53 protein-coding genes (2 of these 53 running past the window's edge) are annotated in these 55,234 nt (G+C 74.7%); 33 read left to right on the top strand and 20 right to left on the bottom strand.

The window, feature by feature from the left end; all coding sequences use genetic code 11:
- A protein-coding gene (locus HWY08_RS00485; RefSeq protein ID WP_176062163.1) for an HNH endonuclease crosses the window boundary here: on the top strand, positions 1-394 show its 3' portion. The gene continues 668 nt to the left of window position 1, outside the view; the window shows 394 of its 1,062 coding nt (coding positions 669-1,062); the start codon falls outside the window, past its left edge; the stop codon is at positions 392-394.
- A gap of 124 nt (positions 395-518) precedes the next feature.
- Here the strand turns inward: HWY08_RS00485 and HWY08_RS00480 are convergent, their stop codons facing one another.
- Positions 519-992, bottom strand: coding sequence for an aminoacyl-tRNA deacylase (locus HWY08_RS00480; protein ID WP_176062162.1), 474 nt, complete (start codon positions 990-992; stop codon positions 519-521).
- A gap of 165 nt (positions 993-1,157) precedes the next feature.
- On the opposite strand from HWY08_RS00480, the gene HWY08_RS00475 reads away from it, so the two are divergent.
- Entirely contained in the window at positions 1,158-2,357 is a 1,200-nt protein-coding gene (locus tag HWY08_RS00475) for a GNAT family N-acetyltransferase (RefSeq protein ID WP_235969380.1), read from the top strand.
- Here the strand turns inward: HWY08_RS00475 and HWY08_RS22070 are convergent.
- Positions 2,317-3,093, bottom strand: a complete 777-nt coding sequence (locus HWY08_RS22070) for a class I SAM-dependent methyltransferase (RefSeq protein WP_176062161.1) — start codon at positions 3,091-3,093, stop codon at positions 2,317-2,319. The genes HWY08_RS00475 and HWY08_RS22070 overlap by 41 nt on opposite strands.
- A 30-nt stretch (positions 3,094-3,123) precedes the next feature.
- Here HWY08_RS22070 and HWY08_RS00465 point away from each other — a divergent pair, with 30 nt between their 5' ends.
- The 4 genes from HWY08_RS00465 to HWY08_RS00450 all read left to right on the top strand — a co-directional run bounded on the left by HWY08_RS00465 (position 3,124) and on the right by HWY08_RS00450 (position 7,830).
- Positions 3,124-4,080 (top strand): ABC transporter ATP-binding protein, encoded by a 957-nt coding sequence (locus HWY08_RS00465; RefSeq protein ID WP_176062160.1) that lies wholly within the window; start codon positions 3,124-3,126, stop codon positions 4,078-4,080.
- Positions 4,077-4,838 (top strand): ABC transporter permease, encoded by a 762-nt coding sequence (locus tag HWY08_RS00460; protein WP_176062159.1) that lies wholly within the window; start codon positions 4,077-4,079, stop codon positions 4,836-4,838. Before HWY08_RS00465 ends, HWY08_RS00460 begins: the two co-directional genes overlap by 4 nt.
- Positions 4,839-4,976: 138 nt before the next feature.
- Positions 4,977-5,807, top strand: a complete 831-nt coding sequence (locus HWY08_RS00455; protein ID WP_176062158.1) for a nucleotide-binding protein — start codon at positions 4,977-4,979, stop codon at positions 5,805-5,807.
- Positions 5,808-5,994: 187 nt separating this feature from the next.
- Positions 5,995-7,830: a RecQ family ATP-dependent DNA helicase gene (locus HWY08_RS00450; protein WP_176062157.1), complete on the top strand. Its 1,836-nt coding sequence runs from the start codon at positions 5,995-5,997 to the stop codon at positions 7,828-7,830.
- Positions 7,831-7,837: 7 nt separating this feature from the next.
- Here the strand turns inward: HWY08_RS00450 and HWY08_RS00445 are convergent, their stop codons facing one another.
- Entirely contained in the window at positions 7,838-8,368 is a 531-nt protein-coding gene (locus tag HWY08_RS00445) for a hypothetical protein (protein WP_176062156.1), read from the bottom strand.
- Between the two features lie 8 nt (positions 8,369-8,376).
- Positions 8,377-8,943 carry a hypothetical protein gene (locus HWY08_RS00440; protein ID WP_176062155.1) on the bottom strand — a complete coding sequence of 189 codons (567 nt, stop codon included), beginning with the start codon at positions 8,941-8,943 and terminating at the stop codon, positions 8,377-8,379.
- Between the two features lie 22 nt (positions 8,944-8,965).
- On the opposite strand from HWY08_RS00440, the gene HWY08_RS00435 reads away from it, so the two are divergent.
- The 9 genes from HWY08_RS00435 to HWY08_RS00395 all read left to right on the top strand — a co-directional run bounded on the left by HWY08_RS00435 (position 8,966) and on the right by HWY08_RS00395 (position 16,935).
- Positions 8,966-9,481 carry a YaeQ family protein gene (locus tag HWY08_RS00435; RefSeq protein WP_235969379.1) on the top strand — a complete coding sequence of 172 codons (516 nt, stop codon included), beginning with the start codon at positions 8,966-8,968 and terminating at the stop codon, positions 9,479-9,481.
- Positions 9,482-9,601: 120 nt separating this feature from the next.
- Entirely contained in the window at positions 9,602-10,114 is a 513-nt protein-coding gene (locus tag HWY08_RS00430; protein WP_235969378.1) for an SUF system Fe-S cluster assembly regulator, read from the top strand.
- The gene (gene sufB / locus HWY08_RS00425) at positions 10,111-11,550 is read left to right on the top strand and encodes a Fe-S cluster assembly protein SufB (protein ID WP_176062152.1); all 1,440 of its coding nucleotides are present in this window, start codon (positions 10,111-10,113) and stop codon (positions 11,548-11,550) included. The genes HWY08_RS00430 and sufB overlap by 4 nt, the downstream gene beginning before the upstream one ends.
- A 61-nt stretch (positions 11,551-11,611) precedes the next feature.
- Complete coding sequence (gene sufC / locus HWY08_RS00420) at positions 11,612-12,391, top strand: Fe-S cluster assembly ATPase SufC (protein WP_176062151.1); 780 nt, start codon at positions 11,612-11,614, stop codon at positions 12,389-12,391.
- A complete protein-coding gene (sufD, locus tag HWY08_RS00415; RefSeq protein WP_176062150.1) occupies positions 12,388-13,677 on the top strand; it encodes a Fe-S cluster assembly protein SufD in 1,290 nt (429 codons plus the stop codon). The genes sufC and sufD overlap by 4 nt, the downstream gene beginning before the upstream one ends.
- Positions 13,674-14,957: a cysteine desulfurase gene (locus tag HWY08_RS00410; protein WP_176062149.1), complete on the top strand. Its 1,284-nt coding sequence runs from the start codon at positions 13,674-13,676 to the stop codon at positions 14,955-14,957. Before sufD ends, HWY08_RS00410 begins: the two co-directional genes overlap by 4 nt.
- On the top strand, positions 14,954-15,406 hold the full coding sequence (gene sufU / locus HWY08_RS00405; RefSeq protein WP_176062148.1) for a Fe-S cluster assembly sulfur transfer protein SufU: 453 nt from the start codon (positions 14,954-14,956) through the stop codon (positions 15,404-15,406). Before HWY08_RS00410 ends, sufU begins: the two co-directional genes overlap by 4 nt.
- Positions 15,407-15,409: 3 nt before the next feature.
- The gene (locus tag HWY08_RS00400; RefSeq protein WP_176062147.1) at positions 15,410-15,970 is read left to right on the top strand and encodes an iron-sulfur cluster assembly protein; all 561 of its coding nucleotides are present in this window, start codon (positions 15,410-15,412) and stop codon (positions 15,968-15,970) included.
- Between the two features lie 173 nt (positions 15,971-16,143).
- A complete protein-coding gene (locus tag HWY08_RS00395) occupies positions 16,144-16,935 on the top strand; it encodes a DUF4142 domain-containing protein (protein WP_176062146.1) in 792 nt (263 codons plus the stop codon).
- A gap of 59 nt (positions 16,936-16,994) precedes the next feature.
- Here the strand turns inward: HWY08_RS00395 and HWY08_RS00390 are convergent, their stop codons facing one another.
- Both HWY08_RS00390 and HWY08_RS00385 read right to left on the bottom strand, forming a co-directional pair.
- Positions 16,995-17,900, bottom strand: a complete 906-nt coding sequence (locus HWY08_RS00390; RefSeq protein ID WP_176062145.1) for a S1C family serine protease — start codon at positions 17,898-17,900, stop codon at positions 16,995-16,997.
- A complete protein-coding gene (locus HWY08_RS00385) occupies positions 17,897-18,814 on the bottom strand; it encodes a S1C family serine protease (protein WP_176062144.1) in 918 nt (305 codons plus the stop codon). The genes HWY08_RS00390 and HWY08_RS00385 overlap by 4 nt, the downstream gene beginning before the upstream one ends.
- Positions 18,815-19,534: 720 nt before the next feature.
- Here HWY08_RS00385 and HWY08_RS00380 point away from each other — a divergent pair.
- Positions 19,535-20,683 carry an HNH endonuclease gene (locus HWY08_RS00380; RefSeq protein WP_176062143.1) on the top strand — a complete coding sequence of 383 codons (1,149 nt, stop codon included), beginning with the start codon at positions 19,535-19,537 and terminating at the stop codon, positions 20,681-20,683.
- A gap of 222 nt (positions 20,684-20,905) precedes the next feature.
- On the opposite strand, the gene HWY08_RS00375 is transcribed toward HWY08_RS00380, so the two are convergent.
- Genes HWY08_RS00375 through HWY08_RS00360 form a run of 4 tightly spaced genes read right to left on the bottom strand, consistent with a single transcriptional unit; the run spans position 20,906 to position 24,244 of the window.
- Positions 20,906-21,502 carry a helix-turn-helix transcriptional regulator gene (locus HWY08_RS00375; protein WP_176062142.1) on the bottom strand — a complete coding sequence of 199 codons (597 nt, stop codon included), beginning with the start codon at positions 21,500-21,502 and terminating at the stop codon, positions 20,906-20,908.
- A gap of 41 nt (positions 21,503-21,543) precedes the next feature.
- Positions 21,544-21,921: a translation initiation factor gene (locus HWY08_RS00370; RefSeq protein ID WP_176062141.1), complete on the bottom strand. Its 378-nt coding sequence runs from the start codon at positions 21,919-21,921 to the stop codon at positions 21,544-21,546.
- Positions 21,918-23,090 (bottom strand): TfuA-like protein, encoded by a 1,173-nt coding sequence (locus tag HWY08_RS00365; protein ID WP_176062140.1) that lies wholly within the window; start codon positions 23,088-23,090, stop codon positions 21,918-21,920. The genes HWY08_RS00370 and HWY08_RS00365 overlap by 4 nt, the downstream gene beginning before the upstream one ends.
- A complete protein-coding gene (locus HWY08_RS00360) occupies positions 23,087-24,244 on the bottom strand; it encodes a YcaO-like family protein (RefSeq protein ID WP_176062139.1) in 1,158 nt (385 codons plus the stop codon). Before HWY08_RS00360 ends, HWY08_RS00365 begins: the two co-directional genes overlap by 4 nt.
- Positions 24,245-24,318: 74 nt before the next feature.
- On the opposite strand from HWY08_RS00360, the gene HWY08_RS00355 reads away from it, so the two are divergent.
- Both HWY08_RS00355 and HWY08_RS00350 read left to right on the top strand, forming a co-directional pair.
- A complete protein-coding gene (locus tag HWY08_RS00355) occupies positions 24,319-25,713 on the top strand; it encodes a M20/M25/M40 family metallo-hydrolase (RefSeq protein ID WP_176062138.1) in 1,395 nt (464 codons plus the stop codon).
- A 3-nt stretch (positions 25,714-25,716) separates the two neighbouring features.
- A complete protein-coding gene (locus HWY08_RS00350; protein ID WP_371869287.1) occupies positions 25,717-28,248 on the top strand; it encodes a glycogen/starch/alpha-glucan phosphorylase in 2,532 nt (843 codons plus the stop codon).
- A gap of 4 nt (positions 28,249-28,252) precedes the next feature.
- Here the strand turns inward: HWY08_RS00350 and HWY08_RS00345 are convergent, their stop codons facing one another.
- Positions 28,253-28,597 carry an MGMT family protein gene (locus tag HWY08_RS00345; RefSeq protein ID WP_176062137.1) on the bottom strand — a complete coding sequence of 115 codons (345 nt, stop codon included), beginning with the start codon at positions 28,595-28,597 and terminating at the stop codon, positions 28,253-28,255.
- A 46-nt stretch (positions 28,598-28,643) separates the two neighbouring features.
- Between HWY08_RS00345 and HWY08_RS00340 the strand changes: the two genes are divergently transcribed.
- From HWY08_RS00340 to HWY08_RS00330, 3 genes are all read left to right on the top strand, one after another.
- Entirely contained in the window at positions 28,644-29,228 is a 585-nt protein-coding gene (locus tag HWY08_RS00340; RefSeq protein WP_176062136.1) for a LemA family protein, read from the top strand.
- A 74-nt stretch (positions 29,229-29,302) separates the two neighbouring features.
- Positions 29,303-30,019 carry a TPM domain-containing protein gene (locus tag HWY08_RS00335; protein ID WP_235969377.1) on the top strand — a complete coding sequence of 239 codons (717 nt, stop codon included), beginning with the start codon at positions 29,303-29,305 and terminating at the stop codon, positions 30,017-30,019.
- Positions 30,020-30,073: 54 nt separating this feature from the next.
- A complete protein-coding gene (locus HWY08_RS00330) occupies positions 30,074-30,706 on the top strand; it encodes a TPM domain-containing protein (RefSeq protein ID WP_176062135.1) in 633 nt (210 codons plus the stop codon).
- A 21-nt stretch (positions 30,707-30,727) separates the two neighbouring features.
- On the opposite strand, the gene HWY08_RS00325 is transcribed toward HWY08_RS00330, so the two are convergent.
- Complete coding sequence (locus HWY08_RS00325; RefSeq protein WP_176062134.1) at positions 30,728-31,075, bottom strand: hypothetical protein; 348 nt, start codon at positions 31,073-31,075, stop codon at positions 30,728-30,730.
- A gap of 205 nt (positions 31,076-31,280) precedes the next feature.
- Between HWY08_RS00325 and HWY08_RS00320 the strand changes: the two genes are divergently transcribed.
- Positions 31,281-31,964 (top strand): helix-turn-helix domain-containing protein, encoded by a 684-nt coding sequence (locus HWY08_RS00320; protein ID WP_176062133.1) that lies wholly within the window; start codon positions 31,281-31,283, stop codon positions 31,962-31,964.
- 21 nt (positions 31,965-31,985) lie between these two features.
- On the opposite strand, the gene HWY08_RS00315 is transcribed toward HWY08_RS00320, so the two are convergent.
- Positions 31,986-32,324 (bottom strand): P-II family nitrogen regulator, encoded by a 339-nt coding sequence (locus HWY08_RS00315; RefSeq protein ID WP_176062132.1) that lies wholly within the window; start codon positions 32,322-32,324, stop codon positions 31,986-31,988.
- A 228-nt stretch (positions 32,325-32,552) separates the two neighbouring features.
- Here HWY08_RS00315 and HWY08_RS00310 point away from each other — a divergent pair, with 228 nt between their 5' ends.
- The gene (locus HWY08_RS00310; RefSeq protein ID WP_176062131.1) at positions 32,553-33,836 is read left to right on the top strand and encodes a cation:proton antiporter; all 1,284 of its coding nucleotides are present in this window, start codon (positions 32,553-32,555) and stop codon (positions 33,834-33,836) included.
- A 97-nt stretch (positions 33,837-33,933) separates the two neighbouring features.
- Positions 33,934-35,394 carry an ammonium transporter gene (locus HWY08_RS00305; RefSeq protein WP_176062130.1) on the top strand — a complete coding sequence of 487 codons (1,461 nt, stop codon included), beginning with the start codon at positions 33,934-33,936 and terminating at the stop codon, positions 35,392-35,394.
- A 69-nt stretch (positions 35,395-35,463) separates the two neighbouring features.
- Here the strand turns inward: HWY08_RS00305 and HWY08_RS00300 are convergent, their stop codons facing one another.
- Entirely contained in the window at positions 35,464-35,880 is a 417-nt protein-coding gene (locus tag HWY08_RS00300) for a response regulator (RefSeq protein WP_176062129.1), read from the bottom strand.
- Positions 35,881-36,279: 399 nt separating this feature from the next.
- Here HWY08_RS00300 and HWY08_RS00295 point away from each other — a divergent pair, with 399 nt between their 5' ends.
- The gene (locus tag HWY08_RS00295) at positions 36,280-37,281 is read left to right on the top strand and encodes an HDOD domain-containing protein (RefSeq protein WP_176062128.1); all 1,002 of its coding nucleotides are present in this window, start codon (positions 36,280-36,282) and stop codon (positions 37,279-37,281) included.
- A gap of 116 nt (positions 37,282-37,397) precedes the next feature.
- Positions 37,398-38,267 (top strand): hypothetical protein, encoded by an 870-nt coding sequence (locus tag HWY08_RS00290; RefSeq protein ID WP_176062127.1) that lies wholly within the window; start codon positions 37,398-37,400, stop codon positions 38,265-38,267.
- An 11-nt stretch (positions 38,268-38,278) separates the two neighbouring features.
- Here HWY08_RS00290 and HWY08_RS00285 read toward each other — a convergent pair whose 3' ends face one another.
- Both HWY08_RS00285 and HWY08_RS00280 read right to left on the bottom strand, forming a co-directional pair.
- A complete protein-coding gene (locus tag HWY08_RS00285; RefSeq protein WP_176062126.1) occupies positions 38,279-39,454 on the bottom strand; it encodes a patatin-like phospholipase family protein in 1,176 nt (391 codons plus the stop codon).
- Positions 39,455-39,525: 71 nt separating this feature from the next.
- Entirely contained in the window at positions 39,526-40,251 is a 726-nt protein-coding gene (locus tag HWY08_RS00280; RefSeq protein ID WP_176062125.1) for a DUF72 domain-containing protein, read from the bottom strand.
- A gap of 56 nt (positions 40,252-40,307) precedes the next feature.
- On the opposite strand from HWY08_RS00280, the gene HWY08_RS00275 reads away from it, so the two are divergent.
- Both HWY08_RS00275 and HWY08_RS00270 read left to right on the top strand, forming a co-directional pair.
- The gene (locus tag HWY08_RS00275; RefSeq protein WP_176062124.1) at positions 40,308-40,829 is read left to right on the top strand and encodes an OmpA family protein; all 522 of its coding nucleotides are present in this window, start codon (positions 40,308-40,310) and stop codon (positions 40,827-40,829) included.
- A 93-nt stretch (positions 40,830-40,922) separates the two neighbouring features.
- The gene (locus HWY08_RS00270; protein WP_176062123.1) at positions 40,923-41,948 is read left to right on the top strand and encodes a YihY/virulence factor BrkB family protein; all 1,026 of its coding nucleotides are present in this window, start codon (positions 40,923-40,925) and stop codon (positions 41,946-41,948) included.
- On the opposite strand, the gene HWY08_RS00265 is transcribed toward HWY08_RS00270, so the two are convergent.
- Entirely contained in the window at positions 41,949-43,613 is a 1,665-nt protein-coding gene (locus HWY08_RS00265) for an acyl-CoA dehydrogenase family protein (protein ID WP_176062122.1), read from the bottom strand.
- Positions 43,614-43,696: 83 nt separating this feature from the next.
- Entirely contained in the window at positions 43,697-43,876 is a 180-nt protein-coding gene (locus tag HWY08_RS00260; protein ID WP_176062121.1) for a hypothetical protein, read from the bottom strand.
- A 257-nt stretch (positions 43,877-44,133) separates the two neighbouring features.
- Between HWY08_RS00260 and HWY08_RS00255 the strand changes: the two genes are divergently transcribed.
- Complete coding sequence (locus tag HWY08_RS00255) at positions 44,134-45,069, top strand: endonuclease/exonuclease/phosphatase family protein (protein ID WP_235969376.1); 936 nt, start codon at positions 44,134-44,136, stop codon at positions 45,067-45,069.
- A gap of 24 nt (positions 45,070-45,093) precedes the next feature.
- Here the strand turns inward: HWY08_RS00255 and glgX are convergent, their stop codons facing one another.
- Complete coding sequence (gene glgX, locus HWY08_RS00250; protein WP_176062119.1) at positions 45,094-47,220, bottom strand: glycogen debranching protein GlgX; 2,127 nt, start codon at positions 47,218-47,220, stop codon at positions 45,094-45,096.
- A gap of 101 nt (positions 47,221-47,321) precedes the next feature.
- On the opposite strand from glgX, the gene fdhD reads away from it, so the two are divergent.
- Both fdhD and HWY08_RS00240 read left to right on the top strand, forming a co-directional pair.
- A complete protein-coding gene (fdhD, locus tag HWY08_RS00245) occupies positions 47,322-48,155 on the top strand; it encodes a formate dehydrogenase accessory sulfurtransferase FdhD (protein WP_176062751.1) in 834 nt (277 codons plus the stop codon).
- Positions 48,156-48,241: 86 nt separating this feature from the next.
- Complete coding sequence (locus tag HWY08_RS00240) at positions 48,242-49,393, top strand: ABC transporter substrate-binding protein (protein WP_176062118.1); 1,152 nt, start codon at positions 48,242-48,244, stop codon at positions 49,391-49,393.
- Between the two features lie 84 nt (positions 49,394-49,477).
- On the opposite strand, the gene HWY08_RS00235 is transcribed toward HWY08_RS00240, so the two are convergent.
- Positions 49,478-53,113: a DUF3683 domain-containing protein gene (locus HWY08_RS00235; protein WP_176062117.1), complete on the bottom strand. Its 3,636-nt coding sequence runs from the start codon at positions 53,111-53,113 to the stop codon at positions 49,478-49,480.
- A 142-nt stretch (positions 53,114-53,255) separates the two neighbouring features.
- Here HWY08_RS00235 and HWY08_RS00230 point away from each other — a divergent pair, with 142 nt between their 5' ends.
- Together HWY08_RS00230 and HWY08_RS00225 are read left to right on the top strand one after the other, a co-directional pair.
- Entirely contained in the window at positions 53,256-55,097 is a 1,842-nt protein-coding gene (locus tag HWY08_RS00230) for a 2-oxoacid:acceptor oxidoreductase subunit alpha (protein ID WP_176062116.1), read from the top strand.
- 1 nt (position 55,098) lies between these two features.
- Positions 55,099-55,234, top strand: the 5' end (the start) of a protein-coding gene (locus HWY08_RS00225) for a 2-oxoacid:ferredoxin oxidoreductase subunit beta (RefSeq protein ID WP_176062115.1). The gene runs 905 nt beyond the window's last position; only the first 136 of its 1,041 coding nucleotides appear in the window; its start codon is at positions 55,099-55,101; its stop codon lies off the right edge, out of view.

Genomic DNA, 55,234 nt, shown 5'->3' with positions numbered 1-55,234 from the left:
GGCGCCGCCTCCGGCACCGGCTCCGGGCCAGCGCGAGCCCATCCCGGCCGCGGTGAGGCGGGAGGTCTGGAAGCGCGACGGCGGGCCCTGCGCCTGGTGCTCACCGGACGGCCGCCGCTGCGGGAGCACCTGGATGCTGGAGCTCGATCACATCCAGCCCGTGGCGCTCGGCGGGCGCAGCACGGCCGACAACCTGAGGCTGGTTTGCCGTAACCATAATTCCCTGCACGCGGAGCACGTCTTCGGGAGGGAGCACATGGACCAGTTCCGGAAGGAACGCGGACCGGAGTGCTCCATCAACTCCGCCAGCGGAAGCACTTCAGGGGCGTGCGGTCCGGGCCCAGCGACCGGCGGCACGGCGGGAACGCAGCCGCAGCGCGGCACCGGATCGTGAGCCGCTCTCGCGGAACGCGCCGCGGACGCGGGGCAACGCCTAACCGGCCCCGCTCACCGACACCTCGCAGCTCGGCGCCGGACTGCACCGGCGACGCCGGGGACGGCAAGAGCGGCTGACCCGTTCACATCACCGGCGGCGCGGCCAGCCCCTCGACGATGCGGACGCGCTCGGAGAGCAGCCAGTCGTCGGTGTCGACCTGGATCGCGTCCTCGTGCGTGCCGCCGCGCATGAGCAGCCACGGCTCGCGGGCGACGTCGGCGTCCACGTAGATGGGCACGCCGAACATCGAGAGCGGCGGCTCGGCGCCGGGCTCGCACGGCCAGAACCGGTCGGCGAACCGGCTCTCCGGGACGAGGTGCACCTCCTGGGCGTGGAGCGCCTGGCGCAGCACCTCGGCGTCGACGTGGGTGGCGGCCGAGACGACGGCGAGCGCGACGTGACCGTCGACGCTCACCACCACCGCCTTCGCCACGCGGGCGCCCGGCACGTGCTCCGCGGCCGCGAGCCGCTGGGCGGGCACGGCGCGCGGGTGCACGTAGTGCTCGAACCTCAGCCGGTGCTCTCGCAGGTAGGAGTCGATCATCGAGGGGATCATGGGCGCCTCCGTTCGTGTGCCTCGATCCTCCGCGCCGCGCGGGGCCCCGGCAAGGCGCCCCGCCGGGGCGAGGCGAATCGGTACGGACCGCCGGCCGGACGCCCGGCTGCGCGGCCGGCGGCCCTCCCGCGGCGGGCGCCGCCCCGCCCCGCTAGGAACCTCCGGGTGCACCCGCCGCTCGCCCTACGCGTCCTGGAGGCGGTCTCGGAGGTGCCGGGGGCGGCCTGGGACGCGCTCACGGCGCACGAGCCGGCCGCCGCCGGGCCGTTCGTCCGCCACGCCTTCCTCGACGCCCTGGAGCAGTCGGGGTCGGCGTCGCTCCGGACTGGCTGGCGCGCCCGCCACCTCACCCTCTGGCGCGGGGGCGAGCTCGTCGCGGCGGCGCCCGCCTACGCGCGACACGGCTCGGACGGCGACTTCTCGCGCGACTGGGAGTGGGCGGCGGCCGCCGAGCGCGCGGGGCTCGACTACTACCCGAAGCTGCTCCTGGCGGTGCCCTTCACGCCCGCGACCGGCCGGCGCCTCCTGGTGGCGGCGGGCGAGCCGAGGGGCCCGGCGGCGTCCGCCCTCCTGGCGGGGGCGCGCGCGCTGGCCGAGGAGGAGGGGTACCGCTCGGTGCACGTGCTCTTCGCGGCCGAGGACGAGGCGGCGGCGCTCGCCGGGGCCGGCCTGGCCGAGCGGATCGACTTCCAGTACCACTGGCGCAACGCCGGCTACCGGACGCCGGAGGAGTTCCTGGCGCGCTTCGGCTCGAAGCGGCGCAACGCGCTCCGGCGCGAGCGCGCGGCGCCGGCGCGGCAGGGCATCGCCGTGCGCACCGTGCGCGGCGGCGAGCTCGCGGCCGAGGCGACCACCTGGGCCGACGCCATGTTCGAGCTGCACCGGCGCAGCGTCGACCGGATGGAGTGGGGGATGCGCTGGGTGAACCGCGGCTTCTACCGCCGGGTCCTCGCCGCGATGCCGGAGGCGCTCGAGATCGTCGAGGCGCGCCGCGGGGGCGCGCTGGTGGCGGCGGCCTTCAACGCGGCCTCGCCGGAGCGGCTCTACGGCCGGTACTGGGGCTGCCGCGAGGAGCACCCCTTCCTGCACTTCAACGTCTGCCTCTACCACTCGGTCGACGAGTGCATCCGGCGCGGCCTCGCCGCCTTCGAGGGGGGCGCGGGCGGCGACCACAAGCTCGTGCGCGGCTTCGAGCCGGCGCTGACGCGCTCGGCGCACCTCTTCCTCGACCGGCGGCTCGACGCGCCGCTGCGGCGCCACCTGGCGGAGGAGGTGCGGGCGCGGCGCGAGGCGCTGGCGCGCTGGCGGGCCGAGGCCCCGGTGCTCAAGCCGCTCGAGGCCGGCGGCGGGCCCAGCGGAGCGTGAGCTCGCGCTCGAAGCGCGCCCCGCCGGCGCGCGCCGCCAGGCGCTCCGCCTCGGCCAGGAGCGCCGCCAGCCGCGCGGGCGCCAGCGCCGGGCCGGCGAAGGAGAGCGAGCGGAGGACGCCCTCCAGCGCCGCCGGGTCGAGCGCCGCCTCCTGCCGGAAGCGCTCCTCGGCCGGCGAGGCGCCGGGCGCCGCCAGGGCGAGGAGCTGCCGCCCCGCGCCGGCCGGGCGGGACCGCGCCTTCGGGTTCTCGCGGGCGAGGAGGGCGGCCAGCCCTTCCATGAAGGGCGTGTCGGCGAACCGCGCCTCGACCAGCGCGATCGTCCCCCCGGGCCGGAGCAGGCGCGCCGCCTCCGCGCCGCATCGCTCCGGGTCCACCCACTGCACCGCGTCGGCCAGGAGCACGAGGTCGAAGCCGCCGCCGGGGAGCCCGGTCGCCTCGGCGGCGGCGTGCACCGGCGCCAGGCGGGGCGCGGCCGCGGCGCGCCGCGCGAGCGCGTCGAGCATGGCGCGGGCCGGCTCCACCGCGCTCACCTCGAGCCCGGCGGCGGCGAGCGGCAGGGCCAGGTGCCCGACGCCCGCGCCCAGGTCCGCGGCGCGCGCGCCGGGGCCGCCGGCGAGCGCGGCGAGCCGCTCCACCAGCGCCCCGGGGTAGCCGGGCCGCGCGGCGTACGCCCCGGCCAGCCGGTTGAAGACCCAGCGATCCTGATCCTGGAGCGAGACCGAGCGGCGGCCCATGCCGCCGAGTGTTACATTCGCGCGCGACCCGTGCCCACCCCCGTCGTCACCCTCCGCGGCGTGAAGAAGCGCTTCGCCGCCTTCCAGGCCTTAGCGGGCGTCACGCTCGACATCCAGGCGGGCGAGATCTTCGCCCTGCTGGGCCCGAACGGCGCCGGCAAGACCACGCTCATCTCCATCGTGGCCGGGCTCCTGCGCGCCAGCGAGGGCGAGGTGCGCGTGCTCGGCCGCGACGTGGTGAGCGACTACCGCTTCACGCGCCGCGCGGTGGGGGTCGTCCCGCAGGAGATCAACTTCGACCCGTTCTTCACGGTGGAGGAGTCGCTCCGCATCCAGGCCGGGTACTTCGACGTGGAGCTCCCGGAGGCGCGCCTGGTCGAGCTGCTCGAGGCGCTCGACCTGGTCGCGAAGCGGCGCGCCAACACCCGCGCCCTCTCCGGCGGCATGAAGCGGCGCCTGCTCATCGGCAAGGCGCTCGTGCACGACCCCAAGGTCCTCTTCCTCGACGAGCCGACCGCCGGGGTGGACGTCGAGCTCCGGCAGTCGCTCTGGCGCTACGTGCGGCTCCTGCGCGACCGCGGCACCACCATCGTGCTCACCACCCACTACCTGGAGGAGGCGGAGGAGCTGGCCGACCGCATCGGCGTCATCGACCGCGGGCGCCTCCTCGTGCTCGACGACAAGGACGCGCTCATGCGCCGCCACGCCGGCAAGACGCTCCGCGCCACGCTGGCGGCGCCGGCCTCGGCGCTGCCGCCCGAGCTCTCGGCGGTGGGGGCGCGGCTCGAGGAGGACGGGCTGGTGGTGGCGGTGGACGCCGCGCCCGGCGCCTCCTTCGGCGCGGCGCTGGCGGCCTTCGCCCGCTCGGGCCTCCAGGTGAAGGACGTGGAGACGACGCGCATGCGGCTCGAGGACGTGTTCGTGAGCCTGCTCCGGGCCGGCGGCGGCGGCGCCAGCGCCGCGGCCGCGCCGCGGGAGGCGCCGTGAGCTCGCTCGGCCTGCGCACGCTGCTCGACAAGGAGGTGCGCCGCTTCCTGCGGGTGCCCGGGCAGACGCTGCTCTCGCCGCTCGTCACCACCACGCTCTACTTCGTCGTGTTCGGCTTCTCGCTCGGGAGCCGGCTGCGCGAGGTGGAGGGGGTGCCGTACGCCCGCTTCATCGTCCCCGGGCTGGTGACGCTGGGGGTGGTCTCGAACGCCTACCTCAACAGCGCCTCGTCGCTGTTCGTCATGAAGCTGCAGGGGACCATCTTCGACCTGCTCGTGTCGCCGCTCTCGTACGGTCAGGTCCTGGCCGGCTTCGTGGGCGCCGCCGTGCTGCGCGGGGCGCTGGTCGGCGCCGTCATGTGGGCGGTCGCCGGCGCCTTCGCCGGGTTCGAGCTGGCGCACCCGCTCTTCGCGGTGCTGATGCTCCTGCTCGTCGCCACCGCCTTCGCGGCGCTCGGCTTCATGACCGCGGTCTGGGCGAGCTCGTTCGAGCAGGTGAACTTCTTCCCCACCTTCATCATCACGCCGCTCACCTTCCTGGGCGGCGTCTTCTACTCGGCGAAGATGCTCACGCCGGGCCTGCGCCAGTTCACGCTCGTGAACCCGGTGTTCTACATGGTCGACGGGGTGCGCTACGGGATGCTCGGCCTCTCGGACGCCCACCCGGCGGTCGGGCTGGGCCTCGTCGCGGCGCTGGCGGCCGCCGCGCTGGCGGGCGCCTACGCGATGCTCCGCACCGGCTACAAGCTGCGCGGCTAGGCGCCGGCCGTCCGCGCGGCGCCGGGGCCGGCGTGCGCTCCTTGCCGCTGGTGGATCGATTCCCTTCCCTCGCGGGTTATGGTACGCCCCCTCGCGATCCGGGGCCCTTTTGACCCTACCTTCTGGAGGTTCGTATCCATGCGTCGTCTGCTGACTGTGGCGGTGGTGACCCTGGCCCTCGCGGCCTGCAAGAAGCCCGAGGCGCCGAAGCGTCCCGCCGCCGCGGGCGGCGCGCCGGCTGCCCAGGCGGCCGGCGGTGACCGCCAGATCCTGCGCGGGAAGGTCCTCGAGAAGATCGACGTCTCCCAGTACAGCTACCTGAAGCTCGCCACGGCGTCCGGCGAGGTCTGGGCGGCCGTCACCCGGACCGACAAGAAGGCGGGCGACGAGGTCGGCGTCGGGAACGCCTTCCCGATGCAGAACTTCGAGTCGAAGGAGCTGAACCGCAAGTTCGACGTGGTGTACTTCGGCACGCTGGCCGCGCCCGGCGGCGAGGTGGCCCCCATGCCGCCCGCCATGGGCGGCGGCGCGATGGGCGGCGGGATGCCTCCCCCCGCGATGGGCGAGGGCGCCGGTGGCCCCCCCAACCCGGCGCAGCTCGCCGCGCAGCACCAGGCGGTGGTGACCGGCCCGAACGACGTCGAGGTGAAGAAGGTCGCCAAGGCGGCCGGCGCCGACGGCCGCACCATCGAGGAGATCTGGTCGCAGCGCGCGAAGCTGAAGGGCAAGCCGGTGGCGGTGCGCGGGCAGGTGGTCAAGTTCACCGCCGTCATGGGGAAGAACTTCCTCCACCTCCGCGACGGCAGCGGCTCGCCGGACAGCAAGACCAACGACCTCACCGTCACCACCTCCGACGCGGTCGGCGTGGGCGACGTCGTGACCGCCAAGGGCGTCATCGTGACCGACAAGGACTTCGGCGCGGGCTACGCCTACCCGGTCATCATCGAGGACGCGAAGGTGATGAAGTAGGCGAGGCCACCCCCCTTTGCGGTCCTGGCGGCGGGTCCCTCTGGGGCCCGCCGCTTCCGTGAGGGGGGGGGTCGGGGGGCAGAGCCCCCCGACGTCCATGTCGGCGCAGCCGGCGGCCGCTCGCGCCAGCGAGCGAAAAGCGCCGAAGGCGCAGCCGCCGGCCCGTCTCGTGTAGACTCCGCCGGCCGTGCCGCCCCCCACAACGAAAAGCCTCGAGCTCTTCGCGAGCGATGGGCCGGCGCGCGCCCGCGAGGTCCGCGGCGAGGTCGAGGCGCTCGAGGCGGCCTGGGCCGCGGGCGACCGGAGCGACCTCGCGCTGCGGCGCCGCTGCGAGGCGCGGCTCGAGGCGCTCCGCGCGCTGTGGCGCAGCGAGCGAGCCCTCTTCGGCCCCGGGGAGCTGGCGGCGCTCAAGGCGGTGGCCGAGGCGCTGCGCGCCCCCCCGCCGGACCGGCCCCGCGCCTCCGCCCGCCAGGTGCTGCGCGAGGTCTTCGGGCACGAGGCCTTCCGGCCCGGGCAGGAGGCCATCATCGAGGCAGTGCTCGCGGGGCGCGACTGCCTCGGGGTCATGCCCACCGGCGCCGGGAAGTCGCTCACCTACCAGATCCCGGCCCGCGTGCTGGGGGGGACCACCCTGGTCGTCTCCCCGCTCATCGCGCTCATGAAGGACCAGGTGGACGCCATGGCGCGGGTGGGCGTCCGCGCCACCTTCCTCAACTCGAGCCTCGACCCGGACGAGCGGCGCGCGCGCGTGCAGCGCATCCGGCGCGGCGAGCTCGAGCTCGTCTACGCCGCGCCCGAGGGCCTGGAGGCGTCGGTCGGGGCCGCGCTCGAGGGCGTGCGGCTCTCCGCCCTGGCGGTGGACGAGGCGCACTGCATCAGCCAGTGGGGCCACGACTTCCGCCCCGCCTACCGCAACCTGCGCGACCTCAAGGCGCGCTTCGGCGGGCTGCCGGTGCTCGCCCTCACCGCCACCGCCACCGCGCAGGTGACCCGCGACATCGCGGACCAGCTCGGGATGCGCGACCCGCTCGTGCTCCGCGGCACCTTCTTCCGCCCGAACCTCCGGCTGCACGCCTACCAGAAGGGCGAGGGGCGCGGCCACGGCGCCGCCATGGCCGGCCGCGGCCTCAAGACGCGCGACGCGCTCCTGCGCCTCGTCCGCTCGCGCCCGGGCGAGAGCGGCATCGTCTACTGCCTCTCCCGGAAGTCGGTGGAGGCCACCGCCGAGCTCCTCTGCGACCACGGCGTGCGCGCCACCGCCTACCACGCCGGGATGGAGCCGGAGGACCGCACCCGCGCCCAGGACGCGTTCCAGTCGGGCGAGGTGGAGGTGGTGTGCGCCACGGTCGCGTTCGGGATGGGCATCGACAAGCCCGACATCCGCTACGTCATCCACCGCGACATGCCCCGCTCCATCGAGGGCTACTACCAGGAGATCGGCCGCGCCGGCCGCGACGGCGCGCCCTCCGACTGCGTGCTCTTCTACTCCTGGGCCGACGTGGCGAGCTGGGACCGGCTGGCCGAGGGCGGCGACGCGGAGGTGGCGGAGCTGCAGCGCAAGCAGGCGCGGGAGATGTTCCGCCTGGCCGAGGACGCGGTCTGCCGCCACCAGGCGCTGGTGCGCCACTTCGGCGAGAGGATCGAGCCCTGCCGCGAGAGCTGCGACCTGTGCGGCGGGGGCGACCTCGTCTCCGAGGCGAAGCCCGTCCGCACCGCCCGCGCCCACGGTCGCGAGGAGCGGTCAGGGTCCGGCGCGAGCAGGGCGGGGGCTCGTCCCCCGCCGCCCGAGCCGATGGACACCGAGGGCGCCGAGCTCTTCGAGGCGCTGCGCGCCGTCCGCAAGCAGCTCGCGGCCGAGCGCAGCCTCCCCGCCTACTGCGTCTTCTCCGACGCCGTGCTGCGCGCCCTGGTGGAGCAGCGCCCGCGCGACGAGCTCGAGCTCGCCGCGGTGAAGGGCGTCGGGCGCAGGAAGGCCGCGGCCTACGCGGAGGCCTTCCTGCCGCTCCTGTGCGCCGCGCGCTGAGCGCGCGCTACAGGTAGCTGACGGCCGCCTTCACCTCGGCGCACAGCGTCGCGCCGGCGGTGAAGCTCCCGCCCGGCGCCTGGCTGGGATCGGCGGTGCCCGAGAGCTCGAGCACCAGCTGGCCGGACTGGAGGTACGGGAAGAGCTCGGCCCCGTCGCCGGTGACCTCGATCGACGTCCCGGCTCCGGTGGCCGGGCGCTGGTAGGTGCCGAGCGGGAGCTTCGGCAGCGTGCTCCCGGAGGGCGGGACCGCGCTCACGGTGAGCGTCGTGACGAAGTCGGCGCTCTGCGTCGAGTCGAGCGCGGCGGAGCGGAAGAGGACCTGGACGTCGTGGACGCCGCTCTGCGCCAGGTCCGGCACGGTCGAGCCGAGCGCGAAGGCGAGCTGGACCGGGGGCAGCGGGGCGGAGGTGACGCCCGGCACCCGCGCGCTCGGGACGGTGTAGCCGGGGGAGGTCACGCAGACGCGGTCGACCTGCAGGTCGGCGCTGCAGCCGGCGAGGGCGAGGAGCGCGGCGGCGAGGGCGGCGGTGCGCATGGCGGGGGTCACCAGAACCGGAGCGCGACGCCGACGCTGGCGGCGGGCACCCAGGCGGCGAGGTGGATGGGGGTGGAGTTGGCCGTCCCGGAGCCCGCGGGGGCGCCGCTGACGCCGCGCAGCGTGCTCCAGGCGCGCGACACCCCGGCGCGCAGGAAGAAGGTGGTGCCGTCCGGGTTCCCGAGCTCGAGGCCGAGCAGCCCCGAGGCGTAGGCGTAGCCGACGCTCGAGAGCGAGGCCTTCCAGGCCTCGGGGACGTGGAGGCCCGAGAGCGGCGAGCGGAGGTCGGCGTCGAAGGTGGTGCCCGCCTCGACGGTCGCGGTCGGCCTCGCCCAGGAGCGGAAGGGCGCCAGCGTGAGGCCGCCCTGCAGCCCGAACGCGTAGTAGTTCCAGGTCACCCCGCCGTGGAGGCGCGCCCAGGGCACGAAGGGGCGGAAGGTGAGGGCGGCGACGCCGCCCGCCGGGGAGTCGGCGTCGAGCTGGAGACCCAACCCCCAGCTCCGGTCCTCGGCGCGCGCGCCGAGCGGAACTGCGGTAAGCAGGAGGCCGACGAGGAGGACGCGGATGGCGCTCACCGCCACACTGTATGATTTCGACGTGGCGCTGAGCCATGTGGACAATGGGCTCCACCTGTCGCTCCAGATCCGGGCGGCGCGTCATCCCTCGGAGACGCTCGAGCGCATGTGGCTGCGGGTGCTGGCGTTCTGCTGGTTTCACCAGGAGCGCATCGCGTTCGGGCCCGGGCTCTCGGATCCCGACGCGCCCGACCTGTACGCGGACGACCTCACCGGCCAGAAGGAGCTGTGGGTGCGGGTGGGACGGCCGGACCCGGCGCGGATCCAGCGCGAGGCCGACCGCGCCGGGCAGGCGAGGGTGGGCGTCCTCTTCGACGCGCCTTCGCGCATGGAGGCGTTCCTCGCCGAGGCGCGCGAGGCAAAGCTCGCCCGCCTGGCGCGGGTGGACCTGCTCGCCGCCGACCCCCGGCTCCTCGCGGCGCTCGCCGCCCGCGACGACCGCCGGACGCGGCTCGCCCTCACCATCGTCGGCGACCACGTCTACGCGGAGCGGGGCGGGCAGGCGGTCGACGGCCCGCTCACGCGGGGGTCGTTCTAGACCCCCAGCTGGGCGGTTCAGGACGAATTTCGAATGCGCCGCCGCGCTCCGGCGTTAGAACTCGGTCGCTAATCGTACCAGCCCGGTTCTGATTCGCTCCCCAGGGTCCCCATGCTGCGGATGAGCAAGCTCACCGACTACGGCCTCGTGCTGCTCACCCATCTGGCGCAGGGTGGGACGCCGGGCGTCCGCACGGCGCAGGAGCTGGCGCGCTGCTCGCGCGTCCCGCTCCCGACCGCTTCCAAGATCCTGAAAGAACTGTCGAAGGCGGGCCTCGTCACCTCGCACCGCGGCCGGCGCGGCGGGTACAGCCTGGCGCTCACCCCGGACGCGATCTCGGTGGCCGCGGTGGTCGAGGCGCTGGAGGGCCCGGTCGCCCTCACGGAGTGCAGCGTGCTCGACGGGGGCTGCTCGCTCGAGCCGACCTGCCTCGCCAAGGGGCACTGGGGGCCGATCAGCCGCGCGATCCAGCGCACGCTGCAGCGCCTCCCCCTCTCCGCGCTGGGCCCGCGGCTCGTCCACCTGGGGGCGCCGGGCGCGCCCGCGCTGCGGCCGGTGCCGTCCGGGTGCGAGCCGGACGCCGCGCCCCGGAGCCTCCTCTCACGCAGCGCCAGCACGGGAATGACGCCATGACCCAGGACGCCGCCCTCCGCGAGCTCACCGAGGGCAAGTACAAGTACGGCTTCGTCACCGACGTCGAGACCGACCAGGTCCCGAAGGGCCTGTCCGAGGACGTCATCCGCCTCATCTCGCACAAGAAGGGCGAGCCGGAGTGGATGCTGGCGTGGCGGCTCGAGTCGTACCGCCGCTGGCTCGCCATGGTCGAGCCGACCTGGCCGAACGTGCACTACCCGAAGATCGACTACCAGGACATCGTCTACTACTCGGCGCCGAAGCCGAAGAAGAAGCTCGGCTCGATGGACGAGGTCGACCCCGAGCTCAAGAAGGCGTTCGAGAAGCTCGGCATCCCGCTGGCGGAGCAGGCGCGCCTCGCCAACGTGGCGGTCGACGCGGTCTTCGACTCGGTGTCGGTGGCGACCACCTTCAAGGACAAGCTGGCCGAGAAGGGCGTCATCTTCTGCTCCTTCTCCGACGCGGTGAAGAACCACCCCGAGCTGGTGCAGAAGTACCTCGGCTCGGTGGTGCCCTCCACCGACAACTTCTTCGCCGCGCTCAACTCGGCGGTCTTCTCGGACGGCAGCTTCGCGTACATCCCGAAGGGCGTGCGCTGCCCGATGGAGCTGTCGACCTACTTCCGCATCAACGCCTCCGACACCGGGCAGTTCGAGCGGACGCTCATCGTCGCCGACGAGGGCGCGCACGTCTCCTACCTCGAGGGCTGCACCGCGCCGGTGCGCGACGAGAACCAGCTCCACGCGGCGGTGGTGGAGCTCGTCGCGCTGCCGGGCGCCGAGATCAAGTACTCGACGGTGCAGAACTGGTACCCGGGCGACGCCGAGGGGCGGGGCGGCATCTACAACTTCGTCACCAAGCGCGCCAAGGTCATGGAGCGGGCCAAGGTGAGCTGGACGCAGGTGGAGACCGGCTCCGCCATCACCTGGAAGTACCCGAGCTGCATCCTGCAGGGCGACGACGCGGTGGGCGAGTTCTACTCGGTGGCCCTCACCCACCACCGCCAGCAGGCCGACACCGGCACGAAGATGATCCACGTCGGCAAGCGGACGCGCTCGACCATCATCTCGAAGGGCATCAGCGCCGGGCACGGGCAGAACACCTACCGCGGCCTGGTGAAGGTGCTGAAGGGCGCCGAGGGGGCGCGCAATTACTCACAGTGCGACTCGCTCCTCATCGGCGACCAGTGCGGCGCCCACACGTTCCCGTACATCGAGGTGCGGAACCCGCGGGCGCAGGTGGAGCACGAGGCGACCACCTCCAAGATCGGCGAGGACCAGCTCTTCTACTGCCGGCAGCGCGGCATCGCGGAGGAGGACGCGGTCTCGATGATCGTGAACGGCTTCGCGCGGCAGGTGCTGAAGGAGCTGCCGATGGAGTTCGCGGTCGAGGCGCAGAAGCTCCTGGGGATGAGCCTCGAAGGTTCGGTCGGATAGCAGCGGTGGCGTGGGGCGGGGGCTCGTCCCCCGCCGGCGCGAACGAGGGGAACGGCGAGACATGCTGAGCATCCAGGGACTCAAGGCGAAGGTGGCGGACAAGGAGATCCTGCACGGGCTCGACCTCGAGGTCGGCGCGGGCGAGGTGCACGCCATCATGGGGCCGAACGGCTCCGGCAAGAGCACGCTGGCGGGCGTCCTGGCCGGGCGCGACGCGTACACGGTCACCGGCGGGCGCGTGCTGTACCAGGGCGAGGACCTGCTGGCGCTCTCCCCGGAGAAGCGCGCCGCGCAGGGCGTCTTCCTCGCCTTCCAGTACCCGGTGGAGATCCCGGGCGTCGCCAACATGTACTTCCTGCGCACCGCGCTCAACGCGATCCGCAAGGCGCGCGGCGAGGAGCCGCTCGACGCGATGGACTTCCTCGCGCTCGCCAAGGAGAAGATGAAGCTGGTGAAGATGGATCCCTCCTTCGCCAACCGCGGCGTGAACGAGGGGTTCTCGGGCGGCGAGAAGAAGCGGAACGAGATCGTCCAGATGGCGGTGCTGGAGCCGAAGCTGGCGGTCCTCGACGAGATCGACTCCGGCCTCGACATCGACGCCCTGCGGGTGGTGGCGGAGGGCGTCAACGCGCTCCGGTCGAAGGACCGGGCGATGATCGTCGTGACGCACTACCAGCGGCTCCTCGACTACATCAGGCCCGACCACGTGCACGTGATGGCCGCCGGGCGCATCGTGACGAGCGGCGGCCCGGAGCTGGCGCTCGAGCTCGAGCACAAGGGCTACGGCTGGATCGAGAAGGAGCCGCCGCCGCGGACGGCGCCGGCGGAGGCGCGCCCGTGAACACCGCGGAGCAGAGCTTCGCGGCGCAGCTCGCGCTCCCGCGCGGTGGGGAGCCCGGCTTCCTGGCCGCGCTGCGCGCCGCGGGGCGCGACGCCTTCCTGGCGGGGAAGCTCCCCACCGCGAAGGACGAGGACTGGCGCTTCACCAACCTGGCGCCGCTGGCGGCGCAGGCCTTCGCGCCCGCGCCCGCCGGGCGCGCCGCCGGCGCCGACCTGCCGCCGGCGCCGCGGCTCGTGTTCGCGAACGGCCGGCTGGACCCCGCCGCGAGCGACCTGGCGGGGCTCCCCGCCGGAGTCCGGCTCTCGAGCCTCGCCGCGGCGCTGCGCGAGCGGCCCGCGGCGGTCGAGCCGCGCCTCGGCGTCGGCGGCGCGGGGGCCCGCCCCGCGTTCGTCGCGCTGAACGCCGCCCTGTTCGACGACGGCGCGCTGGTGGAGCTCGACGCTGGGGTGAAGTGCCAGCCCACGCTGCACCTCGTGTTCTGCTCGCACGCCGGCGGTGGGTCCACCGCCAGCCACCCTCGGAACCTCATCGCCCTCGGCGATGGCGCGCAGGCCACGGTGGTCGAGCACTACCAGGGCCGCGGCGCCTACCTGGTGAACGCCGTCACCGAGGTCGCCCTGGGCGCGGGCGCGCAGCTCGAGCACGACCGGCTGCAGGAGGACGCCCCCGAGGCGTTCCACGTGAGCGCGCTGCAGCTGACGCAGGGCGCCGCCAGCCGCTTCGTGGGGCAGTCCATCGCGCTCGGGGGGCGCCTGGCGCGGGTCGAGGCGCGCGCGCTGCTCGCCGCCGAGCAGGCGAGGTGCGACCTGCACGGCCTGAACGTCTCCTCGGGCACCCAGCTCCACGATCACTTCGTCCACGTCGACCACGCCAGCCCGCGCTGCACGAGCCGCGAGGTCTTCAAGGGCATCCTCGGCGACACCGCCCGCGGCGTGTTCGCCGGCCGGATCCTGGTCCGGCCCGGCGCACAGAAGACCGACGCGGGCCAGGTGAGCTCGAGCCTGCTCCTCTCGGACGACGCGGTGGTCGACACGAAGCCGCAGCTCGAGATCCTGGCCGACGACGTGAAGTGCTCGCACGGCGGGTCGGTGGGCCAGCTCTCGCCCGATCAGCTCTTCTACCTGCGCTCGCGCGGGATCTCGGAGCCGCTGGCCCGCGCGCTCCTCACCTGGGCCTTCGCCGCCGAGCTGGTGCAGCGGGTCGGCCCGGAGGAGCTCCGGGCGCGCGTGCGCCGGGCGGTCACGGCGCGGCTCCCTTCGGGCGAGCTGCTGAGGGAGGTCGCATGAGGGTGGTCCATCCCAGCCCGCCCGAGGCGGAAGTGGTGACGCTGCACAAGCCGGTCGCCGACGGGTTCGACGTCGAGCGCGTGCGCTGCGACTTCCCCATCCTGGCCCGGCCCGTGCGCGGCAAGCCGCTCGTCTACCTCGACAGCGCCGCCACCACCCAGCGCCCGCGCCAGGTGGTGGAGGCGATGGCGCGCTTCTTCGACCAGGAGAACGCCAACGTGCACCGCGGCGTGCACTTCCTGTCCGAGAAGGCGACCGCCTCCTACGAGGGCGCGCGCGAACGGGTGCGCCGGTTCCTCAACGCGCGCGAGTCGCGCGAGATCGTCTTCGTGCGCGGCACGACCGAGGCCATCAACCTGGTCGCCTTCACCTTCGGCAAGCAGCGGGTGGGCGCGGGCGACGAGGTGCTCGTCTCCGCCATGGAGCACCACTCCAACATCGTCCCCTGGCAGATGCTGTGCGAGGAGAAGGGCGCGAAGCTGGTGGTGGCGCCCATCGACGACCGCGGGGTGCTCCTCCTCGACGAGCTCGAGAGGCGCATCGGCCCGCGCACGCGCCTCGTGGCGGTGTCGCACGTGTCGAACGCGCTCGGCACCGTGAACCCGGTGAAGCGCGTCGTCGAGCTGGCCCACGCCCGCGGGGTGCCGGTGCTGGTGGACGGGGCGCAGGGCGCGCCGCACGTCCCGGCCGACGTGCAGGACCTCGGCTGCGACTTCTACGCGTTCAGCGGGCACAAGATCTACGGGCCGACCGGCATCGGCGTGCTCTACGGGCGGGCCGAGCACCTCGAGGCCATGCCGCCCTGGCAGGGCGGCGGCGACATGATCCTCTCGGTGGCCTTCGAGAAGACCATCTACAACCAGATCCCCTACAAGTTCGAGGCGGGGACGCCCAACATGGCGGGGGCGGTGGGGCTCGGCGCGGCGCTCGACTGGCTGGAGGCCCTGCCGCGGGAGGCGGCCTGGCGCCACGAGGACGAGGTGCTCGCCTACGGCACGGAGCAGCTCGGCCGCATCCCCGGGCTGCGGATCCTGGGCACGGCGCCGGGCAAGGCGGCCGTCCTGTCGTTCGTGATGGACGACATCCACCCGCACGACATCGGGACCGTCCTCGACCGCGAGGGGATCGCCATCCGCACCGGCCACCACTGCGCCCAGCCGCTCATGGCGCGCCTCGGCGTGCCCGCCACGGCGCGCGCGTCGCTGGGGATCTACAATACGACCGCCGAGATCGACGCCCTGGCGGCGGGACTCGAGAAGGTGAGAAGGATGTTCGCATGAGCTCGGAACTGGACGACCTGTACCAGGAGGTGATCCTCGACCACGGCCGCAAGCCGAGGAACTTCCGGGTCATCCCGGACGCCGACCGGCAGGCGGAGGGCCTGAACCCCCTCTGCGGCGATCACTTCAAGCTCTACGTGAAGCTCGACGGGGAGCGCATCCAGGACATCGCCTTCGAGGGCTCCGGCTGCGCCATCTCGAAGGCCTCCGCCTCCCTCATGACCTCGGCGGTGAAGGGCCACACCGTGGCGGAGGCGGAGCAGCTCTTCTCGCGCTTCCACACCCTCGTGACCGAGGGGCCGGACAAGGTGCCCGCCTCCGAGCTGGGGAAGCTGGCGGCGCTCTCGGGCGTCTGCGAGTTCCCCACCCGCGTCAAGTGCGCGAGCCTCGTCTGGCACACGCTCCGGAACGCGCTCGCCACCCAGCAGAAGGTCGTCACCACGGAGTAGACGATGGAGCGCAGGGAACCCGTCCTCCTCAAGCGCGGCTGCGACGCCACCCAGATCCCGAGCGGCTTCCTGGTGCGCCTCGAGCCGGGCTCGTACGTCATCCCGCAGCAGGTCCTCGACGGCAACGTCACGGTGATGACGGAGCGCGGCGGGCTGGCGCGCATCCTCGCCGCCGACGCGGACGCGCTCGGCCCCGAGTACGTGGAGCTGGCCGCCAAGGCCGAGGCCGCGCGCGCGACGCGGAGCGAGGGCCCCTTCGACGAGCAGAAGGTGTGGAACGAGCTCAAGACCGTCTACGATCCGGAGATCCCAGCCAGCATCGTCGACCTCGGGCTCGTCTACCACGTCGCCTCCGAGCCGTCGCCCGACGGCGCGAAGGTGCTCGTGGTCATGACGCTCACCGCCCCCGGCTGCGGCGTCGGGCCGGTGCTGGTGGAGGACGTGCGGAGCAAGGTCGAGCGCGTGCCGGGGGTGGCCGACGTCGACGTCCAGCTCGTCTTCGACCCGCCGTGGGACCAGAGCCGGATGACCGAGGCGGCGCGCCTCACGCTCGGCCTCATGTAGCGCCGGCGGCCGGGGCGCCGCTCCCTGGCCAGTCTGCGATCTTCACCGTTCGTCCGCCTGCCCGCCCGCGCCCGCGGCGCACGCCCTGCCGGCCGCGCGCCGCCGGGGGCTTGGTGGGCCTCCTTCCGGTCCCCATCTTTCTCTGCGAACCACCACGCAGGAGGGGGAACGGCATGGCAAGGACGAAGTGGTTGGCGCTGGCGCTCGGCGCCGGCTGGATGGGGCTCGCGGCCGCGCAGGGCGCGGGCGGCGCAGGGGGCGGGGGCGCCGGAGCCGGCGGCGGCAAGGACACGAGCTCGAGCGCGGGCTCGAGGACGCCGGCGAACGCCGACATGCAAGAGGGCACCGGGACGGGGCCTCGTGACCAGACGACCGCGCCCGGCGCGGGCGGCGCACGCAGCGACATGACCACCCAGGGCACGACCGGAGCGACCGGCTCGGACACGGCGGCCACGGCCCGGAGCGGGACCCCGGGCGACACGAGCGAGATGACGAGCACCCTCGCCAAGATGCACGCGGGGAACGAGCTCGAGGTCCAGGCCGGCACCTGGATGCGCGCGCACGCGACGAACTCCAAGGTGAAGGACTTCGCGAAGAAGATGGTCGACGACCACGGCGCGATGGACAAGGACGCGAACGCGTTCGCGCAGAAGCACGACCTGCAGCTCACGAGCGCGCCGGAGTACGCGTCCAAGACGAGCGAGCACCAGACCATGCTCGACGAGCTGAAGGGGATGCACGGCGCCCAGGCCGACCGGCACTACATGCAGATGATGGTGGAGGACCACACGAAGGACGTGAGCGCGGTGAAGACCGCCGCCGAGCAGGCGAAGCACGGGAGCGACAAGGAGTACGCGAAGCTGCTCGAGAAGGCGGAGAAGAAGATGGAGGGGCACCTCAAGGACGCGCAGAAGATCTCGCGCGACATGGGCGCGCGCCAGGCGCGCCACCCGGCCGGCCAGTAGCGGAAGCGGCCGCTCCGGCCAGCGACCGGCCCGCGGCGTCCGCGCCGCGGGCCGTCGCGTCACGCCGCGCGGCGGGCGGGGCCGGGGCGCAGCGCGAGCCGCAGCGGCGCCCCGTCGCGCAGCACGTCGAGAGCGAGCTCGGGCGCGGGCGTCAGCACCAGCACGCGCTGCAGGTCGTCGAGCGCCGCGACGTCGTCGCCGTTGGCCGCGGCGAGGAGGTCGCCGGGCCGGACGCCCCCGGCCTCGGCGGCCGAGCCGCCCTCCACCCGCAGCACGCGGACCCCGCGGGTGCGCCGCAGCGCGGACGCCGCGGCCGGCGCGAGGTCCTCCCCGCGGGCGGCGATCCCGAGGTAGGGCCGTCGCACCTCCCCGTCGCGGATCAGCACCGCCGCCACCCAGCTCGCGGTCCGGGCCGGGATGGCGAAGGCCATGCCGTGCGCCCAGGGCAGCATGGCGGTGGTGACGCCCACCACCTCGCCCTCCGCCGAGAGGAGCGGGCCGCCCGAGTTCCCCGGGTTCACCGCCGCGTCGGTCTGGAGCAACCCGTCGAGCGCGCCGCCGTCCGGGGCCGGGAGCGTGCGGTAGAGCGCCGAGACGACGCCCATCGTGACCGAGCGCTCGAAGCCGAGCGGGTTGCCGATGGCGATCACCAGCGCGCCTGGCGCGAGGGGCCGGCGGTCCGCCAGCGCGAGCGGCGCGAGGCCGGACGCGGGCACCCGCAGCACCGCCAGATCGGTGCGCGCGTCGAGACCCACCCGCTCCGCCGGCAGCGGCTCGGAGCCGGAGCGCCGGACGTGGAGCGGCTCCGCCCCGCGCGCGACGTGCGCGTTGGTGAGCAGGTAGCCGTCGGGCGCGAGGACGAACCCCGAGCCGTGCCCGCGCCGCTGCTCGACGCCGACCACCGAGGGCGCGGCGCGCGCGACCAGCGCCTCGAGGTCGCGCGAGAGCGCTCCGAGCGCCGTCACGGCCGCGCCCCCCGCGCCCGCTCCCGCACGCCGACGACGAGCTCCGCCTCCTGGACCGCGCCTCCTCGGACGAACCGCGCGCGCACCGCGCTCCCGATCCGCGCCTCCTCCAGCGCCGGCCACAGATCCGACAGGTCGGCCAGCGGCGCGCCGCCCAGCGCCAGGAGCAGATCGCCCAAGCCGAGGCCGGCGCGCCCGGCCGGGCTCTCCTCCTCCACCGCGGTCACGAGGAGCGCCGTCTCCTGCCCCGCCAGCGCGGCCGCCCTCGGCGGCAACCGCACCGGCAGGCTCGCGAGGCCCAGGTAGCCGCGCCGCACCTCGCCGTGCGCGAGGATCGCCTCGACCACGCGGCGGAGCGTGGGGGGCGGCACCGCCAGCGCGGTGCCGCGGACGAGGCCGGCGCTGGTGAGCCCCACGCCGCGCCCGGCCAGGTCGGCGGCGAGGCCGCCCGAGAACCCCGGCTGCAGCGCCACGTCGAGCTCGACGTAGCGGTCGACCGGGCCGCCGCCGGCGGTGCGCCAGGCGCCGCCGGTGCGCGCCACCACCCCGAGCCCGGCGCGCGGGCCGCGGCCGGGGCGGGTGACCGCCAGCACGAGCTCGCCCACCTCCGGCTCGCCCTCCGCCCAGGCCGCGGGCGCGAGGCCGGACGCGCCCGTGCGCACCACCGCCAGGTCGGTCGCCGGATCGCGCCCCGCCACCTCGCCGCGGGCGGCGGAGCCGTCCGGCAGCCCGAGCGCCACCTCGTCCGCGCCGTGCAGCCCGTGGCCGGCGGTGACCACGACGCCGTCGGCCGACCAGACCACCCCCGACGCCGAGTACCGCGCGCCGCCGTCGATCCGCACCACCGACGCGGCCGCCCGCTTCGCCGCCGCCGCCGCCGCGCGCCCCAGCTCGATTCCGATGTCGCTCGCCATCTTCGTGCCCGCTCCGTCCCCGGCCGCGGTGCGCGGCCCGGCGAGAACCTTAGGCGGCGGCCGGCCGGGCCACATCGTCCGGGCGGACAGGGCGCGGGCCTGGGCGGATGGACAGGGGGATCCTCTTCCGCCGAGCGCCGCGGAGCGGCTGACGATTCATCACATCTTCGCAGTCGAGCTCGCGGTATCCGCGCGGGCTCGCTCCTCTCCCTCGCCCCGCGGAGCGGGGAGAGGGCCGGGGAGAGGGGCCTCGCAACCAGCCCGCAGCTCGGAGCGGTTTCGCGCGAGCGGGCGGGGTTCGGCAGGGAGGGGCGCGGCAGGTGGGCGGGCGGCGCCGCGCGGGCGGGCGGGCGCGGTCGTTGGGCGGACGTCGCACGCGAGGCGGGGCCGCGTGTTCGAGGCGGCGGGGCGTGGCCCGGCTCACGACGTGTCCCGAGGGTGAAATACGCGGGGCCGCGGCAGATGCGGGCCGCCGGACGAGGCGTTCACCTATCGTAACTATCGTCCGGATCGTCCCACATGGGAGCTTGACGCGTTTCCGCGCGGATCGCGCTTCGGCGGACGCGAAGGCGCAAGGAGGCCTCTCTCGCGGCCGCGCCGGGCCGCTCCGAGGCGCGACGGCCGGCCGATCCCGTTCTCGCCGGGTGTGGTCGCCGAGCCGTTCCAGCGCGAACCTCGCGCGTCCCAGGAGCCCCGCGAAACGCATGAGACACTCCGGGTATGACCGACGCCCGCGCGCTCTCCCGCCGCATCGCCTCGCTCCTCGCCGAGGAGCGGAGCCGCCTCGCCGACTTCCTCGTCGCCCTGGCGGACTTCGACCGCCAGCGCGGGTGGGGCACGCTCGGCTACGCGTCGCTCTTCCAGTACCTCGAGCGCGAGCTCCGGCTCACGAGCAGCGCCGCCGCCCGGCGCATGACGGCCGCCGCGCTCGTCCGGCGCTTCCCCGCCGTGGTGGAGCCGCTCCGCGACGGGCGAGTCTGTATGTCGGTCGTGTACGAGCTCTCGAAGGCGCTCACCCCGGAGAACGCGGGCGAGGTGCTGCCGCGCTTCTACGGCCTCTCGAAGCGCGAGGCGGAGGCGCTCGTCGCCGAGCTCAGGCCGGTCGCGAACCCGCCGCGGCGCGAGGTGGTCACGGCGCTCGCGCGCACCGCGCCGTCACTGCGCGCGAGCGCGCCCGCGGAGGCGCGCACCGCCTCGCCTGTACCCGAACGGACTTCGCCGGCGAAGTCCGAAAGGGTACAGCCAGACGCAGACCTCTTCTCCGCGCCGGCTCGCCCGCGCGACGAGGTGGAGCCGCTCGACGCCCAGCTCCGCCGCTACCACGTCACCGTCTCGAAGGCCTTCCTCGCCAAGCTCGACGCCGCGAAAGACGCGCTCTCCCACGCCATCCCCGACGGCGACACCGAGGCGGTGCTCACCGCCGCGCTCGACCTCCTCCTCGAGAAGACCGACCGCCGGCGCGGCCTCGTGAAGCGGCCGCGGCCGGCGCCTCAGAAGCCCTCCGCTGACCCGCGCCACGTCCCGGCGGCGGTGGCTCGGGAGGTGTGGAAGCGGGACGGCGGCCGGTGTGCCTTCCGCCTGCCGGACGGGAGCGTCTGCGGCTCGACGAAGCGGCTCGAGCTCGACCACATCCACCCGGTGGCGCTCGGCGGGCGCAGCACCGCCGACAACCTGAGAGTGGCTTGCTGGGATCACAACTCCCTGCACGCGGAGCACGTCTTTGGCCGGAAGCACATGGACCAGTTCCGGAAGGCCGCGAACCGGAGCGCTCCAGCTCTCGCTGGCGGTGGTACTTCAGGGGCGTGCGGCGAGGAGGCGGAAGCCGCTGGCTCGACGCTCACGCCGCGACGGCGCGGTACCGGGTCGTGAGCCGATCTCGCGGACAGCGCCGCGGACGTGGGGGCGGCGCCTCGCCGGCGGCGCTTGCCGGACGGTGCCGCCTGGCTCGACGAGGCGGCGACCGCTGGACGGCCACGCACCTCTCGGCCGGCTGTGACGTGCCTAGGGCGACTTGTGAGGAATCATGAGGCGCAGCGGGGAGAGGGGCCGCGCAACCGCGTCCGAATGCGCGAAGGACCTCGCGCCCGCCGATCAGAGCACGACCAGCCCGCGGCGGGCGGCGAGGACGATGGCCTCGCTGCGGCTCTCCGCGCCGAGCTTGCCGAGGACCGCCTCGACGTGGAACTTGGCGGTGCGCTCCGAGACGCCGAGCCGGAGGGCGATGGCGCGGTTCGAGAGCCCCTCCGCGAGGAGCTGCAGCGCCTCCAGCTCCCGCGGGGTGAGGTGCTCGCCGGCCGCGGCGGCCGCCGCCGGGGGCGGACGGAGCCAGCCCGCGAGCGGCGCGTCGAGCGCCACGAGGCCGCGGGCAGCCGCCACCAGCGCCGCCGCCAGCCGCTCCTCGCCGCCGTCCCGGAACACGAGCCCCCGGGCGCCGGCGGCGAGGGCCGCCGCGGCCTGCTCCTCGCTCGCCACCAGCGCCACCGCCGGCGGCACCGCCGCCGCCCGGCCCAGCTCGGGGAGCTCGTCCCCGGCGAGGTCCCACAGCGCGACCTCGGCGCCGCCGGGTGGAGGGTCGCCGGGCGCGACGGCGCCCACCACCTCCAGCTCGGGGCGGCGCCCGAGCAGCGCCGCGAGCCCGCTGCGCGCGAGCGGGTCGGCGGCCACGACCAGGGTGCGGGTGCGCTCCACCCCCGCTGCATAACCGGCCGGGCGCGCGCGGCGCGGCGCGATCAGCCGACGGTGACCTTGCGCACGCCGCGGCGCTCGAGCAGCGCCTTCACGCGCTCGCGCAGATCGCCCTGCAGCACGAGCGCCTCGCCCTCGACGGCTCCGCCGCAGCCGAGCGCCTGCTTCAGCTCCTTCAGCCACCGGTCCCGCTCGGCGGCGCCGAGCTCGAGCTTCTCGACGATCGTCGCCTCCTTCCCGCCGCGCCCCTTGCGCTCGAGGCGCACCACCGCGCGCGCGGGCGCCGGGCGGGCCTCGGGCGCCGGGGGCGCGCGCTGCGCCTCCGGGGCCGGCGTCATGCCGAGCCGCTCGGCCAGCCCGCCGAACGGGTTGTGAAAGGGCTTCCCCTCCGGGGGAGCCGCGTCCGCGCTCCGCTTCTTCATCGCGACCTCCTCCGGCCCGCGCGGCGCGGCCGCCGCGCGAGCTCCTCCGCTGCCCGCGCGAAGTCGCCCGACAGCCGCGCGCCGAGCGCCAGGCCCTCGTCCGGCGACGGGCCGTCAGGCACCGCGCGCGCCGCCGCGTCCAGGAGCAGGCGCTCCAGCGCCAGGTCGTCGAAGAGCCGCCGCGCGTCGGCGCCGTCGAGCGCGAGCGCCGCCAGGGCCGCCTCGCGGCCGCCGCGCCGGATCCGCCGGGCGGCGAAGAACGCGTCCGCCGCCGCGCCGCGCTCCGCGGGGCTGGCGGCGAGCCCCAGGGCGCGGGCGAAGCCGGCCAGGAGCGCCCGCCGGAGGCCGTCGTCGCGCAGCGCCGCGGCCCGCGCCTGCGCCCCGACCCGCGCCAGCACCTCGCCGGCCGGGATCGCCGCCCCGCGCGCGACCGCCAGCGCGCCGGAGAGCTTCCGCCGGCGCACGAGCGACGAGGGGCGCGGCGGGTCGCCGGCGGGCGCGAGCGAGGCGCCGCCCCGGACGAAGGCGGCGGCGGCGGCGATGGTGGCGCGGGCGTCCTCGGCCTTGGGGTCGGGGGCGCCGGCGCGCACGAGCGCCTGGAGGGCGGCGCGGGCGCGGGGGCGCAGCCGCGGCGCGGCCGCGGCGAGCACCGCCCGCCAGGTGCGCTCCTGGTAGAAGATCGCCGCCGCGGCGGCGACGAGCGCCGAGGCCTCCCGCGCGGAGAGGAGCCGCCGGCCGCGCGCCAGCTCGGCGGTCGCGCGGACGGTGACGAGCGGCAGCGTGAGCGCCCGGAAGCCGAGCTCCGGCCCGGCGTGGAGCAGCGCCACCTCGTCGTCCCCGCGGAGGAGGCCGTCCCGGTACCAGCCGAAGACGCGCCCGACCCCGACCATCCCGCGCCCGGACAGCTCCGCGGCCCGCAGCGCGCCCATGCTGCCGCCCCCGAACACCGCCACCCCGGCGTGGAGCGCATCGAGGAGCTCGTGGTGCCACACCGAGGGGACGCTCTCGAACACGCCGTCCACCAGCGCCAGCGCCGCGGGCCGGCGCGTCAGCGCGCGCCACACGTCGCCCTGTCGCGCCGGGGGCAGCACGGTGCAGCGCGCGATCCGCCGCGCCTCGCGCGCCGGAAGCGACGGGCCGAGGAACACGACGAGCCCGCCGCGGCTCACAGGAGCTCCGAGCAGGCGAACCCGGGCACGAGCACCTTCACCACGTGCACCCCCAGCGCCTCCGGGGCGAGCTCCACCGCCACCGCCCGGTCGAAGCCGGCGCGGCGGAGGTGGGCGAGGAGGGCGCGGACGCTCCCCCGGTCCTGCCCGGTGTCGCGGTCGCCTCCGCGGTCGCGGTCGGCATCGCGGTCGAGGTCGCCGCCGCGGTCGCGGTCGGCCTCGCGGCCTCCCCTCCCGCACGCCCTCCGCAGCCGCTCCGCCCCGCTGCGGTCGGCCGGCCCGACGTCCTCCCGCGCGCCGTGGATGTCGGTGAGGCGCGACTGGGCCGCCTCCAGCAGCGCCGCCAGCGCTGCGCCCGCGAGGTCGGGCCGGCAGGCGTAGCCGGCCGTGAGCGGCACCGGCCCCTCCTCGCGGTCGAAGAGGAGCGCCGCTGCGAGCGGCAGGCCCAGCTCCGTGGGGAGCTGGAACAGGTGCGCGTCGAGGCCGCGCCCGGCGAGCTGCCGCGCCAGGCCCGCCGCGCGCGGCGCCCGCCGCGCGGGGGCCGCCAGCCGGAACCGCGCGCACGCCTCCTCGTCCCAGCCCTCCGGCAGGGCCTGCGCCAGGGCGTGCCGCTCCGCCGCCTCGAGCAGCGCGTGCGCCAGGGCCGCCTCGCGCGAAGGGTGCGCCCCCATGCCGTTCGAGGTCCAGCGCAGGCCGGCGAGCCCGAGCGCCGGGCCGCCCTGGGGCGGCGCCTGGACGGCCGCCGCCGGCACGAGGACGCTTTGCGAGCCGAGGAGGTCGACGCCGCCGCGCCAGGCGAGCCTGAGCCCGCCCGCGGCCGCGCCGCCCAGGTCGGCGGGGGCGAGGTGCGCCTCCCCGCGGGCGGCCAGCTCGTCCGCGCTGGCCCAGCGCAGGCTGGAGGTCTCGACCGCCTCGGCGCAGGCGAGCTCGGCCGCCTCCAGGAGCGCGCCGCGCGCCGCGTCCTCGAACCGGAGCCCCTTCCCGTTCGTCACCTGGAGCACGTGGCCGGCGGGCCGGACGGCGCAGGCCACCTCCACCCCCGCCCGGTCGAGGTCGGTCACGCGCGCCACCCGCGTCACGCCCAGCGCCCGCGCCAGGCGGGCGGGCACGGGGGGGGCGGCGTCGCGACGCGGCCGTGAGGCGGTGCCGGGCATGGCGCGCCTATATATCCTGCGGCGGCTCGCCCTGGTCACCTGCCTGCGCGGCCCACCGCGCCCCCGGAGGAGAAGTGCCCGACATCGACAAGGCCCTCGCCCACCACGCCGCCCACGCCGCCGCCTACCAGGAGGACCTCGCGGCCCTGGTCCGCATCCCGAGCGTCTCCTTCGACGGCTTCCCGGCGGCGGAGGTGAAGCGGAGCGCCGAGGCGGTGGCGGCGCTGCTCGCGCGGCGGGGGTTCGAGCGGGTGGAGGTCCTCACCGTCGAGGGCGCGCACCCGTACGTCTACGGCGAGCGCCTGCGCGACCCGAAGGCGCCGACGCTGCTCCTCTACGCCCACCACGACGTGCAGCCGCCGGGCGAGGAGGAGGCCTGGAAGTCGCCCCCGTTCGAGCCGACCGAGCGCGACGGCCGGCTGTACGGCCGCGGCGCGGCGGACGACAAGTCGGGCATCCTCGTCCACGCCGCCGCGGTCGACAGCTGGGTGCGGGGCGCCGGCGAGGTCCCGGTCAACGTGCGGATCCTCATCGAGGGGGAGGAGGAGATCGGGTCCGAGCACCTGGCCGCCTTCCTGCGCAAGTACCGGGCGCGGCTCGACGCGGACGCGATGGTGCTCACCGACACGGGGAACTTCGACACCGGCGTGCCGTCGGTCACCATCGCGCTGCGCGGCCTGGTGACGGTGGACGTCGAGGTGCGGGCGCTCAAGCAGAGCGTGCACTCCGGGATGTGGGGCGGCCCCATCCCCGACCCGGCGCTGGCGCTGGCGAAGATGCTGGCCGGCCTGGTGGACGCCCAGGGGCGGATCGCGATCCCGGGGATCTACGACAAGGTGCGCCCGCTCACCGCCGACGAGCGGCGCAGCCTGGAGCGCCTCCCCACCACCGACGCCGACTTCCGCCGCCAGGTGGGGCTCGTGCCCGGCGCGCAGCTCCTGGGCGGGCGGCCCCCGTGGGAGACCAACTGGTGGCAGCCCGCGCTGGCCGTGAACGCCATCCAGGCCTCCAGCCGCCGCGACGCGCGCAACATCGTGAACGACGTCGCGTGGGCGAGGGTGGGGGTCCGGATCGTCCCCGACATGGACCCGCAGGACGTCGCCGACCGGCTCTGCGCGGCGCTGCGGCAGGCGGTGCCCTGGGGGCTGGAGGTGAAGCTCGACGTCGCGACCGCCGGCCCGGCCTGGAAGACCGACACCTCGCACCCGGCGTTCCAGGCCGCCTTCCGCGCGCTCCAGCAGGGCTACGGGCGCGAGCCGCTGGCCATCGGCTGCGGCGGGTCGATCGGCTTCGTCGAGCCGTTCGCGAAGGAGCTGGGCGGCGTGCCGGCCCTGCTCATCGGGGTGGAGGATCCGTACACCAACGCCCACTCGGAGAACGAGAGCCTGCACCTGGGCGACCTCGCCAAGGCCACCCGCAGCGCCATCCACCTCTACGACGAGCTGGCGCGGTCGATGAGGAGGGGGTAGCCGATGCCGAAGCCGGGCGCCGAGATGGCGCTGAACCGCAACCCCCAAAGCGCCGAGGCGCGGGCGATGGAGCGCGCGCGCGATCTGCCCAACACGCGGACCGCCACCGACGTGGACTCCCTGCGCCGCTCCTTCCTCGACCACCTGCAGTTCTCGCAGGGGAAGGACGAGCACACCGCCACCGCGCTCGACCGGTACCTGGCGCTCGCCTACGGGGTGCGCGACCGGCTCATGCGCCACTGGATCCAGACGCAGCAGGCGTACTACCTGCACGACGCGAAGCGCGTCTACTACCTGTCGCTCGAGTTCCTGATGGGCAAGGCGCTCGAGAACAACCTCATCAACCTGGGCCTCTACGACGGCGCGCGCGAGGCGCTGGCGGGCATCGGCGTCGACCTCTCCGACCTGTTCACCGAGGAGCCGGACGCGGGGCTCGGCAACGGCGGCCTGGGGAGGCTCGCCGCCTGCTACCTCGACTCGATGGCGACGCTCGCCCTGCCGGCCTACGGCTACGGCATCCGCTACGAGTTCGGCATCTTCGACCAGGAGATCCGCGACGGCTGGCAGGTGGAGCGCCCGGAGGAGTGGCTGCGCTTCGGGAACCCGTGGGAGGTGGCGCGCCCGGAGTACGAGGTGCCGGTCGCGTTCTACGGGCGCACCGAGGCCTACCACGACGAGCAGGGGCGCTACCGCGTGCGCTGGGTGGACGCCCGCCACGTGCTCGGCACGCCCTACGACACGCCCATCGCCGGGTACCGCAACGGCACCGTCAACACCCTGCGCCTGTGGCGCGCCCGCGCCTCGACCGAGTTCGACCTGGCCGACTTCAACCGCGGCGACTACCTGGCGGCGGTGGAGGAGAAGAACCTCTCCGAGAACATCTCGAAGGTCCTCTACCCGAACGACGTCACGGTGATGGGCAAGGAGCTGCGGCTGCAGCAGCAGTACTTCTTCGTCGCCTGCTCCATCCACGACATCGTGAACCGCCACCTCAAGATGCACGAGGGGTTCGAGGGCTTCGCGGACAAGGTCGCCCTCCAGCTGAACGACACGCACCCCGCCATCGCGGTGGCGGAGCTCATGCGGGTGCTGGTGGACGAGCACGGCTTCGAGTGGGACGACGCCTGGGAGACCTGCCGGGCGGTCTTCGGGTACACGAACCACACGCTCTTGCCCGAGGCGCTGGAGCGCTGGGCGGTGGATCTGTTCGGCCGCGTGCTGCCGCGGCACCTCGAGATCATCCTGGAGGTGAACCGCCGCTTCCTGGCCGGGCTGCGCGACCGCGGCGTCGACCCGGCCGCCATGGCGCGGATGTCGCTCATCGAGGAGGGCCCGGTGCGCCAGGTGCGGATGGCGAACCTGGCGGTGGTGGGCTCGCACTCGGTGAACGGGGTGGCGGCGCTGCACACGGAGCTCCTCAGGAGCGACCTGTTCAAGGACTTCGACGCGCTCTGGCCGGAGCGGTTCAACAACAAGACCAACGGCGTCACGCCGCGCCGCTGGATGCTGCAGGCGAACCCGGAGCTGGCGCGGATGATCACCGAGGTGCTCGGCCCGGGCTGGGAGACCGACCTCGACCAGCTGCGCCGGCTGGAGCCGCTCGCCGGCGACGCCGCCTTCCGCCGGCGCTTCCGCGAGGTGAAGCGCCAGAACAAGGAGCTCCTCGCCGCCGTGGTCCAGCGCGAGAACGGCATCACGCTCGACGTGGACTCGATCTTCGACGTCCAGGTGAAGCGCATCCACGAGTACAAGCGGCAGCTGCTCGACGTGCTGCACGTCGTCGCCCAGTACCTGCGCATCAAGGCCGATCCGTCCTATCAGCCGGTGCCCCGCACCTACCTGTTCGGCGGGAAGGCGGCGCCGGGCTACGCGATGGCGAAGTGGCACATCAAGCTCGTCAACGCGGTCGCCGAGGTGGTGAACCACGACCTCGACGTGCGCGGGCGCATCGCGGTGGTGTTCCTCAAGAACTACCGCGTGTCGCTGGCGGAGCGGATCTTCCCGGCGGCCGACCTGTCGGAGCAGATCTCGACCGCCGGCAAGGAGGCGTCGGGCACCGGCAACATGAAGTTCGCCCTGAACGGCGCCCTCACCATCGGCACCCTCGACGGCGCCAACGTCGAGATCCGCGAGGAGGTGGGCGCCGAGAACTTCTTCCTGTTCGGCCTCACCGTCGAGCAGGTGAAGGAGCTGCGCCGGCGCGGGTACGACCCCTGGGAGTACTACCGGCAGAACCGGGAGCTCAAGGGGGTGGTGGACGCCATCGCCGGCGGGACGTTCTCGCCGGGCCAGCCGCGCCTCTTCCAGCCCATCGTCGACTCGCTGCTCAACGGCGGCGACCCCTACCTCTGCCTGGCCGACTTCGCCTCCTACGTGCGCTGCCAGGAGGAGGTCTCGCAGGCGTACCTCGACCCGGAGCGCTGGACGAGGATGGCCATCCTGAACGTGGCGCGGATGGGCAAGTTCTCCTCGGATCGCTCCATCCGCGAGTACGCCGAGCAGATCTGGAACGTGCAGCCGGTGAAGCTGGAGTAGCCGGTCACCGCCGCCGCGGCCGCCAGCCGTGCTCGGCGAGCGAGACGCGCCCGCGCTCGTCCACGCGGACGCCCTCGCGCTCCAGCAGATCGCGCTGCACCGCCGCGCCCATGGGGTCGAGGATGCTGATGCCGGCGCTCGTGGCGGAGCGCTTCCCCAGCACGCGCTGCCAGGGCACGCGCCTCCCGCTGCCGCGCAGCGCGGCGAGGGCGAAGCCGACGTGGCGCGCCGCGCGAGGGCGGCCGGCGAGCAGCGCCACCTGGGCGTAGGTCGCCACCTTGCCGCGCGGGATGCGCCGCACCACGCGGTAGTACGCTTCCCACCCGGAGGGCTCGCTCCTCGTCGTCACGTCCGGTTTCACTTTACACGCCCCCGGCCGGCGTTACCCTCTCGCCATGCTCGACACCAAGAGGCTGCTCGCCGCGCTGGCCGCCGTGCTCGCCGTGAGCGGCTGCGGGTTCCAGTCCATCCCCCAGTCGGACAACGCGGTGACGGCGGCGTGGGGCGAGGTCCAGAACCAGTACCAGCGCCGCGCCGACCTCGTCCCCAACCTGGTCGAGACGGTGAAGGGGTACGCCACCCATGAGCGCGAGACCCTGGAGGGCGTGATGGCGGCCCGCGCCAAGGCGACGCAGGTCCAGCTCAACGCCAACGACCTCACGCCGGAGAACTTGAAGAAGTTCGAGGACGCGCAGGCGGGCCTGCGCAGCGCGCTGGGGCGGCTCATGGTGGTGTCCGAGAACTACCCGCAGCTCCGCGCCAACGAGAACTTCCGCGACCTGCAGGTGCAGCTCGAGGGCACCGAGAACCGGATCGCGGTGGCCCGCAACCGCTACATCCAGGCGGTGCAGAGCTTCAACAACCTCGTCACGGTGCCGCCCACCAGCTTCACGAACTCGCTCGTCTACCACAAGCAACCGAAGCCCCAGTTCACCGCCACCACCGCCGGCGCCGAGCAGGCGCCCAAGGTGAAGTTCTGATCGCCGGCCGCCTCGCGACGAGGGCCGGGCTCCTCTCCGCGGCCGCGGCCCTCCTCCTCGCCGCGGCGCCCGCCGTGGCCCGCGACGTCCCCGCGCTGACCGGGCCGGTCGTCGACGAGGCCGGGCTCCTGTCCGCGGCCGAGACGCGCCGACTCGAGGCGCTCTGCCGCGCCGCCTGGGCGCAGGCGCCGGAGCACCGCGTCCAGCTGCAGTACCTCATCGTGCGCTCGCTCGAGGGGGAGGACGTGGAGGGCTTCGCCGTCCGCGCCTTCCAGGCGTGGAAGCTGGGGGAGCAGGGCAAGGACAACGGGGTGCTGGTGCTCGTCTCGCGCGAGGACCGCCGCCTCCGCATCGAGACCGGCTACGGCAACGAGGGCGCGCTCACCGACGCGCAGGCGGGCCGGATCCTGCGCGGGACGATCACCCCGGCGTTTCAGCGGGGCGCGTACGGCCAGGGCCTCCTCGACGCCGGGGTGCAGATCCTCTCGGCGCTGGGCGCGCTGCCGCAGGACGCCGCGCGGCGCATGGCGCAGCCGAGCCGGCGGCAGGGGGCCGGGGCGGGCGTGATCGTCGCCCTCGTCATCCTGTTCCTCCTCGCGCGCGTGATGTTCAGCGGCTTCGGCCCGCGGCGCCGCGGGTTCTTCGGCGGCCCGTGGGGGGGAGGCTTCGGCGGAGGAGGGTGGGGTGGCGGCGGCTGGGGCGGCGGCGGCTGGGGCGGTGGCGGAGGTGGCGGTGGCTGGGGCGGAGGTGGCGGCCGCTCCGGCGGCGGCGGCGCCTCCGGAGGATGGTGACGCCATGAGGCTTCCACCCGGCGCGCGCGGGCGCGCCACGCTGGGGGTGAACCGATGATGGAGCGCTTCTTCGGCGAGGAGGCGCGCGCGCGCGTGGAGGCGGCCGTCCGCGAGGCGGAGGCGCGCAGCGCCGGCCAGATCGTCCCGGTGGTGGTGGAGCGCTCCGACGGCTACCCGGAGGCGCGGTTCCGCGGGGCTCTCCTGGCGGCGGCGCTGGCCACGGCGCTCGTGCTCGTGCTGCACGTCCCGCTCACGCTGGCGGAGCTGGTGCTCCTGCAGCTCGGCGCCGGGCTCGCGGGCGCGCTCCTGGCGCTGTGGGACCCGGTGGAGCGCCTGCTGGCCGGGCGGGCGGAGCGCGCGCTCGCCACGCGCGACCGCGCGCTGCGCGCCTTCCACGAGCACGGGCTGCACCGGACGGCCGCGGGGACCGGCGTCCTCGTCTTCGCCTCGCTCTTCGAGCGCCGCGCGATCGTCATGGGGGACCACGGCATCCACGCCCGCATGGGCGACGAGGCGTGGCAGCGCGCGGTCGACGCCCTCACCGCCGGCATGCGCCGCGGCGATCCCGCGGCGGGGTTCTGCGAGGCCATCGCGCTCTGCGGCGGGAAGCTCGCGGAGCACTTTCCGCGGGGGCCGGACGCGCCGGGGAACGAGCTCGCCGACGGGCTGCGCACCAGCCGGACCTGACCGGCCCGCCGCGACCGAGCGCTAACCCCGGACGGCGGCGGCGCGCGGCACGAGCAGGGAGAGCGTGAGCACCCCGTCGGCGCTGCAGGCCGACGCCAGCGCGACGCCGTGCGCGCGCGCCACGGGCTCGACCCGCGGCAGCGCGATGGCGAGCCCGGCGCGGCGGAGCGTCACCTCGAGCTGCGGGCCGCGGCGCTCCACCTGCACCGCGACCGGCCCGGCCGCGGGCGCCTCGGCCAGCGCCGTGAGATCGCGCACCAGGCGGCCCTCGGCGTCCGGCTCCGGGGGGGCGAGCAGGGCCACCTCGGTCACCTGCTGCGGCTGCGCCGTGACGGGGGGATCCAGGTGGTAGGCGACGACGCTCGGCACGGCTTCCTCGCTCGGAGAGGCGCCATCCGAGCGGCGCCCTCCATGCTCGAACCTGGGGGTGCATGTGCGCACAAAGTAGCGCCCCGATGGGCAGGGTTCCGCGCGCCCGGGTCGGCCAGGTCATCCCCGGGCGCGGCCTCGCCGCGGCGCGCCGGGCGCCGGCTGTGTCGTTGACAACCCGTCCGCTCCTGCGGATAACGGCGGCATGAAGACCTCCCAGGAGAGCGGCCGCAGCGCGAAGGGCCGCGGCGGCGCGCGCAAGCCGTCCCGCGACGCCGCGCCCGCCGCGGTCACGCCCGAGGTCGCCCCGGTGACGGCGGCCACCACCGACCTGGCGCCGGTCGTGGGCGCGAACCTGCGGCGCCTGCGCGTGAAGCGCGGCCTCTCGCTCGAGAAGCTGTCCAAGCTCTCCGGCGTCTCCCGCGCCATGCTGGGGCAGATCGAGCTCGGCCAGAGCGCGCCGACCATCAACGTGCTGTGGAAGATCTCGACCGCGCTCGGCGTGCCCTTCTCGGGCCTCATCGGGCAGCGGCAGGCGGGCGGCGTCCTCGTCCTGCGCTCCGATCAGGCGAAGACGCTCACCAACCACGACGGCACCTACAGCTCGCGCGCCCTCTTCCCGTTCGACGAGCCGCGGCGGGTCGAGTTCTACGAGCTGCGCCTCGCGCCCCACGGCGAGGAGCACGCCGACGGCCACGCCCCCGGCACCACCGAGAACCTGGTGGTGGCCCGGGGCGCGATCGAGATCGACATCGAGGGGGCTCGCCAGCGCCTCGAGCAGGGCGACGCGATCGTGTTCGAGGCGGACACCGCCCACACGTACCGCAACCCGTCGGACGACGAGGCGCTCATGTACCTCGTCATGACCTACGCCGACACCGTCGGGTGACGCCGCGCCGCGCCGGCCGCGCTACAGCGCCTCCTCGCCCCGCTCGCCGGTGCGGATCCGGATCGCCTCCTCCACCGGCGTGATGAAGATCTTCCCGTCGCCGATGCGGCCGGTCTTGGAGACGCGCTCGATGGTCTCGACGAGACGCCCCACCAGCTGATCGGGCACCACCACCTCGACCTTCACCTTGGGGAGAAAGTCGACGACGTACTCGGCCCCCCGGTAGAGCTCGGTGTGGCCCTTCTGCCGGCCGAAGCCCTTGACCTCGGTGGCGGTGAGCCCGGCCACGCCGAGCTCGGTGAGCGCCTGCTTGACCTCGTCCAGCTTGAACGGCTTGATGACGGCCTCGACCTTCTTCACGGTGCACCTCGTGGGAGAGCAGACGATGGAGGACGCCCGATGCAACGGGCGCGCCCGGTCGCCGGCAGCGCCCGCGCGGCGCCCCGGCGTGCGTCGCGGCGTTCGCCGGCCGCCGCCTGCCCGCCCAGCGTGCGGGGGCGTGCCTGGCGCGCGAGCACCGCCGCGGCGGCCCGCGGATCGCCGGCGCCCCGGCCTCGCGCTGGAGCGGGCCTTGCACGAAAGGGAGCCATGACAGCCACACTCCTGGTCGCGCTCATCGTCGTGCTCGTCGCGGCCAAGCTGGGCGGCGCGCTCGCGGAGGCGCTCGGCCAGCCGGCGGTGCTCGGGGAACTCCTGGCCGGCATCGGGCTCGGTGCCCTGCCGCTCGCCGGCGTGCGCGCGCTCGAGTTCATCCCGGGCGACGCCACCGTCGCCGCGCTGGCGGAGCTGGGTGTCATCCTGCTCCTCTTCGAGGTGGGGCTCTCCACGCGCCTCGCCGACCTGCTCCAGGTCGGCGTCTCGGCGCTCCTCGTCGCCACCGTCGGCGTCGCCGTGCCGATGGTCCTCGGCTGGCTGGCCGGGCGCTGGCTGCTCCCCGGCGCGCATCCTTACGTGCCGCTCTTCCTGGGCGCGACCCTGTGCGCCACCAGCGTCGGCATCACAGCCCGCGTCCTCGCCGACCTCGGCCGCGTGGCGACGCCCGAGGGGCGCATCATCCTCGGCGCGGCAGTGATCGACGACGTCATGGGCCTGCTCGTACTCGCCGTCATCATCGGGATGGTGGGGGGTGGCGCCGGCGGCGCGGGGGGCGGCGCGCTCCGCCAGGCGGCGCTCGCCACCGGCAAGGCGGTCGCGTTCCTCGGCGGCGCGCTGGTGCTGGGCCGGTGGCTGGCGCCGCGCCTGTTCCGGATGGCGGCGCGGCTCAGGGGGCGCGGCGTGCTCCTCACCGCCGCGCTCGTCACCTGCCTCGCGCTCGCCTGGGCGGCGCACCTGGCCGGCCTGGCCCCGATCGTCGGCGCGTTCGCGGCCGGGCTGGTGCTGGAGGGGGTGCCGTTCCGGGAGCTGCTCCCCGGCGGCGACGACCTGGAGCGCCTGCTGCTGCCGCTCTCGGCCATCCTGGTGCCCATCTTCTTCGTCCGCATGGGGCTCCTGGTGAACGTCGGCCAGCTGGCGGGCGGGGAGCTGGGGCTCGCGGCGGCGCTCACGGCCGCGGCCATCGTGGGCAAGCAGGCCTGCGCGCTGGCGGTGGTGACGCCCGGCGCGGATCGGCTGGCGGTCGGGCTCGGGATGATCCCGCGCGGCGAGGTGGGCCTCATCTTCGCCGGCATGGGGCTCACGCTGCGGGTCGGCGGGCGGCCGGTGATGGGGCCGGGCGAGTTCGCGGCGGTGGTGGCGATGGTGCTCGCGACCACGCTCGTCACGCCGCCGCTGCTGCGCTGGCGGCTCGGGCGCCGGATTGCCAGCGGCGCGGGGGACGCGCGGCCGGCCGATGCTGGCGCGGCGAGCACCGCGCTGCCCAGCGGCCGGTCATGAGCCTGGGCGGCGCGCGGGAAACCGCCGCCGCGTGGCTCCGGGCCCGGCGGCACGGCCGCTGCAGTCGAGCGCTCCCGCCTACCCACCAGGAGACGCCATGGCCGACCCGACCCTCCCCGAGCTCGCGAAGCAGCTCACCGACACTCAGAACGCCCTCAACATCGTCTGGACGATGGTGGCGGGCTTCCTCGTCATGTTCATGCAGGCCGGCTTCGCGCTGGTCGAGACGGGGCTCACCCGCGCCAAGAACGCTGCGCACACGATGGGGATGAACTTCCTCGTCTACGCCATCGGCATCATCGGCTTCTACTTCGTCGGCTTCGGGCTGCAGATGGGCGGCGTCGGCCCGGTGTTCGGGGAGAACGCGATCCTCGCCAAGGAGTTCGTGATCGACATCGGGGGGAAGCCGTTCGGCCTGTTCGGCATGACGGGCTTCGGGCTGCACCCGCTGTCGCTCTTCACGGCGGGGGTCGCGACGACGTTCCTCTTCCAGATGTGCTTCATGGACACGACCTGCACCATCCCCACCGGCGCGGCGGCCGAGCGGTGGAAGTTCACCTCGTTCGTGATCTTCAGCTTCGTCATCTCGACCGTCATCTACCCCGTGTACGCGAACTGGGTCTGGGGCGGCGGCTGGCTCTCCCAGCTCGGCGCCAACTTCGGGCTCGGCCACGGGCACGTCGACTTCGCCGGCAGCTCGGTCGTGCACATGACCGGCGGCGTGATGGCGCTCGTCCTGGCGAAGATGATCGGGCCGCGCGCCGGGAAGTACGGCGCCGACGGGCGCATCCACCCCATCGCGCCGCACAGCATCCCGCAGGTCATGCTCGGCACCTTCATCCTCGCCTTCGGCTGGTTCGGCTTCAACGCGGGCTCGACCCTGTCCGGCATGGACACGCGCCTCGCCGTGGTGGCGACGAACACCATGATCGCGAGCGCGACCGGCGCCTTCGCCGCCTACCTGTACGTCAAGGCCAAGTGGGGCAAGCCGGATCCGTCCTGGCTCGCGAACGGCATGCTGGCCGGTCTCGTCGCCATCACCGCGCCGTGCGCGTTCGTCTCGGCCTGGGCGGCCGCGGTCATCGGCCTCGTCTCCGGCGTGCTGGTGGTGGCGGCGGCGGTGTTCATCGACACGAAGCTCAAGATCGACGATCCGGTCGGCGCCTCGGCGGTGCACGGCGTGAACGGCGCGTGGGGCATCCTCTCCCTCGGGCTCTTCGCGAACGGCGTCTACGGTCAGGGCCTCAACGGCGTGGCCAGGGGCGTGACCGGCCTCTTCTACGGGGACGCCGGGCAGCTCATCGCGGAGCTGATCGGGATCGCGGCCAACGTGCTGTACGTGGCCCCGCTCGCGGCGCTCGCGTTCTACCTGATCGGCAAGATCGTCGGGAACCGCGTCTCGCTGGAGGACGAGGTCAACGGCCTCGATCTCCCGGAGATGGGCGTGCACGGGTACTCGAGCGACGGCGGCCCGATGCCGGCCGGCGCCGCGCGCCCGGTCGCGCAGGGTGCGCTCGGCGGCGCGGCGGTCGCGAAGCCCGTGGCCAGCACGTTCTAGCGTTCCGCGCCAGGTTCCAGGGCGCTCGCGAGGGAGGGGCCGCTCCACCGGGGCGGCCCCCTCGTCGCTTCAGCCGTGCGCGGCGACCTGCGGCGCGGGCGTCTCGCAGGCCGGCGCGGAGGCGGCCGTGACCCGCTCCAGCGCGCGGAGGAGGACCTTGAGCTCGAAGGGCTTCGCGAACGCGTCCGCGGCCCCGAGCGCCTGGGCCGCCTGCTGGAGGCGGCCGTCGGCGGTGAGGACCACCACCGGGATGGCGGCCAGGCGAGGATCGCGGAGCTGCGCGGCGCGGAAGTCCCGCCCGTCCATCACCGGCATCATGAGATCGAGGAGGATGACCGCGGGCCGGAGCCCCGCGCGGAGGGCGCCGAGCGCCTCCTGGCCGTCGGCGGCGCACGCCACCAGGTAGCCCTCGTCCTCGAGGATCGAGCAGAGCGCCGAACGGATGTCGGGATCGTCCTCGACCACCAGGATCGTGCTCACCGCCATACCCTCCGGCCCCGAACCATCCCCGCGGTCAGCCCTCACTGACAGTTATGCACCGCAGCATGGGCACGGCACCCCCCACCCCTGAGCCTCCCCAACCGGGCGCCTCACCCGGCTTGACACCAGGGCGCAAGGCCGTTCGCGGAGGGGCCCGGCCGAGCGCGGCTCGCCCCACCGGGAGGCCAGGTCCGCCGGACGGGACGGCGCTCGTACGCACCCTCGGTGGCAATCCGCCCGGTGTGCGCCAAGGTAGGCGGGCTCCGGCTCGCCTTGCTGCACGGCGGGCGCGGGTGCTAAGCGAAACACGTGCTGGGCTGGCTCCGCCACCTCGTGGAACGCCGCCGTGGCCCTCGCCACGGCCGAGGCCAGCCGCTCCACCGCACGGACGCTCCGCCCGCGCCCGTGGCACCGCCGGACGCTGGCCCGCACGCCGAGGCGGCGGCCGGGGAGGAGGCGGGCGGCTTCGCGCCGTTCGCGCGCGCGCTCGGCATGCCCGAGCCCGCCGAGCCGGCGCCGCTCGCGGACGAGGAGGAGCTCGAGGAGGAGCGCCTGGCCTCCCTCGTGCGCGAGCGGTTCGCCGAGGCGCGCCCCGAGCCCGCCTCGTTCCCGGCCATCGCGCTGCAGATCCTGAACCTCGCCGCCTCGCCGGAGGCGGAGGTGGCCGAGCTGGCGCGGCTGGTGGCGCGCGATCCCGCGCTGAGCGCGGGGGTCCTGTCGGTGGCGAACTCGGCCGCCTACCGCGGCGTGCAGGAGCTCGAGACGGTGCGGGATGCGGTGGCGAGGCTCGGGCTCACCGAGGTGGGCCGGGTGGCGGCGGCGGTCTCGGCGCGCACGCTCTTCAGCCCGCGGGCCCGCGCCGAGCAGGTCGCGCACGGCGCGCGCTGGAACGCGCTCTTCGCGCACGCGGTGGCGGTGGGGTCGGCGGCGGCGGCGCAGGCGCTCGGCCACCGCGGGGCGAACTCGGACCGCGCCTACCTGGGCGGCCTCCTGCACGACGTCGGCAAGTCGCTCGCGCTGCGGGCGGTGGCCGGCCTGCTCGCGGAGGGGCGGATCGCGGGCCTCGGGCCCACGCGCCTCGAGCGGCTGCTCGACCGCGTCCACGTGGAGCTCGGGGCCGAGGCGCACCAGGTGTGGTCCCTGCCGCAGTACCTCACCGTGCTCTGCGTCCGCCACCACGACCAGGCCGTGCCGGCCGAGGAGGAGTTCGTCGACCTGCACCTCGTCCGGCTCACCTCGGCCCTGGCGGACGTGCGCGAGCCGCTCTTCGCGGCGCGGGCCGCGCGGGAGGTGGTGCAGAGCGCGGGCGCGCTCGGGCTCGACCCGTACGCGGTGCGGGCGCTGGCGGGGGAGGTCCGGCGGGCCGAGGAGCGCGCCGTGCTCACCTTCGGCGCCCCGGCGCGCTGAGCGGCCCTCCCCCGCGCCGCGGGGCTCGAGCGCGAGGTACCCGGAGCGGTCCTTGAGCCGCGGCGCGCCCGCGGGCAGGCTTGGGCCACTCCCAGCATCCACCAGGAGGAAACCCGATGATCTCGCTCCGCGTCACCGCCGCGGCGCTGCTCGCGGCGAGCGCCCCCGCCGCGGCGCTGGCCCAGGAGAGCGTGCTCGACCAGCCGGTCGAGAAGGAGGGCTGGCCCACCGAGCTTACCCGCCGGCCGCTCACCCTGGCCGAGGGGATGTTCGAGATCACCCTGCCGCTCGGGGTCGGGCTCGGCCAGGAACGCACCGGGAGGCCCGTCTTCCTCGCGCCCGCCTTCTACTACGGCGTGAGCGACGCGCTCACGGTCGGCGTGCGGCACTTCCAGGGGCTGTGCCTCTCGGGCGGGCCCGAGTGCCCCAAGGTCTACGGCGACGTGTCGCTCGACTCGCTCTGGAGCGCCTGGCGCGGCGCCTCCACCGATCTCGCCGTGGGGGTGGCGCTCGCCGCCTCGCCGGTGACGGACCCGCTGGCGCTCTCGGTGGAGGGGCGCCTCGTCGCACGGCTGCGCGGGGGGCCGGCCTCCCTGACCGTCGCGCCGTCGCTCGAGGTCGGCGTGACACACCGTGACGACGCGCTGGTGCGGAACGAGCCGCTCGCCTTCCCCCTCGCCACCACCAGCTTCGGCTTCTACCAGACCGTCGCGCGCAACCGCGAGCTGCTCCGCGTCCCGGTGACGCTGGCGGTGCAGGCCTCGCCGCGGCTGGCGGTGGCGGCGGCGGCCTCGCTCGACGGGCCGCTCGACGGCTTCTCGGACGCGTACCGGATCCCGGTGGGCGCCGCGGCCGTGCTCTCGCCCAGCCGGATGTGGGACGTGGGCGTGAGCTTCACGTTCCTCGATCTGCTCGGCCCGCGGCGGGCGGGGATCGATCGCGCCGACCGGCGCGGGGCGCAGGCGTTCGTGAGCTACCGGATGTAGCGGCGCCCCGGCTACGGGCCGCCGCCGCTGGCGAGGCGCTCCCGCTCCGGCTCCAGGAATGCCTGCACCTCGACCCGGCGCCGCATGGTGTCGGCGTAGCCGAGCTCCATGAGGCGGTTCACGTACTCGGGCTCGAAGGCGAGGTAGCTCAGGAGCTCGGCGCCGGTCTCGCCGGTGGCGCCGATGCCCTTCAGCAGGTACCGGAGCATGCGGGGGAAGCGCGTGTACTGGTCGGCGGCGAGCGTGCCCAGGTCCTGGCTCGGTCGCAGCACGAGGCACGTGACCGCGCGGAGCGGCTGCGCCGCCGTGCCGCGCTGCTCGGGCGGGATGAAGGCCACCGTCCGGTTCACGCGCTCGAGCCGCTCCAGGTCGGACTCCAGCGCGTCGAGGAAGATGGCGTCGAGCAGCACGCCCGCGATCTCCGACATGGGCAGGAACTCGCGGCGCGGCGCGCGGCTCCGCTCCGGCGGCAGCTCGACGGGCCGCGGGAACTGCACGCCGATGGCGAGGATCCGGTCCGCGCCGAGGTGGATGGCGGGCGAGAGCGGCGCGGGCATCCGCACGCAGCCGTCGCCGTAGAACAGCCCGCGGACCTTCACCGGCGGGAAGAAGATGGGGATGGCGGTGGAGGCGAGCACGTGCGGCAGCCGCAGCCGCTGGCGGACCGCGATGCGCGTGCTCCGGTACCAGGGCTGCAGCTCGCGGACCCCGTCGAAGAAGGTGACGCCGAGGCCGGAGGTGTAGCTCGTGGCGGAGACCGCCACGCCGCGCAGCGCGCCGGAGCGGAAGTGCTGTGACAGGCGCGAGAAGGGCAGCGTGCGCGCGAGGAGCGCGCGCAGGGGCTCCGTGTCGAGCAGGTAGTTCATGCGGGGGGAGCCCAGCAGGCCTCCCGCCGACAGGTCCTTGAACCAGCGGGTGCTGATCCCGAGCAGGCGCCGGGTGTCGGTGCGGTAGACGCGGTCCGGGGTGAGGGTGCGCCACACGCCGGCGAGCTGCTCCACGGCGACGGGGAACTCGTCGGCCCCGGAGGCGAGGGAGGTGGCGTTGATGGCGCCCGCCGAGACCCCGGCGTAGATGCTGAACGGCGAGCGCGACCCGCGCCACAGGTCCCCGACGGCGCGGAGGGCCCCCACCTGATACGCCGCGCGGGCCCCGCCTCCCGTGAGGACCAACGCCAGCTCGGGCATGCCGCGAGCCTACCATCGCCCGGCGGCCGAGCGGGAGGTGCCCCTTTGGCCGTGTCCGCTCGCGTCCGACCTCAGGCCCCCGCCGGATGGGCGGGCGCCCCGGCGCGCAGCAGCTCCCGCAGGGCCAGCGCGAAGGCGGGGCCGCGGGCCTCGTCCTCGTGCTTGAAGTAGACGAACGCCTCCCGCCAGGGCTGCGCCTGGAGGCGCTCCGCCCACCGGCCGAGGTCGGCCGGGCCGTACCACGCCCGCCGCAACCGGAGGTACCCGAAGGAGGTCGTGGTCACGAGCAGCGGGCGTGTCTCGTCGGTCTCGGCGGCGCACAGCGCCGCCCCGGCGTCGGCGAGCGCCCCCAGGACCTGGTCGTGGAACCACGAGGGGTGGCGAAACTCGAACGCGCTCGCGGCGCCGCGCGGGAGCAGGGCGAGGAAGTCGCGCAGCCGCGGCAGGTCGCGGGCGAGGGTGGGCGGGAGCTGGTACAGCACCGGGCCGAGCGCCTCGCCCAGCTCGGCGGTCGCGCGCGACCAGGCGGCGAGGAGCGCGTCGGCGCCGCGCAGCTGCGCCTGGTGCGTGATGCGCCGCGGCGCCTTGAGGGCGAAGGTGAAGCCCGCCGGCACCTGCGCGCGCCAGCCGGCCAGGAGCTCGGGCCGCGGCATCCGGTAGAAGGTCGCGTTCGCCTCGACGGTGTCGAGGCGCGAGGCGTAGTGGGCGAGCCGCGCGCCGGCGGGCAGGCGCGGCGGGTAGAAGACGCCGTTCCAGGCCGCGTAGCTGAAGCCGCTCGTCCCGGTGAGCACGCGCACGGAGAGCCTCTTCCGGATAAGCTCTGCATCCTGACCTTCACCCTGGAGAGCACCGCATGGGACGTTTCACGACACGCCTCGCCTTCCTCGCCCTGGTCCTGCTCGCCGCGCGCCCCGCGCCGGCGCAGACCGCGTGGGACCTCGGCAAGAAGGCCGTCGGGGGGGCGGCCGCCGGGAAGCTGGAGAAGCAGATCAACACCCGGCTCCTCGACGAGAGCCGCAAGAACCAGTGCTCGTTCAAGACCGACTCCGACGAGCTGGCGCCGGGGTGCGATCAGAAGGCGCGTCGGCTGGCGCAGGCGGTCGTCGACGCGAAGAAGCGGCTCGAGGCGGCCGGCGTGAGGAGCTTCAAGTTCGAGGTCTCCGGTCACACCGACTCCTCCGGCAGCGCGGCGCACAACAAGGAGCTCTCGCAGAAGCGCGCCGAGCGCATGCGGAAGGAGCTCGTGGCGAAGGGCGTGCCCGAGAGCGACGTGACGGCCGTGGGCCTGGGCTCGGAGCGGCCGCTGGTGAAGCGCGACGACACCCCCGCCAAGAAGGCGAAGAACCGGCGCTACGAGGTGCGCGTGCGGCTCTGACCGCCGCCGGCCCGGCGAGCGCCAGGCGGGCGCGCCCCGCTCGCCGGCGCCGCCGTGCGTAACTTGACGGGGGACGACTCGCAGGAGGTCCGCGTGCGCTTCCCCGGCAAGGGCATGGGTTGGAAGGAGTTCGCCGTCGCGTTCAAGGACGAGCTGACGCGCGACATGATCACCGACTGGGCGGGCGCCGTCACCTACTCCGGCGTGATGGCGCTCTTCCCGTTCCTCCTCTTCCTGGTGGCGCTGGCGAGCCTGGTCATCACGCCCGACCAGGCGGAGCAGATCGTGCAGCAGCTCGGCCAGATCGCGCCGGCGAACGTGACCCAGATCCTCGGCGACCGGATCCGCGCCGTCGCCTCCGACTCCAAGACGGGGCTCCTCACGGTGGGCGCGGTCGTCGCCCTGTGGAGCGCCTCCAGCGGCGTGGCCGAGGTGCAGCGCGCGCTCAACATCATCTACGGCGTGCAGGAGGGGCGCCCGTTCTGGAAGGCGCGCGGCCTGGCGCTGCTCATGACGCTCGTGGCCGGCGCCATCGCGCTGGTGGCGGGGGTGGTGGCGGTGGCGGCCGGCCCCATCGGCGACGCCATCGGCGGGCCGCTCGGCACGGCGCTCACCTGGCTCCGGTTCCCGGTGGCGGGCGTCCTCATGATGTTCCTGTGGGCGCTGCTCTACTACGTCCTCCCGGACGTGGAGCAGGACTTCAAGTTCATCACGCCCGGCTCGGTGATGGGCGTCGTGCTGTGGGTGATCGCCTCCTGGGGCTTCTCGCAGTACGTCGCCCACTTCGGCAGCTACGACGCCACCTACGGCTCCGTCGGCGGCGCGATCGTCATGCTGCTGTGGATGTGGCTCTCGTCGCTCGTCTTGCTCGCCGGGGCGGAGGCGAACGCGGTCATCGAGCACAAGTCCGAGGAGGGGAAGCGCGCCGGCGCGAAGCGGCTCGCCGACTCCGGGGCGAGCGGGACGAAGACCGAGGTGGAGGAGCCGCTGGAGCCGGCCGGCGCCTTCTCCCGCGGGGAGGCGGCCGGGCGCGCCGCCGCGAGCGCGCGCGGCCGCGCCCTGGCCGGCCTGGCGGCGCTGGTCGGGGCGGCGCTGTGGCTGCGCCGGCGCGAGGTGTGATCACCCGCCGGCGAGCGCCGCCGCGCCGGCGGCGTCCGGCTCGTCCGCCAGCAGGTCCACCCCGTTCCGCGCCAGCCGCCGGGCCGCCGCCGCCGCGCGGCCGCCGCGCCCGGCGTCGAGGCAGCCCTGGGCGTGGGCGCACAGGAGCGCCAGCTCGAGCGCGCGACCGAGCGTGAGCGCCAGCCGGCGCGCGCCCGCCTCCCGGGCCGCGGGCGCGCCCGCGGTCCGGTCGAGCCACGCCAGGGCGTGCTCCAGCGCGCGCAGCGCCGCCTCCGCGGGCGCCCGCAGCGACGGGTCGCGCGCGGCCGCGGCGGCGGCCCGCAGCTCGCCCGCGAGCGCCGGCAGCGCGCCCTCGGGCGCGAGCGCCCGCAAGAGGTCGAGGGCGAGCACGTTGGTGGTGCCCTCCCAGATCGGGAGCACCTGCGCGTCGCGCAGGAGCCGGGGCAGGCCGGTGTCCTCGACGTAGCCCGCGCCGCCGAAGCACTCCAGCGCCTCCGAGGCGACGGCCACCGCCTGCTTGCCGGTGGTGAGCTTCGCGAGCGGCGTGACGGTCCGGAGCGCCAGCAGCTCCGCCGCGGACGCCTCTCCCGCCTCCCGCAGGCCGAGCAGGGCCGCGGCGCGGAAGGCGAGGAGGAACGCTCCCTCCCGCTCCGACTCCAGGCCGGCGAGCGTGTCGGCGTGGAGCGGGCGCTCGAGCAGCGGACCGCCGAAGGCGTGCCGCCGCCGGGCGTAGTCCCGCGCGAGCGCCAGCGCCCGCTGCATCCCGGCGGCCGCGCAGACGGAGTTCCACAGCCGGGTCACGTTCAGCATGGAGGCGACGTGCTTGACGCCTTCCGTCAGTCCCGCCACCGGCTCGGCGGCGGCGCCCTCCAGGCCCAGCTCGGCGGTGGGGAGCTTGCGGGTCCCGAGCTTCTCCTTCAGGCGGTGCACCACCATGCCGTTGGACGCGCCGCTGGCCAGGCGCGTCTCCAGGTAGAACAGCGCGAGCCCGCGGCCGCCGGCTGGGTTGCCCTCGGGGCGCGCCAGCGCGAGCGCCATCTCGGCGGTGGTGGCGGAGCTGAACCACTTCGTGCCCCAGAGCCGCCACCCCGCGCCGTCCTGGCGGGCGACGGTCTCGGTGCCGGAGACGTCGGAGCCGCCGGTCCGCTCCGTCATCCACTGTCCGCTCGTCCAGGCGCGCGCGGGGTCGCGCGAGGTGAGGCGGGGCAGCGCCCGCGCCACCAGCGCGGGGTGCGCCAGGTCGAGCAGGGTCCGCGCGGCGCCGTCGGACATGGCGAGGGGGCAGGAGTAGACGTCGAGCGACGGCTCCACGACGTGCAGGAGCGCGAGCTGGAGCAGGCGCGAGCGCGCGCCCAGCGGGCGCTCGTAGGGGATCGCGACGAGGCCGTGCTCGGCGGCGAGCCGGGCGGCCGCCTTCCACAGCGGCGTCAGCTCGATGGTGTCGACGCGCCGCCCCCAGGCGTCGAACGGGACGTGGCGCGGCTCGGCGCAGCGGTCGGCTTCCTGCAACCGGAGGAGCTCCCCCGCCGCGAGCTCGCCCAGGTGCCGGAGCTCGGGCTCGAACCGGGCCAGCGCGTCGGGGAGCTGGAGGGCGAGGTACTCCTGGAGGAGCGGGTCCGCGGCGTAGGTGTTCTGGAGCTGGGGCGGGCTCTGGAAGAAGGCCATGGAGCGGGAGGTGATCGCCGCGCTGCCGCGGGGCCGCCGAGGATCGGGGCGTCACCCCAACCGGGGGCGCAAAGGGCCGGGAGTCACGGCCGCGGCCGCCGGTCGCGCACCACCTGGCGCTCGGCCTCGGTGGACGCCTCGCGCAGGTTGCGCGCGGCGCGCAGCAGGCGCGCCCAGGTGCGCGCCGTGGAGTGGGCGCGGGCGGCGCGCAGCGCTGCCAGGTAAGTGTCGCGCGCGAGCGTGACCCGGGTGGTGGGCGCCACTTGACCTCCTCGACGAAGCTGGGCGGTGACCGGCCCCAGCCGCGCTCGCGGCGACTCGGGCTCGGAGCCGTGACCTGCTCCACAACAATCATGCTGTGGGGCGATCCTCGCAACGCCCTCGGGGGCGGAAAAGCCTGTTGGGACGCGCGCGAGCGGCCCGCGCCCTCGCCGGCGCGCTCGCGGTTGGGGGTCCTCTCGGGTTGCGGGCGAGAGGGCGGGCACGGCGCCGGGCGCCGCCGATGCCTTATGATCCCGCCGTGCCGCGCTCCCCGCTGCGGGTGATGAGCTACAACGTCCGCTACTTCGGGCACGGGCTGCGCGGCCTCGCCTCGACCCGCGCCGCGCAGCGGCGCATCGCGACGCGCCTGGCGGTGCTCGAGCCGCTGGCGGACGTGGTCTGCCTCCAGGAGATCGAGACCATCTCGCTCCGGTCCCGGGTGGCCTTCCGCGGCCGGCGCGGCGAGACCCAGCTCGAGGCGTTCATGCACGAGCTCGAGGCCGCCTTCGCGGGCGACGCGCGCACCTCGCCCTACGAGAGCTTCTACTTCCGGGCGCACGTCAACCAGCTGCGGGGCGTGCCCATCTACACCACCGGCCTCGCCATCCTGGTGCACCGCGACCGGCTGGCCGTCGACCACCACAACGTGGAGTCGCCGGAGCACATCACCCACCACCACGTGGAGCGCTGGAAGGATCGCAAGCAGACCCGCATCTGCGCGCACATGCGCGTCCGCACGCCCGCCGGCCCGCTCCACGTGTTCAACACCCACCTGTCGCTCCCCACGCCCTTCGCGCGCGAGTTCTGGGCGGAGCGGCTCCGCATGGGCTGGGGCCCGAACCAGGTCCACGAGGCGCGCACGCTGGCGGCGTTCGTCCAGCGGCACGCCCGCGGCGAGCCGTTCGTGGTGTGCGGCGATTTCAACTCTGCGCCCGGGTCGCCGGTCTTCCGCCACCTCACCGAGGAGGCGGGCTTCACCTGCGCCGAGCGGGTCTGCGGCCTCTGCACCGGGCTCGACCCGCGCGGCTTCCCCACCGCCGGGTTCATGCGGCTGCGCATGCACCTCGACCACGTGTTCTTCGGGAACGGCGTGCACTGGGTGGACCTCGACGGCACGGCCCGCTTCGGCGATCGCCGCTCGCCGTTCGCGGGGCTCTCCGACCACGTGCCCCTCATCGGCCGGTTGAGGCTGTGAGCGGGGCCCGTCCGGGCGCGCCGGTCACTCCGCCGCCGGGCGCGACAGGACCACCAGCGAGCGTGCGCTCACGTCGACCACGCCGCGGGCGGTGAGGCGGTCCCGCTTGGCGTCGCTGGTGCCGGCGGTGTCGACGAGGATCTCCCACTCCTGGCCCCAGTCGATGTCGGGCAGGGTGTAGGGCACCGCCTCGTGGTGGGCGTTCATGAGCACGAGCAGCGTGTCGCCCACGATGCGCTCGCCGCGCTCGTCGGGGGTGGCGATGGTGTCGCCGCCGAGCAGGTACGCCAGCGAGCGGACGTAGGGCTGGTTCCAGTCCTCCTCCGTCATCGGCTGCCCGTCGGGGCGGAACCAGGCGAGGTCCTCGAGCGAGGAGTCCCGGTAGGTGGCGCCCCGGAAGAAGCGCCGCCGCTGCAGCACGGGCTGGGCGCGGCGCAGGCGCAGCATGCGGATGGTGAAGCCGAGCAGCGCCTCGCGCCGCGGGCCGAGCGCCCAGTCGAGCCAGGAGAGCTCGTTGTCCTGGCAGTAGGCGTTGTTGTTGCCGCCCTGCGTCTTCCCCATCTCGTCCCCGGCGCAGAGCATGGGGACGCCCTGGCCGAGCAGGAGCGTGGCGATGAGGTTGCGCTGCTGGCGGTCGCGCAGCGCGTTCACCGCCGGGTCGTCGGTGTCGCCCTCCACCCCGCAGTTCCAGGAGGCGTTGTCGTCGGCGCCGTCCCGGTTCTGCTCCCCGTTGGCCTCGTTGTGCTTGTGGTCGTACGAGACCAGGTCACGCAGCGTGAAGCCGTCGTGGCAGGTGACGAAGTTCACGGAGGCGAAGATCTTGCGGCCGGCCGCCTGGTAGAGGTCGGCCGAGCCGGTGAGCCGCCGGCCCAGCTCCTGATGCGCGATGTCGCCCTTCCAGAACCGGCGCACCACGTCGCGGAACTTGCCGTTCCACTCCGACCAGCCCACCGGGAACTCGCCCACGTTGTAGCCGCCGGGCCCCACGTCCCACGGCTCGGCGATGAGCTTCACGCGCGCGAGCACCGGGTCCTGGTGGCAGGCCTGCAGGAAGTTGCCGCGCGGGTTGAAGTGGAACGGGTCGCGGGCGAGGGTGGTGGCGAGGTCGAAGCGGAAACCGTCGACGTGCAGCTCCGTGACCCAGTGGCGGAGCGAGTCCATGACGAGCTTCAGCGTCTGCGGCTCGGGGACGTTGAGGCTGTTCCCGGTGCCGGTCGAGTCCCAGTAGTGCCGCAGGTCCTCGGGGGAGAGGCGGTAGTAGGCGAGGTTGTCGAGCCCCTTCAGCGAGAGCGTCGGGCCGAGGTGGTTCCCCTCCGCGGTGTGGTTGTAGACCACGTCCAGGATGACCTCGATCCCGGCCCGGTGGAGCGCCTTCACCATCTGCTTGAACTCGTTCACCTGCTCGCCGCGCGTGCCGCCGGCGGCGTACCGGTGCTCCGGGGCGAAGAAGGCGAGCGTGCTGTAGCCCCAGTAGTTCCTGAGGCCCTTGTCGGTGAGGTAGGCGTCGTCGGTGAACTCGTGGACCGGCAGGAGCTCCACCGCGGTCACGCCGAGCCGCTTCAGGTGCTCGATGGCCGCCGGGTGCGCGAACCCGGCGTAGGTCCCGCGCAGGGGCTCCGGCACGCCCGGGTGCCGCATGGTGAAGCCGCGGAGGTGCACCTCGTAGATGATGGACTGGTGCAGCGGGTGATCGGGCGGCGCGTCGCCCTCCCAGTCGAAGCCGTCGCCCATCACCACCGCCTTGGGCATGCCGGCGGCGCTGTCGCGGTCGTCGAAGGTGTCGTCGGACTGCCCGAGCTGGTAGGCGAAGACCGGCTGGCGGAAGTCGACCTCGCCGGTGATCGCGCGCGCGTAGGGGTCCACGAGCAGCTTGTTCCCGTTGTAGCGCAGCCCGCGCTTCGGCTCGTACGGGCCGAACGCGCGGACGCCGTACAGCGCGCCCGGGCGCAGCCCCGGGACGTACCCGTGCCAGACGTGGGCCGTCTCCTCGCCCAGCACGACGCGGCGGAGCTCCCTGCGCGGGTCGCGCTCGTCGAAGAGGCAGATCTCCACCCGCTCCGCGCCGCTCGAGTAGACCGCGAAGTTGACGCCCTCGCCGTCGGCGGTCGCGCCGAGGGGGTGGGGCCTGCCCGGCCAGACCTGCTCGCCCATGCCGGAAAGCTAGCCACCGCGCCGCTCGCCGGCGCGCGGGCGTTCGGGCGCCGAGCGCGCCGGCGGGCGATGCGGTAAACACACCCTCGAGGAGGCATCCCATCCCCGCGCGCCACGCCAGCAGACCCGTCCACGACCCCCGCACCGGCGCCGTCCGGGAGGACAGCGTGGCGGTGGAGGAGCCGCTCGAGATCCGCATCTCCGGCGACCCGGTCGCCGTCACCATGCGGACCCCCGGGGACGACGGGGACCTGACCCTCGGCTTCCTCTGGGGCGAGGGCCTCATCGCGTCCCCGGCGGACGTCGGCTCGGTGGCGCACTGCGGGCGGCCCGGCGAGGAGGGCTACGGCAACGTGGTCGAGGTGGCCCCGGGCGCCGGCGTGGCGCTCGCCGTCGAGCGGGTCGAGGCGAGCCGGCGCGGCAGCCTCACCACCGCCGCCTGCGGGGTGTGCGGGCGGCGCAGCGTCGAGGACCTGGTGTCCTGCTGCGCCCCGCTCCCCGCCGGCCCCGCCGTGCCCTGGCCGGTGGTGACGGCGGCGGTGGCGAGCCTGCGCGAGGCGCAGGGCACCTTCGCGCGGACCGGCGGCACCCACGCGGCGGCGGCCCATGACGCGGCGGGTCGCCGGCTGGTGGCGCGCGAGGACGTCGGGCGCCACAACGCGGTGGACAAGGTGGTCGGCGCGCTGCTGCGCGAGGGCCGCCTCGGGCCGGGCGCCCCGGAGGCGGGCCGGCCGGCGCTGCTCGTCGTGAGCGGCCGCGCCAGCTTCGAGATGGTCCAGAAGGCGGCGCGGGCCGGGATCCCCATCCTGGCGAGCGTGTCCGCTCCGACCACGCTGGCGGTGGACCTGGCGCGGGCGGCCGGCCTGACGCTGGCCGGGTTCGTCCGGGGCGAGTCGCTCAACGTCTACGCGCACCCGACCCGGATCGGGCGTTAGCACCCGCCGGGCACGTCGCGCTTGCACCCTTCGTCGGGGCCTCGTACACAGGAGGTTCACGGCTCGCCTCCCCGGAGGAGTCACACATGGTGAATAAGACCTGGATCGCGCTGCTCGCCCTGGCACTGGCCCGGCCGGCCAGCGCGGCGACGGTGAAGCTCGGAGTCATCAACTCGATGACGGGCCCGGAGGCCCCCATCGGCGAGAACCTCACCAACGGCATCAAGCTGGCCCAGGAGGACCTGAAGAAGAAGGGCATCGACGCGCAGCTCGTGTGGGAGGACGACACGGGCAAGCCGCAGATCGGGCTCTCCGCGCTGGAGAAGCTCGCCACCCGCGACAACGTCGCCGGCGTGGTCGGCGCCTACACCTCCGCGGTGACGAGCGCGGTGGCCAAGGCCGCCGAGCGCTACAAGGTGCCCCTGGTGAACCCGGTCGCGTCGAAGGAGGAGATCACGCGCCAAGGGTACAAGTGGGTCTTCCGCGTGTCGGCCACCACCGGCGACTACGCCTCGATCCTGCTCGACATGGCGCTCTCGCTGGGGAAGCCGAAGACCATCGCCATCCTCGGGGAGAACACCGACTTCGGCATCTCCGGCTCGAAGAGCGCCAAGGCGTACGCGGAGAAGAAGGGGCTCAAGGTGGTGTTCGAGGAGGCCTACTCGAAGGGCTCGCCGGACTACCGCTCGACGCTGGTGAAGCTCAAGGGCACGAACCCCGACGTCGTCTTCATGGTGTCGTACGTCGCGGACGCCATCCTGCTCATGCGGCAGTCGCGCGAGATCGGCCTCTCGCCGCAGGCGTTCCTGGGCGCCGGGGCCGGCTTCTCGACGGTCCCGTTCGCGAACGAGAAGGCGATCTCGAACGGCGTCTTCGCCTCGTCGCAGTGGACGCCGCAGGTGAGCTGGCCGGGCGCGAAGGAGTTCAACGACCGGTACGTGAAGCAGTTCGGCAAGCCGCCGACCTACCACGCCGCCACCGCCTACGCCGCGATGATGATCCTGGGGGAGGAGGCCGCCAAGGCGAACGGCGACCGCGAGAAGCTTCGCCAGGGGCTCGACGCGGGCAGCTGGAACGGCGTGGACGGCCCGGTGAAGTTCCAGGACTACGAGGGCTACACCAACCAGAACAAGCACCAGATGCTGGTGGAGCAGGTCCAGGACGGCAAGCACGTCACCGTGTGGCCGCAGGAGCTCGCCGCCGGGAAGGCCGTGTGGCCGTTCCCGGGCTGGAAGTAGCGGAACCGGGCTCGGGGGCGGGGTGAGGCCCCGCCCCCGTCTCCCCCCGGCGGCCGGCCGCGGGGCGCGGCCCGCGCCCGCGCGTCAGAACCGGACGGCCTGCGCCCGGGCCGCGCGCTCGCGCAGGAGCTCCGGCCAGCGGTCGCCCGAGAGCGCGCGCGCCAGCTCGACGGCGAGGTGGCGCGGCGCGGCGCCGAGCGCGGCGTTGCGGCCGAGGCCCTGCAGGCAGGACGGGCAGTTCGTGAGCACCACCGCGCCCTCGGGGCGCTCCGCCAGCGCCTCGCCCAGGGCGGCGCGCTTGCGGTGGAGCATGGCGTCGGTGATGTCGGGGCGCGAGAGCGCCAGCGTGCCCGCCTCCGAGCAGCAGTGCGGCACCTTCTCCGCGGCGCCCCCGGTGAGCTGGGCGATGACCGCTGGGCCCTGGCCGTCGAGGGAGTCGTGGCAGGGGGCGTGGTACAGGTACCCGCCGGCGGGGGCGGCGGCGCGGGTGCGCTCGGCGAGCCCGCGCGAGAGCGCGAACCGGGCGAGGTCCTGCACCTCGCAGCCGAAGATGGGCCCGGCCTCCATCGCGACGAGCCCCTCGCGGCAGGTGCCGCAAGTGACGACCACCGCGTCGAAGGCGAGGTAGGAGAGCATCTCGCGGATCTGGCTCAGCACCAGCGTGTCCCGCAGCACCATCCGGCCGTGCTGCTCGGTGCGGGCGTTGGCCCAGGCCGGGAACCCGCAGCACAGGAACGGCGGCGGCAGCACCACCCGCGCGCCGCTCTCGAGCAGGACGTGCAGCGCCGCCATGCCCACCGAGCCGTAGAGCCGCTCCGAGCCGCAGCCCGGGAAGTAGAGCACCGTCGCCGCGGCCTCCCCGTCCGGCTCGAGCACGAGCGCCTCGCCCGGCCCGCACTCCGGGAGCGCGGCCCGCATGGTGGCCGCGTCGATGGGCGGCAGCGGCGAGCGCAGGAGCTGGAGCGGGTAGGGCGCCTCGCCCGCCCCTTCGGCGCCGGGGCGCCCGGCGACCCGGGCCACGGCCCGCTGCAGCGCGCCGCCGAGCCGGACCACCCCGGCGCGGAAGGCCGCGTTGTAGGCGGGCGAGGTGGACTCGAGGTAGCGCAGCGTGGCGCGGGTCGGGGCGGCGTGGTGCTTGTACCCGTGCGCCATCAGGATCTCGCGCTCGAGCACCGAGACCTCGCCGGTGTCGATGTCCACCGGGCACGGCTTCGCGCACTTGTGGCAGATGGTGCAGTGGTCGGCCACCTCCTCGAGGTGGCGCAGCAGCTCGAAGGAGGCCGACCGGTCGCGCTGCACCTCGTAGAGGAGCGCCTCGATGAGGGCTCCGATGGCGAGGTTCTTGTTGCGTGGGTGGAAGAAGAGCCCGCGCGCCGGGTGGTAGACGCAGCAGTCCGGCTTGCACTTCCCGCAGCGGACGCACTTCGCGATCTTCTGCGCCAGCTCCTCGAGCTTGCCGTGGCGGAGGATCCGCGCCTCGAGCTCGAGCAGGTTGAACGAGGGCGTGAAGATGCGGTCGACGAGCGCCAGGTCCTCCAGCTTGCCGGGGTTCATCGTGCCGCGCGGGTCCACCTCGCGCCGGTAGGCCGAGAGCTCCGCCACCAGCGCCGGCTCCAGGTACTTGAGCTTGGTGACCCCGATGCCGTGCTCGCCCGAGCAGACGCCGCCGAGGCGCGCCACCTCGGCCATCACCCGGTCCACCGTCTCCTCGGCGCGCCGCATCATGCCGCGGTCGTTGGAGAGGACGGGGATGTTCACGTGCACGTTGCCGTCGCCGGCGTGCATGTGGGTGGCGATGACGATGCGCCGGCGCCGCTCCTCGGCGAAGAGCGCCTCGATGCCGGCCGAGACGCGCGCGTAGCCGCGCACCAGGTCGAGCAGGTCCTTGCGGAGCGCCTCGACCAGCGCCAGCGCGCGCAGCTCGCGCTCCCCGGCGGCGTCCACGGCCTGCAGCCCGGCGTCGCAGCGCAGGCGCGCCCGCGCGATCTTCTCGGGCAGGAACGCGCCGTCCTCCTCCTGGGCCGCCTCGAGGTACTCGCGCACGCGCCAGGCGAACGCGCGCTGGGCGGCGCGCTCCTCCTCCACGTTCACCCGGTCGCAGAAGCGGGCGAACTCGGCCAGCGCGTCGAGCGGGAGGACGATGTCCTCGTTGAGCTTGAAGGCGTTGGTGCGCGCTGCGATGGCGCCGAGCTTCTTGCGGTCGGCCCAGAAGCGCTTCGCCTCGGCGGCGTCCTTGGCCTCGAAGAGGAAGGTGTTGGCGTGCTCCGCCAGCAGCGCGCGGACGCGCTCCACCCCGCGGGCGGTCTGGGCGGCGTCGTGCCCCACCACGTCGATGAGCAGCACCGCCTTGGGCGCCTCGGCCCGGGGGGCCTTCACCTTGTAGCCGATGGCGCGCACGTACTCGTCGTCGAAGTGCTCCAGCGCCTGCAGCACCTCCTGCCCGCGGTCCGGGAAGGCGCGCGCCAGGCCCAGGATGACGTGGCTCGCCTCGTCCATGTCCGGCCCGAAGAACTCGAGGCAGAGCGTCCGGCTGGAGGGGTAGGCGCGGTGGAGGACGAACTCGGCCGAGGTGATGACGCCGTCGGTGCCCTCCTTCTGCACGCCCGGCAGGCCCTTGAGCGTCTTGTTGGTGATGTCCTTCCACAGCCCGTTCCGGCGCAGGTCGCGGCCGGTGAGCGCGATGGTCCTCACCGGGCTGCCGCCCGCGTCGGTCACCTCGAAGGTGACCGGGTCGGCGGGCAGGATCTTGCGCAGCTGGTGGTCGGTGCGGCGCACGTGGAAGGTGGCGCCGCCCGGCATCGCCATGTCCCAGGCGAGCAGGTTGTCGATGCAGGTGCCCCACAGCACCGCCGTCTTGCCGCCGGCGTTCTCGGCGATGTTGCCGCCGATGGAGCAGGCCCAGGCGCTGGTGGGGTCGGTCGCGAAGACCAGCCCGCGCTCGGCCGCGTGCTCCATGGCGTGCTCGGTGATGACGCCCGCCTCGAGCCGCATCACGCTCGCCTTCATCGCCCGGCCGCCGGCGAGCGCGAAGTCGCGCTCCTCCACCGCCAGGATCCGGTTGAGCTTCTCGGTGTTCACCATCACGCACCGGGCGTGGAGCGGCACCGCGCCGCCGGTGAGGCCGGTGCCGGCGCCGCGCGGGATGGCCTTGAGGCCGAGCGCCTCGATGGCGGCGAGCAGCGGCGCCACCTGCCGCTCCTCGGACGGCATCACCACCGCGAACGGGAGGTGGAGCCGCCAGTCGGTGGCGTCGGTGGCGTGCGAGACGAGCGTGAAGGGGTCGAAGAGGACGTTCTCGCGACCGACGATGGGGGCGAGGGCGGCGGCCGTCCGGGCGCGCGCCTGCGGCAGCTCGGCCAGCTCGCGGGCGAAGCCGTCCACCAGGCCGCGGGTGGCCGCGATCACCTCCGCCACGAGCGGCTCCCCGCCGGCGTGCTGCGCGACGACCGCGAGGTCCTCCTGCAGGTTCCGGAAGAGCCGGCGGCGCCGGGCGGCGGAGGCGAGCAGCTCCTCGTAGAGGTAGGCGTTGCGGCGGTGGACCAGCACCTCGCCGAACACCCGCAGCAGCAGGCGCGCCGAGCGGCCGGTGACGCGGCGCGCCCGGAGCGCCTCCAGCTTGCCCCACACCTCGGGCCCGAGCAGGTGCGAGACGGCCTGCCGGTCGTCCGCCGAGGTGTAGTTGAAGGGAATCTCCCGCGGCGTCGCGGCGGTGGTGCTCATCGGACCTCCGTTTCTAGCAGAGTCACCCGGGTGGGGGCGACCCACCTTCAGCGCCGGCCTGGCCGGGGCGGCGCCGGCCGAGCGGGCGCCCGGATCCCCGTCCTGGGCGGCAGGTGAGCGCGCGCCGGGTTATCGACCCGGCATGTCCGAGAGCATGGCGGCCGGGGACGGCGATCCGTCCTCGCCAGGCGGCGCGCGCGCCGCGGTCGTGAACGACCTCAGCATCCAGGTGGCGACGGTGAACGGCTCGGGCTCGCAGAGCGCCAACACCGTCCTCCTGCGCGCGATCTTCCAGATGGGCGTGCCGGTCTCCGGCAAGAACCTCTTCCCCTCCAACATCGCGGGGCTCCCGACCTGGTACACGCTGCGCGCCAGCGCGCGCGGCTACGTGGCGCGCAAGCCGGAGGTGGACGTCCTCGTCGCCATGAACCCGGAGACGGCGCGCGAGGACGTGGCCGGGCTCGCCGCCGGCGCGGCGGTGGTCTACGACGAGCCGCTGGGGCTCTCGTCGCTCCGCACCGACCTCGCCTTCTACCCCGTCCCCTTCGACCGGCTGGCGGGGCAGGTCAGCTCCGATGCGCGGGTGAAGAAGCTGCTCCGCAACATGGCCTACGTCGGGGTGCTGGCGCGGCTGCTGGAGATCGAGCTGCCGGAGGTGGAGCGCGCCATCGCGCGGCAGTTCGCGAAGAAGGCGAAGGCGGCCGAGCTCAACGTCGCCGCCGCCCGCGCCGGCTTCGAGCACGCCGGCCAGCTCCGCAAGCAGGACCCGTTCACGATCCGGCGCCTCGACCTCACGCGGGGGAAGCTCATCGTCGACGGCAACGCCGCCTGCGCCCTGGGCGCGCTGTTCGCCGGGGTGACGGTCGTGACCTGGTACCCCATCACGCCCTCGTCGTCGCTGGTCGAGAGCCTCACCCGGTACCTGCAGCGCACCCGCGTCGGCGAGGACGGCCGGGCCACCTTCGCGGTCGTGCAGGCCGAGGACGAGCTCGCGGCGATGGGGATGGTCATCGGCGCGGGCTGGGCGGGCGCCCGCGCCATGACCGCCACCTCGGGCCCGGGGCTCTCGCTCATGGCGGAGTTCGCGGGGCTCGGCTACTTCGCCGAGGTGCCGGCGGTGGTCTTCGACGTGCAGCGGGTGGGCCCCTCCACCGGGCTGCCGACGCGCACCTCGCAGGGCGACGTCCTCTCGGCCGCCTTGCTCTCCCACGGCGACACCCAGCACGTGCTGCTCCTGCCGGCCGCCGTGGAGGAGTGCTTCACGCTCGGCGCGCAGGCGTTCGACCTGGCCGAGCGGCTGCAGACGCCGGTCTTCGTCCTCACCGACCTCGATCTCGGCATGAACGTCTGGATGTCCGACCCGTTCCCGTACCCGGAGCGCCCGCTCGACCGGGGCAAGGTGCTCTCGAAGGAGGACCTGGAGCGCCTGGGCGGCTTCGCGCGGTACCGCGACGTGGACGGCGACGGGATCGCCTGGCGCACCCTGCCCGGCACCGACCACCCGAAGGCGGCCTACTTCACCCGCGGCACTGGCCACGACGACGAGGCGCGCTACAGCGAGCGCGCCGAGGACTGGGAGCGGAACCTGCTGCGCCTGCGGCGGAAACTCGACACGGCCCGCGGGCTCGTCCCGCCGCCGGTGACGGACGACCGCGGCGCGGAGGTCGGGATCATCGCCTACGGGAGCTCGCACCACGCGGTGGTGGAGGCGCGCGATCAGCTGGCCGAGGAGCGCGGCCTCGCCACCGACTACCAGCGCCTGCGCGCCTACCCGTTCCCGGAGGAGGTGCGCGCCTTCGTGGCGCGCCACGCGCGCGTCTACGTCGTCGAGCAGAACCGCGACGCCCAGCTCGCGACGCTCCTGCGGGGCGACCTCGGCCCCGAGCTCGCCGCGCGCGTGCGGCCGCTGGCGCGCATCACCGGGCTGCCGCTCGACGCCCGCACGCTCACCGGCGCCATCGGCGCCGCCGAGGAGGGACGCTGACATGGCCGACTCCACCCCCGCCGCCCCGCGCGCGAACCGCCTCGGCCTGCCCCTCGCCGAGTACAGGGGCGGCAAGAGCACGCTCTGCGCCGGCTGCGGCCACAACGCCATCAGCGAGCGGTTGGTGGACGCGTTCT

Origin of the sequence: Anaeromyxobacter diazotrophicus (genome assembly GCF_013340205.1) — a bacterium.
Classification (GTDB): Bacteria; Myxococcota; Myxococcia; order Myxococcales; family Anaeromyxobacteraceae; genus Anaeromyxobacter_A; species Anaeromyxobacter_A diazotrophicus.
This window is presented reverse-complemented; position numbering and strand designations above follow the sequence as displayed.

Bases quoted from the DNA above. Each gene is read 5' to 3' on its own strand.
- HWY08_RS00370 (WP_176062141.1), bottom strand. From the start codon at position 21,921: ATGAAGAAGCGGAGCGCGGACGCGGCTCCCCCGGAGGGGAAGCCCTTT.
- HWY08_RS00455 (WP_176062158.1), top strand. From the start codon at position 4,977: ATGCGTCGTCTGCTGACTGTGGCGGTGGTGACCCTGGCCCTCGCGGCC.
- HWY08_RS00360 (WP_176062139.1), bottom strand. From the start codon at position 24,244: ATGCCCGGCACCGCCTCACGGCCGCGTCGCGACGCCGCCCCCCCCGTG.
- HWY08_RS22070 (WP_176062161.1), bottom strand. From the start codon at position 3,093: ATGGGCCGCCGCTCGGTCTCGCTCCAGGATCAGGATCGCTGGGTCTTC.
- HWY08_RS00445 (WP_176062156.1), bottom strand. From the start codon at position 8,368: ATGCGCACCGCCGCCCTCGCCGCCGCGCTCCTCGCCCTCGCCGGCTGC.
- HWY08_RS00240 (WP_176062118.1), top strand. From the start codon at position 48,242: ATGGTGAATAAGACCTGGATCGCGCTGCTCGCCCTGGCACTGGCCCGG.
- HWY08_RS00385 (WP_176062144.1), bottom strand. From the start codon at position 18,814: ATGGCGAGCGACATCGGAATCGAGCTGGGGCGCGCGGCGGCGGCGGCG.
- sufB (WP_176062152.1), top strand. From the start codon at position 10,111: ATGACCCAGGACGCCGCCCTCCGCGAGCTCACCGAGGGCAAGTACAAG.
- HWY08_RS00305 (WP_176062130.1), top strand. From the start codon at position 33,934: ATGGCCGACCCGACCCTCCCCGAGCTCGCGAAGCAGCTCACCGACACT.
- sufC (WP_176062151.1), top strand. From the start codon at position 11,612: ATGCTGAGCATCCAGGGACTCAAGGCGAAGGTGGCGGACAAGGAGATC.
- HWY08_RS00380 (WP_176062143.1), top strand. From the start codon at position 19,535: ATGACCGACGCCCGCGCGCTCTCCCGCCGCATCGCCTCGCTCCTCGCC.
- sufU (WP_176062148.1), top strand. From the start codon at position 14,954: ATGAGCTCGGAACTGGACGACCTGTACCAGGAGGTGATCCTCGACCAC.
- HWY08_RS00285 (WP_176062126.1), bottom strand. From the start codon at position 39,454: ATGCCCGAGCTGGCGTTGGTCCTCACGGGAGGCGGGGCCCGCGCGGCG.
- HWY08_RS00330 (WP_176062135.1), top strand. From the start codon at position 30,074: ATGATGGAGCGCTTCTTCGGCGAGGAGGCGCGCGCGCGCGTGGAGGCG.
- HWY08_RS00400 (WP_176062147.1), top strand. From the start codon at position 15,410: ATGGAGCGCAGGGAACCCGTCCTCCTCAAGCGCGGCTGCGACGCCACC.
- HWY08_RS00340 (WP_176062136.1), top strand. From the start codon at position 28,644: ATGCTCGACACCAAGAGGCTGCTCGCCGCGCTGGCCGCCGTGCTCGCC.
- HWY08_RS00235 (WP_176062117.1), bottom strand. From the start codon at position 53,113: ATGAGCACCACCGCCGCGACGCCGCGGGAGATTCCCTTCAACTACACC.
- HWY08_RS00265 (WP_176062122.1), bottom strand. From the start codon at position 43,613: ATGGCCTTCTTCCAGAGCCCGCCCCAGCTCCAGAACACCTACGCCGCG.
- HWY08_RS00410 (WP_176062149.1), top strand. From the start codon at position 13,674: ATGAGGGTGGTCCATCCCAGCCCGCCCGAGGCGGAAGTGGTGACGCTG.
- HWY08_RS00230 (WP_176062116.1), top strand. From the start codon at position 53,256: ATGTCCGAGAGCATGGCGGCCGGGGACGGCGATCCGTCCTCGCCAGGC.
- glgX (WP_176062119.1), bottom strand. From the start codon at position 47,220: ATGGGCGAGCAGGTCTGGCCGGGCAGGCCCCACCCCCTCGGCGCGACC.
- HWY08_RS00480 (WP_176062162.1), bottom strand. From the start codon at position 992: ATGATCCCCTCGATGATCGACTCCTACCTGCGAGAGCACCGGCTGAGG.
- HWY08_RS00290 (WP_176062127.1), top strand. From the start codon at position 37,398: ATGATCTCGCTCCGCGTCACCGCCGCGGCGCTGCTCGCGGCGAGCGCC.
- HWY08_RS00430 (WP_235969378.1), top strand. From the start codon at position 9,602: ATGAGCAAGCTCACCGACTACGGCCTCGTGCTGCTCACCCATCTGGCG.
- HWY08_RS00395 (WP_176062146.1), top strand. From the start codon at position 16,144: ATGGCAAGGACGAAGTGGTTGGCGCTGGCGCTCGGCGCCGGCTGGATG.
- HWY08_RS00310 (WP_176062131.1), top strand. From the start codon at position 32,553: ATGACAGCCACACTCCTGGTCGCGCTCATCGTCGTGCTCGTCGCGGCC.
- HWY08_RS00350 (WP_371869287.1), top strand. From the start codon at position 25,717: ATGCCGAAGCCGGGCGCCGAGATGGCGCTGAACCGCAACCCCCAAAGC.
- HWY08_RS00320 (WP_176062133.1), top strand. From the start codon at position 31,281: ATGAAGACCTCCCAGGAGAGCGGCCGCAGCGCGAAGGGCCGCGGCGGC.
- HWY08_RS00300 (WP_176062129.1), bottom strand. From the start codon at position 35,880: ATGGCGGTGAGCACGATCCTGGTGGTCGAGGACGATCCCGACATCCGT.
- HWY08_RS00275 (WP_176062124.1), top strand. From the start codon at position 40,308: ATGGGACGTTTCACGACACGCCTCGCCTTCCTCGCCCTGGTCCTGCTC.